Here is a 55,744-nt window from a genome sequence, read left to right on the forward strand (position 1 = left end):
GGCGTCGGCCGCGGCCGTGGCCGGCCCGGCCGCGCCGCCGACCGGCGGCCGCTACCCGGCGCGCCGCGCCGGTGCGCGGCGTGGCCCCGCAGGGACTCCGTCCGGTCTATTGACGGTGGTTTGGGCGGCTCCTATCGTGGCGAGGTCTGTTCATGACAATGTCCTCTGTTCCTGTATGTGAACGCTTTGGCACCACGCGCGCGAGATCCTCCCCTCTCCCCTTTCCATAGGAGCCGCGATGTCAGCGTTGGACTGGATCGTGGTCGCTGGTTACTTCCTCGTCGTGGTAGCCATCGGCTGGTGGTCGAAGAACCGCATCCACAGCGTGGCCGACTTCTTCACGGCCAGGGGGCAGATCCCCTGGTGGCTGTCGGGGGTGTCGCACCACATGTCGGGCTACAGCGCGGTGATGTTCGTCGCGTTCGCCGCCGTCGCGTACAACAGCGGTATCACCGTCTACTTCTGGTGGCCGCTCACCATCGGACTCGGCGTCGGCGTCGGCGCCTTCCTCTTCGCGGCCCGCTGGAACCGGCTGCGGGCCAAGCACGACGTCAAGTCCCCGCTGGAGTACCTGACCCGCCGCTACAACCTGCCCACCCAGCAGGTGCTCGCCTACAGCGGCGCCGCCCTCAAGGTCGTCGACATCGCCGCCAAGTGGGTCGCGATCTCGGTCCTGTTGCGCGGCTTCGCCGACATCCCCATCGAGGTCGGCATCATCTTCACCGGCATCGCCACCATGGCCTACATGACCGTCGGCGGCCTGTGGGCCGACGTCCTCACCGACATGGGGCAGTTCGTCATCCAGGCCGTGGCCGGCGTCGCCATGCTGCTCGCCGTGATGATCGAACTCGGCGTCGGCTTCCCGTTCACGATGTGGGGCGACCTGCCAGACGGCCACGGCGACCCGGTCAACGGCACCGTCACCACCTGGCTCATCCTCGCGTTCCTGCTGGTGAAGACCTTCGAGTACAACGGCGGCATGTGGAACCTGGCGCAGCGCTACATGGCCTCGCCCTCCGGTTCCGACGCGCGCCGCGCCGCGCTGCTCTCCAGCGCGCTGTGGCTGGTCTGGCCGTTGGTCCTCTTCCTGCCGATGATCGCCGCGCCGCTGATCGTGCCCGGACTCAGCAACGGCGAGGAGTCCTACATCGCGCTCGCCAGGGAGCTGCTGCCGGCGGGCCTGATCGGCCTGATGCTGGCCGGGTTCTTCTCGCACACCATGGCGATGGTGGCCTCCGACTCCAACGTCATCACCGCCGTCATCACCCGCGACATCGCCCCGGTGCTCGTGCCGCGCGTGCGGCGGCTGACGGAGTCCGCGCAGCTGACGTTCGCCCGCGTCACCACCGTGCTGTTCGTCGCCCTCTCCATGACCATCGCCATCACCACCGGCGGCGAGGGCTTCGTGCTCGACACCGTGGTGGAGCTGGTGGCCGCCACCATGGGCCCGATATCCATCCCGCTGATGCTCGGCCTGCTGCCGTGGTTCCGCCGGGTCGGGCCGACCGCCGCGATCACCTCGTGGGCGGGCGGTCTCCTCGTCTGGTACGTCGTCCGCTACGTCGTGGACGGCGCCGAGCAGGCCGCCATCGTCGGCCTGCCGCTGCTGACGTCGCTGGTCCTCTACGTCGGGGTCGGGATGCTGCGGCCCGAGCCCAAGCCGGAGACGGACGCGCTGCTCGACTCGCTCAACTCCGATCCCGAGCCGTCCACTTCGGCCCAGGCCGAGCCGGAGGGCGGCGCGCTGACCGCCCGGTAGACGAACGCGGTGAGCGGCGCGGCCACCGTCCAGCCCAGGGTCTCGTAGAGGGCGCGGCCCTCGTCGGTGGCGCCCAGGACGCCGGTGGCCGCGCCGCGTTCGACGGCCTCGTCGGCGAGCGTCCGCATCACCAGGGAGCCGAGGCCGCGCCGCTGGTGGGCCGGGTGGGTCTCGACCTGGTCGACCACGGCGGCGGCGCCGACCGGGGCGACCTGCCCGCGTGCCGCCAGCGAACCGTCGGCGGCGAACACCCGCGCCCGCGTCACCCCGGCGGTCGTCTCCACGGCGAGGCGGTAGCCGTCGGGCACCCGTGGCGCGGAGGCGCGCAGCGTGGTGGCCATCAGATGGCCGTGGTCGCCCTCGGTCCAGTCCGGGGTGAGCCAGCCGGCCACGGTCTCGACGTCGACGAACACCTTGAGCTGGGTGGTGGGCACGGTGACCGCGCCGACGACGCCCCGGACGCCCGCCTCGTCGGCCGCCGGCAGCACGTGCCGGCCCATGGCGTGGGGGAGGCCGACGTCGATCCGCACCCCCCACGGCCGCTCGACCGGCGGCGGCGTCCCCCGCGACACCGCCCAGCCCGCCGCCCAGGCCAGCACCAACTCGGGTATGGCCGCGTCCGCGCCGTTCATCACGCCCTCCAGTCGTAATGGTCAACTCTGAGGTTCGAACATTACATGGGGGCCTCCTCGGGCCGCCGGCGCCCCGCGTCCGGCAGCAGTGTGAGCAGCCCGAGCACGGCCATGGCGGCCCCCAGCCACAGAGTGGCGCGCAGTCCCCAGGCGTCGATGGCGAGGGCGCCGAGCGAGGAGCCGAGGATCACGCCGAGCGTGATGAAGGAGGAGTGGACGGTGTTCACCAGCGGCCGGGCGTTGCCGGTGCGCTGCACCCTGGTCACCATCGCCGGGTTCATGGTCACGCCGACCAGGCCGACGCCCAGCAGGAAGGCCACGGCCGCGACCGGCACCTCGGCCAGCAGCGCGAAGCCGGCGAGGAAGACCGCGTTGAGCCCGAGCCCGGCGGCCAGCACCGGCACCGCGTGCCGGTCGGCGAGCCGGCCGACGACCGTGTTGCCGACGACGGTCGCCGCGCCGTAGGCGATCAGCAGCAGCGGCACGGTGCCGGTGGCGAAGCCGGTCAGCTCGGTGAGGATCGGGTTGAGGTAGCTGAACGCGGCGAAGGTGGCGCCGATGATCAGCGTGCTGGTGGAGAGCGCCAGCCACAGGCGCGGCCGGCGGAACACGCCGAGCTCCTGCCGGAAGCCGCCCTCCTCCTCGGCCCGCGCCAGCGCCGGCACACCGACGAGCGTCGTCGCCGCCGCGACCACCGCGATCGCCGAGATCACCCAGAACGCGGCCCGCCAGCCGAACCGCTCGCCGACCAGCGTGGACAGCGGCAGCCCGAGCAGGGTGCCGAGCATCAGCCCGTTCATCACCACCGCTATCGCCCGGCCGCGGGTCTCGGCGCGGGTCAGCCGCACGGCGAGCGAGATCGCCACCCCGAAGAACGCCTGCGACGCGACGCCGGTGACGATCCTGGCCACCAGCATGGTGGCGTAGTCGGTGGCGGTCGCGGCCAGCACGTTGCCGGCGAGGAAGACGGCGAACAGCAGCAGCAGCGCGTTCTTCGGCGTCACCCGCAGCAGCGCCACGGTCAGGAAGGGCCCGCCGACGGCCATGGCCACGGCGAACGCGGTGATCAGATAGCCGACCTGTGGCACGGTGGCGTCCAGGCCGTCCGCCAACCGCGGCATCAGTCCCGCCACGACGAACTCGCTCGTCACCATGGCGAAGATGCCGAGGGCCAACACGTACACGGCACGTGGCACTGCCCCACTCCTCATCGGGTCTCCCGTTATGGATCGATCAGTTCAAAACCTGCCCGCGCGAAACCGCGGGCGTTCTCGACTCGTGTGTCAGCGCAGCAACGCGCCCAGGGCGATCTCGGCGATCGACTCCAGCGTGGCCTGGTCGGCGCCGCCCTGGCTGGAGACCCGGATCCCGGCGATCGTCGCGTTGACGAACCGGGCCAACTCGCCGGGGTCCCGCGCCGACGCGACGCTGCCGTCCCGCTGCCCGGCGGCCAGCGCCTCGCGCAGCGCGGCCAGCCGTCGCGCGGTGTCCCGCGCCAGCAACTCCGCCGCCGCCGCGTCCCGCGCCGCCAGTTCGACGGTGGTGTTCACCCCCAGGCAGCCGAGCACCCGCCCGGCGGCCCGGTGTTCGGCCTCTCCCGCGACGATCGACGCCAACAGCGCGCGGACCCGCTCGCCCCCCGGCCGCCCCGCGTCCTCCAACACCCCGAGCTGCGCCTCCGTCATCCCGTCCAGATAGCGCCCGAGCGCTCGCCGGAACAGGTCGTGCTTGCTGCGGAAGGTGTTGTAGACGCTGCTGCGCCCGAGCCCCGTCGCCTCGCACAGGTCCTGGGTCGAGGTGGCCTCATACCCCTTCTCCCAGAACACCCGCATCGCGGCGTCCAGGGCCCGCTCCTCGTCGAACGTCCTCGGTCGGGCCATGCGGCGACCGTAACAGGTTTTGCATCGCTCGGTCCAATACGCGAGGATCCCGGCCGTGAGCCATCTCGTGCGCGACTACGCGCCCGCCGACGAGGCGTCCTGGCTTCGTTGCCGGGTCCTGTCCTTCCTCGCCACCGCCTACTTCGACGACGTCGACCGCGCCAAGCCGCACATCCCGGAGCCCGGCCTCGCGCTCGTCGCCGTCGACCCGGCCGGCACCGTGGTCGGCATCCTCGACGTCCTCGTCGAGCGCGACTCGGCGACCATCGACACGGTCGCGGTCCATCCCGACCACCAGCGGCGCGGCATCGCCCGGGACCTCCTCGCCGAGGCCCGCTCCCGTCTGCGCGCCCTCGGGGTCGTGACGCTGGACGCCTGGACCAGGGACGATCCCGGCACCCTCCACTGGTACCGGGTCATGGGCTTCGCCGAGAGCGCCCACTACCTGCATGTCTTCGCCCACGCGTACACCGACCCGGCGGAACCGGCGCGCGCCGTCGCCGAGCCGCACCCCGACCTCCGGCCGGTGGGCCTGTTCCTCCACGCCGACCTGCGTCACGAGCGGGCGATGCGGGAGCGGTTCGCCCGCGTGCACGTCTGCCGGCGCTTCGCCATGCCCCTGGTGATCGCATAAGGCTTGACTTATATAAGTTGCGAATGAAAGAGTCCTGCCGTGCACGCGTTCGACGTCCTCGGGGATCCCGTCCGGCGCCGGATCCTGGAGCTGCTCGCCGGGGGCGAGCAGTCGTCAGGCGCCGTCAGCGGGGTCATACGGGAGGAGTTCGGCATCTCCCAGCCCGCCGTGTCCCAGCACCTCAAGGTGCTGCGGGAGAACGGCTTCACCACCGTCCGAGCGGAGGGCACCCGCCGCCTCTACGCGGTCGACCCGGGGCCGCTGCGCGAGGTCGACGCCTGGCTTGACCACTTCCGCGGGTTCTGGAACCAGCGGCTCGACGCGCTGGCCACCGAGCTCGCCCGAGGCAGACGAGAGCGAAGGAAGAACGAGGACTCATGAGCGAGATCGCCGACCGGATCAACGCCGTCCACCGCGAGTTGGGGAAGAAGCGCATCCCCGCCGGCGAGGGCACCGCCGTCCTGCTGCGGCGCGGCTACGCCGCCCCGATCGAGGACGTCTGGGACGCCTGCACCGACCCCGAGCGGCTGGCCCGCTGGTTCCTGCCGGTCACCGGCGACCTGCGGCTCGGCGGGAGCTACCAGCTGGAGGGCAACGCGCGGGGCGAGATCCTGCACTGCGAACCGCCCCGGCTGCTCCGCGTGACCTGGGTCTACGGCGAGAACGCCACCGACAGGGACATCAGCGAGGTCGAGCTGCGGCTCGCCCCCGCCGAGGACGGCGAGACGATCCTCGAACTCGAACACGCCGCCGTCGTCCCCGCCGAGTTCTGGAAGAAGTTCGGCCCCGGCGCCACCGGCGTCGGCTGGGACGGCGGACTGCTCGGCCTCGACCACCACCTGCGGGGCGAGGAACTGGACCCCGCGACCTGGCACGACAGGCCGGAGGCCAGGGAGTTCAACACCCTCAGCGCCCGGGCCTGGGGCGCGGTCCACGCCGCCTCCGGCGCCGACCCGGCCGAGGTCGCGGCGGCGACGGCGGCCACCACCGAGTTCTACGCCCCCGCGGGCGACGCGCCTCAGTAGCCCGGGCGCCCCGGCGGCCGACCGAACGCCATGTCCGATCCACGCCAGCCGATCGGCGGCTGAGCGGTGAGCCTGGGCGCATGACGACATCCACGGTCGCCTTCCGGGTCCACGCGCTGCCCGGCGAGGTGCTGGCCGACGTGCGGGCGCGGGGCGTCGACGCCTTCGGGACCCCGGCCGAACGCCTCACCGCGGCGGGCGGCGAGCCCGTCAGGTGCTGCCTGCGGGACGCCGCTCCTGGCGAGGAACTGCTGCTCTTCGGCTACCAGCCGCCGCTCCCGGGGGCGGCCAGCCCCTACCGCGAGGTGGGCGCGGTGTTGGCGCACGCCGAACCGTGCGCGGGGCCGGCGGCCCTCACCGGCTACCCCGCCGACTGGCGTGGCCGGCCGCAGGTGCTGCGGGCGTACGACGCCCGCGGCTGGATCCACGACGCGACCACCGTGCACGACGGCCGGGACCCGGACCGGGTGATCGCCGAACTCCTCGCGGACCCCGAGGTGGTGCGGCTGCACAGCCGCAACGTCGCCTGGGGCTGCTACATGTTCGCCGTCACCCGTCGGCCGGCCGTGGAGCCGGGCCCGCGCTGACCGCGCGTACGACGGCGGCGATGTCCTCTCGGCTCATGGGTTCGTCGTCCAGGTGGTTGTGGATGCTGAAGCCCTCCACCAGCGCGTCCAGGGCCCGGGCCGTCCTCGGGTCGAAGTGCCTGCTCAGCGCCGCGCGGCTGGCGCGCATCCAGGACCGGATGACGCCGAGCAGGGCCGGGTCGCGTGCGGCGAAGGCGTACAGCTCGTAGCTGAGCACGAGGTCCCGCGGGCTTCCCCAGAGGGGGCCGCAGATGATCTCCACGACGGCGTCGCGGGCCTCCTGGACGGTCTCGGCGGCGTCCAGCAGTCTCCGGTACCGGGCGGACATCGACTGTGCGAGCCGGGTGAACGCCTCGACGAGCAGTTGTTGCCGGCCTTCGAAGTAGTACGTCATCGACCCGAGCGGGACGCCGGCGGCCTCGGCGACGCGTCGCTGCGTGGCGCCCGTGACGCCGTGCTCGGCGATCACGTCGAGCGCCGCCTCCACGATGCGGTCCCGGCGTCCCGGGTCGTTCGGGCCTCGCGAGTTCCCTGCCATGGTCGCCCCTTCCTCACCTCCCCCCAGGCGTGTACATTTGTACATACTTTTCGGAGGGGGTTGCCCCTGTCGCGTTGGGACCGAACTGTTGTGATGGATCCGGCCACACGTCGTCGCCGCACGGCATTGTTCCTCTTCTTCCTGATCCCCGGTCTCTCGATCTCCTCCTGGGTGACGCGCACGCCCGACATCAGGGACCTGTTGGACGCCTCGACCGCGCAGCTGGGCATCGTCCTGTTCGGCCTGTCGGCCGGCTCCATGCTGGGCGTGCTGGGTTCGGGCACGCTGGTGGCCAGGTTCGGCACCAGGCCGGTCATGGGCGCGGGCACGCTGCTCGTCGTCCTCAGCCTGGTCGTCGTCGGCGGCGGCTCCCTGCTCTCCTCCGCCCCCGCCGTCACGGCCGGGCTGTTCCTCTTCGGCGCCGGCATGGGCGGCGGAGAGGTGGCGGTCAACGTCGACGGCGCCGAGGTCGAGCGGATCGCCGGCCGGACGGTGCTGCCCACCCTGCACGGCTTCTTCAGCCTGGGCACCGTCCTGGGGGCCTCGCTCGGCATCCTGTGCACGGCCGTCGACTTCCCGGTGCACTGGCACCTGGCCGCCATGTCCTTCGTCACGGCCGGGATGTTCCTGTACGCGTTGCGAGCCATCCCCTCCGGGGTCGGCAGGACCCACGGCGCGGCACGGGGCGCCGAGGCCGACCCGCGGGCGGCCGGAGCGGCGGTCTGGAAGGACCGGCGCCTGCTGCTGATCGGCGGCATCGTCCTGACCATGGCACTGGCCGAGGGCGCCGCCAACGACTGGCTGCCGCTTCTCATGGTCGACGGCCACGACATGGACCCCGCCCTGGGTTCGGCCGTCTACGCCGGCTTCGCCGCCGCCATGGCGATCGGCCGGTTCGGCGGCGGCTTCTTCATCGACCGCCTCGGCCGGGTCCCGGTCGTCCGGGCCAGCGCGCTGTCCGCGACGCTGGGCCTCGCCGTCGTCGTCTTCGCCGACTCCCCCGTGTTCGCCGGCGCGGCCGTGCTGCTGTGGGGGCTGGGGGCCTCCCTCGGCTTCCCCCTCGCCCTGTCCGCGGCCGGCGACTCGGGACCCGACTCGGCGGCGCGCGTCAGCCTGGTGGCGATGATCGGCTACGTCGCCTTCCTCGTGGGGCCGCCAGGGCTCGGCTTCCTCGGCGACCACTACGGCCTGCGCGCCGCCATGACGGTCGTCCTCGTCTTCGCCGCCGCGGCGATCTTCCTCGCCCCGGCCGCCGGCGCCCGCCGGGCCACGCCCGCGCGCGTCACCGTGGAGGGGTAGCCGCGCTCAGCACTCCGTCTCGGTGAGCTCCGCGAGCTGTTCGGCCGCGGTGGCGTCGCCGGCCGCGGCGAGCCGGCGCAGCTCGGGCAGGTCCTCCAACTCGGTGGCCAGCTCGATCAGCTGGTCGGTGGCGGTGGCGCTGCCGGCGTCGGAGAGGTGGCGCAGTTCGGCCAGGTCGCCGCGCTCGCCGGCGAGTTCGACGAGGATGTCGATCGCGTCGCCGTCGCCTCGTTCGGCCAGGGCCCGGAGGGTGGGCAGATCGGTGTCGAAGTCGGTCATCTGAACTCCTTTCGTGGGTACCCCCGGCTTCAGCCGGGGGAGGAAACGAAACTCCCGCGGAGCAGGGCAAGGAGCGGGGTTTCGCCCCCAGGGCGAGAAACCGTGCTCTGATCCGTGAGTTTGATCTTTAGCTGTGGTCCCTCTGGTTTGTGAGCGTGGCCACGGGCTGTGTGAGGCGGGCGTTCAGGTACCGCTTCTGTCCGACGGATGCGCAGGCAGCCGAGCTGTCGCGCACGTTCGGCTGTGTTCGGAAGGTCTACAACCTCGCTCTCGCGGCCCGTACGGAGGCGTGGGCACGACAGGAGCGAGTGAACTACAACCAGACGTCGGCGATGCTGACGGCGTGGAAGAAAACCGAGGAACTCGCGTACCTCAACGAGGTCTCCTCGGTCCCGCTCCAGCAGACCCTTCGGCACCTTCAGGCGGCGTTCACCAGCTTCATCGGCAAGCGGGCGAAGTACCCGCGCTTCAAGTCGCGGAAGAGGTCGAGGAAGTCCGCCGAGTACACCACCAGCGGGTTCCGCCTCCGCGACGGAGAGCTGACCCTGGCGAAGATGAGGGAACCGCTCGACATCGTGTGGTCCAGGCCCCTGCCGGAGGGCGCGAGCCCTTCGACGGTGACCGTCTCCCAGGACGCTGCCGGACGCTGGTTCGTCTCCCGGCTGTGCGAGGACGCGAGCGTCAAGCCGCTCCCCGCGAACGGCAACGCGGTCGGTATCGACGTCGGCCGTGACCACCTCCTGACGCTGTCGACCGGCGAGAAGATCGCTAACCCGAGGCATGAACGCCGCGACCGCGCCCGTCTCGCCCTGGCTCAGCGCCGTTTGGCGAAGAAGGCCAAGGGCGACGGCACCAACCGCGGGAAGGCCCGGCACAAGGTCGCCAAGATCTACGCCCGGATCGCCGACCGTCGCCGTGACGGTCTGAACAACCTCACCACTCGACTCGTTCGTGAAAACCAAACGATCGCTATCGAGGACCTGACCGTTCGCAACATGGTCAAGAACCGGAGTCCGGCCCGCGCCATCAGCGACGCGGCATGGTCGGACTTCCGGAGCATGCTGGAGTACAAGGCCGCCTGGTACGGGCGGGAAGTGATCGCCGTCGACCGCTTCTTCCCCTCCTCCAGGCTGTGCTCCGCTTGCGGCACCCTCCAGGAGAAGATGCCGCTCAACGTCCGTACCTGGAGGTGTGACTGCGGGACGACCCACGACCGGGACGTGAACGCGGCGAGAAACCTGCTGGCCGCCGGACTGGCGGTGACAGCCTGTGGAGCTGGTGTAAGACCTCAACGGAGTTCTCCGGGCGGGCAGTCGGCGACGAAGCAGGAAACCCCACGGCGCGAGCCGTAGGAATCCCCCTCCTTCAGGAGGGGGAGGAAGTCAAGAGGGCAGCTCTCCTGTTGCTCGAAGCCTGTCGCGGTGTGTGTGCCACTCGTCGAGCAGCGCCGGCAGTCGCTCGCTGAGGAAGTCCGCGAGCGCGACCAACTCCGCGAGCGGGGCCCGCCGTTCGGGCGGTGCCTCGGCGAGCAGCGCGAGCCCCTCGCGGAACAGCGCGGCCTGTTCGCGGTGGACGGCGGAGTCGAAGTTCTGCGGCTGCTGGCTCGCCGGGTCGAGCCCCACCCGGTCCATCCGCTCACCCGCGGTCCGCGTCCGCCGCACCAGTCGGTAGGACTCCAGCAGCTTGACCGCGCCGGTGACGGCGCTGCGGCTGGCCAGCAACGCCTCGCCCAACTCGTCGATGGTCTGGCGCGGCGGGTCGCAGACCAGGAGATGGCCGAGCAGCCGCCCGGCCATCGGCGGAAAGCCGTGCTGGCGGGCGTAGAAGCGACCTACGTGGTCGGCGAAGACGAGGCGCGCGTCGTGGGACACGGGGGCCAGCGTAACGCCTTCGGCTGAGATGACACAGATCTCTGTCATCTTGGTTTGGTTCACGGTGGGCCCTCACCGAGTGATCTGCCTCACATCATGTCAGGATCCTGGTCGCCGCGGTGTCCTGTGACCGAGCCCCTCGGAGTGAAGGAGACACCATGAGCAGGAGCACCGACGTGGTCGTGATCGGCGGCGGATACGCCGGGGTGATGGCGGCCAACCGTCTGACGCGGCGCGACGACGTGACCGTGACCGTGATCAACCCGCGCCCGGTCTTCGTCCCCCGGCTGCGCCTGCACCAGCTGGTGGCCGGGACCCACGACGCGGTCGTCGACTACGAGGCCGTCCTGGCCGACGGCGTCCGGCTGGTCGTCGACAGCGCGGCCCGGATCGACGCGGCCGCGCGCACGGTGGCCCTGACCGGGGGCGGCGAACTCGGCTACGACTACCTGATCTACGCCGTCGGCAGCGGCGCCTCCGCCCCGCGGGTGCCGGGCGCGGCCGAGTTCGCCCACCCGGTCGCGACCCTGGAGGCGGCGCGGCGCCTGCGGTCGGTACTCGACGACACGCCCGTGACAGCTCGGGTGACGGTCGTCGGGGGCGGTCCGACCGGCATCGAGACCGCCGCGGAACTGGCGGAGCGGGGCCGCGCCGTCACGCTGGTCTGCGGGGGTGTCCTCGGCCCCTACCTGCACCCCCGGGCGCGACGCACCGCCCGGACGTACCTCGCCAGGTTGGGGGTCGACGTCCTCGAAGGCCCCGACACCGCGGTCACCGCGGTGACCCGGGAGGCCGTGGAACTCGGGGACGGTCGCACGGTGCCGAGCCGGGTCACCGTCTGGGCCGTGGGCTTCGGCGTGCCCGACCTCGCCCACCGCAGCGGGCTGCGCACCGACGCCGCCGGCCGGCTGCTCACCGACGAGACGCTGACCAGCGTCGACGACGAGCGCGTCGTCGCGGCGGGCGACTCGTCGGCACCGTCCGACCTGCCGTTCCGGATGAGCGCCTACGCCGCGGGATGCCTGGGCGCCCACGCCGCCGACACCGTGCTGAAGCGGATCGCGGGCGACCAGCCGACGCCGGTCGACCTGTCGTTCCCTGCCATGTGCATCAGCTTCGGCCGCGGCGCCGGGATCTTCCAGCTCGGCCGCAAGGACGACACCGCGACGCGGCTGTACTTCAGCGGGCCGGTGGGCCGGAAACTGAAGGAGATCTCCTGCGACTTCAGCGTCAAGCACCTGGTGACCGAGGCGCGGAAGCCCGGCTCCCACTCCTGGCCCAAGGACGGCAAGCACCGGCCGGCCCAGCTGCGGGCCCGCCACGGCGACGCGGCGCCGGTCGCGTAGGGCAGCGGATGCTGTTCCCACACACGTCGTCGGCGACCCGGCGGGCCGGGACGAACGGCCACCGACGCGAGACAGGGAGAAGGACTCATGAGCACGACAGGTGAAACCGGTGGGCGGCGAGGGGCCGGCGGCGAGGACACCCGCGAGGCGACGGAGACGTTCCTCGCCCACCGCAGCCTGCTGTTCACCGTCGCCTACGAGATGCTCGGCTCCGCGGCCGACGCGGACGACGTCCTGCAGGAGACCTGGCTGCGCTGGGTCGAGGTCGACGCGGCGCAGGTCAGAGAACCCCGCGCCTACCTGGTGCGGATCACCACCCGCCAGGCGCTCAACCGGCTTCGGTCGGCGAAACGCCGCAGGGAGGCGTACGTGGGTTCCTGGCTGCCGGAGCCGCTGCTCACCACTCCGGACGTGGCCGCCGACGTCGAACTCGCCGAGAGCGTGTCGATGGCGCTGATGCTCGTGCTCGAGACGCTGACCCCCACCGAACGGGCGGTGTTCGTGCTGCGGGAGGCGTTCGGGTTCGGCTATGACGAGATCGCCGCCGCGGTCGACAAGACCCCCGCGGCCGTGCACCAGATCGCCCACCGCGCGCGCCGCCACGTCGAGGCCCGCCGCCCGCGCCGGTCGGTCACCGCGCGGCAGGCCGAGGCGGCCGTCGAGGCGTTCCGGCGCGCGATCGAGACCCGGGACGTGCAGGGCCTGCTCGACGTGCTCGCCCCCGACGTCGTGGCGATCAGCGACGGGGGCGGCATCAGGCAGGCCACGCCCCGGCCGGTCAGCGGCGCCGACAAGGTGGCCCGCTTCATCGTCGGCGGCCTCACCAAGCACGACGTCAGCCTCGTCGTCGAGGAGACCATGGTCAACGGCGGCCCCGCCCTGGCCCTGCACATGGACGGGGAACTCGACGGCGTCATGGCGGTGCGCGTCGAGGACACCCGCATCACCGGCCTCTACTACGTGCGCAACCCGCAGAAGCTGGTCCACATCGACTCCGAGACCCCGCTCACCCTGCGCTGAGCGCGCCCGGCGCCGCCGTCACCGGTCGCCGGGTGCCGCGTCCCGGCCCCGGATCGTCGCGGCGGCGCGGTGGAGCTCGGCGAGGACGGTGCGGACCGCCCGGCGCGCCGCGCGTTCCGGGCGGTGCAGGGCGTCGATGTGGCGGTGCGCGTGGACGCCGGCGAGCGGGCGGAGAACGAGGGCCGGGTGCGGGCGGGTGGTCCAGCGCGGCATCAGGGCCAGCCCGCCGCCGGCGGCCACCGCCTCGGCGACGACGGCGAACTCGTTGACGCGGTGCACGAGGTCCAGCCGGCGGCCGGCCGCCGCGGCGATGGCCTCGATGGTGGCCATCAGCGGGAAGCCGTCGTGCACGGTGATCCACGGCTGGTCGGCCACGTCGCGCGGGTAGAGCCGCCGGCGGGCGGCCAGCGGGTGGTCGGCAGGCAGCGCCACGTCGAGCGGCTCCCGCAGCAGCGTGCTGGCGGTGACCGTGCGCGGCCAGGGCGGTGCGTGGTCGAGGCGGTGGGCGAGCACCAGGTCGTAGTCGCGGGTGAGGAGCGGGAAACGGTCCTGGGTCACGTCCTCGTCGGCCAGCGCGAGGCGAGGGGCGTCGGGGCCGGCGAGGCCACGCAGCAGGAGCGGGAAGAAGGCGGCGGCCGCGCTGTGGAAGGCGGCCAACGAGACCGTGCCGTCGGGGCGTTCGGCGAAGTCGGCCACGGAGTGCCGGGCCCGCGCCAGGGCGGTCTCGACCTCGACGGCCGCGGCGGCGAGCGCCTGGCCGGCGTCGGTCAACACCACGCGGCGGCCGGCGCGTTCGGTGAGCGGGACGGGGATCGAGCGCTGCAGCAGCCGCAGTTGCTGCGAGATCGCCGACGGGGTCACGAGCAGCGCCTCGGCGACGGCGCTGACGCTGCCCAGTTCGCCGAGCTCGCGGAGGATGCGGAGCTGCCGGGGGTCCACCCGGGACACTGTAGCTCCGCTACAAGGTCGTTTCAGAAGCTGGTACTGGGCTTCAGCGTCGCCGATGCGGCAGCGTGGTGCCGTGCTCGACGCCCGCCGCACCGACGTGGTGCTCCTGCTGGTCGCGATCGTCTGGGGCTCCAGTTATCTGGCGGCCAAGACGGCCACCGTCGCGCTGCCCGTGTTGGTAGTGCTGTTCGCGCGGTACGCGATCTCGGCGCTCGCCTGCGGGCTGCTGGTCGCCACCCGCCGGCCGACCCGGGAGGAGACCCGGGTCGGGGCGCTGCTCGGCGTCACCCAGGCGGCGATCCTGGTGCTGGAGACGTACGGGGTGGCGCACACCAGTGCCGCCAACGCGGGGCTGATCATCAGCCTGACGATCGTGCTCACCCCGCTGCTCGACCGCGGCGGCGGGCGCGGCCCGCTGCCGCCGGTGTTCTACCTGGCGGCGGGGGTGTGCGTGCTCGCGGTCGGTCTGCTGATGGCCGGTGACGGGTTGCGGGAGCCGCGCTCCGGCGACCTGTTGATGCTGGCGGCGGCCGTGGTGCGGGCGGGGCATGTCGCGCTCGTCGGCCGGCTCACCGCCCACCGCCCGGTGCGGCCACTCCAGTTGACGGCCGTGCAGACCGCCGTCGGCACGGTGCTGTTCCTGCCGCCGGCACTGGCCGACGCCGGGACGCTGGTCGGCGGCACCGCGGCGACCTGGGCGCAGCTGGCCTATCTGGCGCTGTTCTGCAGCGTGTTCGCGTTCCTGGCGCAGACCTGGGCGGTGCAGCGGACCTCGGCCAGCCGGGCCAGCCTGCTGCTCGGCACCGAGCCGATCTGGGCCGTCGCGGTCGGGCTCTGCCTCGGCGGCGAACGGCTCACCGTGCTCGCCGGTCTCGGCGCCGCGCTGCTGGTCGCCGGGACGTACTGGGGGCAGGCCGTCGAGCGCGCCCACCGGACCACCGAGAAGGACACGAGGGACGACGATCCATGCCCGACCACGACCACGACCACGACCACGACCACGACCACGGACACGAGCACGACACCTACCGCCGCCTGATCGAGCTGCTCGACACGACGGGGACGCCGTACCGGCTCATCGACCACGATCCCGAGGGGGCGACCGAGGCCGTGAGCGCGCTCCGCGGGCATCCGGTGGCGCACGCGGCGAAGTGCGTGATCCTGCGGGTGAAGGTCGACAGGCGCACCACCCGGCACGTGCTGGCGGTCGTCCCCGGCGACCGGCGGGTGGACATCGACGCCGTGCGGGCGCTGTTCGCCGCCCGCTACGTGGGTTTCAGCGACGCGGCCACGGCCGAGCGGCTGGCCCGCGCGGTCCCCGGCTCGGTCCTGCCCTTCAGCTTCGACCCGGACCTCGAACTCGTCGCCGACCCGGCCGTCGTCGCGAGCCCGGAGCTGTACTTCAACGCGGCGCGGCTGGACCGCTCGCTGGTCATGTCCGGCGCCGACTACGCGGCGCTCGCCGGGCCGCGCGTCGAACCCGTCGCCGGGCCGTCGGTGCTCAATCCGCGCACTTCGCCATGGACTTGAGCTCGTCCAGCGACTCGTGGACGAGGTCGGACAGGTCGCGGGTCTCGGCCGCGGCGGTCCAGCGCTCGAAGGCGACCTTGAAGACGGCGATGCCGGCCTCGGCCGTCAGGCTGGCGGCCGGTTCCGGGAGGCCGCGCCGGCGCAGGGCGTCGGCGACGGCGGCGGAGAGGCCGGCGAGTTTGGTCAACTCGCGTTCCTGGAGCTCGGCGTTGGCGACGACGACGCCCTGCCGGCGGCGCGCGTGGTCCCGGCGCTCCCGGAACGAGTCGGCCGCGGCGTCGAGGGCGGCGGCGACCGCGTCGATCGGGGCCGCGGTGGCGGGGGCGGCGGCGACGGTGCTCGCGAACAGCTCGCGCAGCTCGTCCGAGCCGGCGAAGAGGACCTCGCGCTTGTCGGCGAAGTGCCGGAAGAACGTGCGCTCCGTCAGGCCGGCCCGCCTGGCGATCTCCGCCACGGTGGTCTGCCCGTAGCCGCGCTCGACGTACAGGTCGAGAGCCGCCTGCTGTAGGCGGCCGCGCGCGTTCGGCTCCCATCGACCCATGGCGTGAATCCTACGTGATGGCAGTCTCTGACATCGGATGCTAGCGTTGACGACAGTCACTGACATCCTTCTGCTGTCACGACCGACTGGAGTGCTTGCCATGCGTGTGTTCGTCACCGGCGCGTCCGGATTCATCGGTTCCGCCGTCGTCCCGGAACTCCTCGCCGCCGGCCACGAGGTGGTCGGGCTCGCCCGCTCGGACGCCGCCGCCGAGACGGTCGCCGCCGCCGGCGCCGAGGTGCTGCGCGGCTCCCTCGACGACCTCGACGGTCTGCGGGCCGGCGCCGCCGCCTCGGACGGGGTCGTCCACCTGGCGTTCATCCACGACTTCTCGCGGTACGAGAGCGCGGCCCGCACCGACCTGCGGGCCATCGAGGCGATGGGCGCCGCCCTGGAGGGCTCCGACCGGCCGCTGGTCATCGCCTCCGGGTTCGTCGGCCTGCCGGCCGGGCGCACCAGCACCGAGCGGGACATGCCGGCCAACTCGTCCCCCCGCGTCGTCTCGGCGCGGGCGGCGCTCGCGCTCGCCGAACGCGGCGTCCGCCCGTCGGTGGTGCGGCTGGCACCCTCCGTGCACGGCGAGGGCGACGGCGGCTTCCTCGCGACCCTGATCGGCGTCGCCCGGGCCAAGGGCGTCGCCGGCTACGTCGGCGACGGCGCCAACCGGTGGCCCGGGGTGCACAGGAGCGACGCCGCGCGGCTGTTCCGGCTCGCGGTCGAGAAGGCGCCGGCCGGCTCCGTGCTGCACGGGACCGCCGAGGAGGGCGTCCCGACCCGCGAGATCGCCGAGGTGATCGGCCGCCACCTCGGCCTGCCGGTGGCCTCCGTCGACCCGGCGGACGCGCCGGACCACTTCGGCTGGATCGGCAGGTTCTTCGCCGAGGACATCCCGGCGTCGAGCGCGCTCACCCGCGAACTCCTCGGCTGGCGGCCGACGGGCCCCGGCCTCCTGGAAGACCTGGACCAGGGCCACTACTTCGCCGCGCCGACCGCCTGACCGGTCAGCGTCGGCCGTGGGCGTCCAGCAGCGGTTCGGCCACGGCGCGGGCCTGGCGGCCAGTTCGCGGAAGCGCTCGCGAACCGCGCCAGCACCCGCTCCCGCGACGGGCGCCTGCCGACCCGGGGCGCCTCCGTGAACCACTGCCGGTAGCCGCGTTGTTGGCGTTCATCGCGGACGGTGTCCTCGACGAGCCGCGGGTGTACTCGACCGTGCGGGAGGTCACCGGGCGCGAGCCGCGCGCCTTCGAGGAGTGGGCCCGAGCCCACCGCGGCGCCTTCGCCTGACGCTCGCCGGGCTCAGGCGACCACGAACGCGCCGGCGCGGGCCGCCGCCGCCGCGGCCGCCGCGGCGCGGTCGGCGGCGGCCTCGTCCAGGGGGTCGCCGCTGGCGAGCAGGCGGTAGTAGAGGGGGGCTGAGACCGCGGCGACCACCTCGTGCGGATCCGTGCCGGACGGCAACTCGCCGCGGGCGACGGCCTGTTCGACGCAGGGTGCCCACTCGGCGATGCGGGTGGCGTAGAAGCGGCGGAGCGCGGCGGCCGCGTCCTCGTCGGCGGTGGCGGCGGCGATCACCGCCTTGAACAGCGGGCCCTGGCGCGGGTCGGCGAGGGTGCGGCAGACCAGCCGCGCGTTGGCCCTGAGGTCGTCAAGGAGAGCCCCCGACTCGGTGCGGGGCAGGGACTCGGTGGCCATCTCGACGAGCAGGTCGGCGACCAGGCCGGCCGGCGTGGCCCAGCGGCGGTAGACCGTGGTGCGGCCGACGCCCGCGCGGCGGGCCACGTCGGCGAGGTCGAGCCGGTCGAAGCCGTGTTCGGCGAGCGCGTCGCCGGCGGCGCGCAGTACGGCGGCGCGCACGCGCGCGGTCCGGCCGCCGGGTCTGGTCTGGCCGGGCTGGCCGTAACGGGATCCCTGTTCCATTAAGCGCCCCTCCGGTGGTACGCTACCGCACATCGCACTAAAGGGACTGTAGCCCCGTTAAGGAAGGTGGGGTGACTCATGGAGTACCGACGACTCGGCGCGTCCGGGCTGACGGTTCCGGCCCTGAGCTTCGGCACGGGCACCTTCGGCGGCCAGGGGCCGCTGTTCGGGGCGTGGGGGACCAGCGACGCCGAGGAGGCGCGGCGCCTGGTCGACATCTGCCTGGACGCCGGCGTCACGCTCTTCGACACCGCGGACGTCTACTCCGCCGGCGCCTCGGAGGAGGTGCTGGGACAGGCGATCAGGGGCCGCAGGGACCGGGTGCTGATCTCCACCAAGGCCGCCCTGCCGACGGGCGAGGGGCCCGGCGAGGCCGGCACCTCCAGGTCCCGGCTGATCGCCGCGACCGACGCCGCGCTGCGCCGCCTCGGCACCGACCACATCGACCTCTTCCAACTCCACGCCTTCGACGCCGCCACGCCCGTCGAGGAGGTGCTCGCCACCCTCGACGACCTGGTGCGGGCCGGCAAGCTGCGCTACGTCGGGGTCTCCAACTTCTCCGGCTGGCAGCTGATGAAGTCCCTCTCCGCCGCCGAACGGCACGGGCACCCCCGCTACGTCGCCCACCAGGTCTACTACTCCCTCGTCGGCCGCGACTACGAGTGGGAGCTGATGCCGCTCGGCCTCGACCAGGGCGTCGGCGCGCTGGTGTGGAGCCCGCTGGGCTGGGGCCGGCTCACCGGGAAGGTGCGCCGCGACCAGCCGCTGCCGGCGGGCAGCCGGCTGCACGCCACCGCCGCCTTCGGGCCGCCGGTCCCCGACGAGCTGCTGTACCGCGTGGTGGACGCGCTCGACGAGATCGCCGCCGAGACCGGCAGGACCGTCCCCCAGGTCGCGATCAACTGGCTGCTGCGGCGCCCTACCGTCTCCTCGGTCATCATCGGCGCGCGGAACGAGCGGCAGCTGCGCGACAACCTCGGCGCCGTCGGCTGGGCCCTCACCGAAGACCAGGTGGCCCGCCTCGACGCGGCGAGCGCGACCGAGGCGGCCTACCCGTACTTCCCCTACCGTCGCCAGGAGGGCTTCGCCCGCCTCAACCCGGCGGTCGTCTAGCCGGTCCGAGACCCTGGCCGGGCGGGCCGGGCCGTCGTCTCGGCCTGGCGGTCGTCCAGCCGGTGCGGCACCCGGGCGGCCGGTCGGGCCGGCCTCGGCTGGTCCCTCTCCTCGGCTGCCGCAGGCAAACCGACTTCGCGCTTGGCCGCGCCCGGCGGATGGGTGGCCCTGACCGCCCTGACCGGTTGTCCGGCCTGGCCCGGCCGCTGCCGCTACAGCGTGATCGTGCCCTGGCCGACGACCACCGTGTGGCCGCCGATGGACACGGCGCCCGAGGCGTGCGCGGTGGCCTCGATCACGCTCGGCCGGCCCATCGCCACGCCCTGCTCGACGGTGACCTCCAGATCGCCGCCCTTCGCCAGGGCGGCGACCAGGCCGGTGACGGCGGAGCCGGTGGCCGGGTCCTCGGGGATGGTCGGGGTGTCCGGGAAGGAGCGGGCGTACGGCCGGTCGTCGCCGGCGAAGACGTACAGGTCGGACGACCAGGCGCCCGCAAGACCCGCGCGCCGGGCCGCCACGTCGACCACGACCCGGTCCACCGTGGCCCGGTCGGCCAGCCGCACGTAGCAGAAGCGGTTGCCGAGGCCACCGAACCACGCCTCGACGACCTCCCCGGGGGCGAGCGAGAGCGCGGCCGCCACGGCCGGCACGTCCGGGCGGTCCTCGGGGGACTCGTAGGGCGCGGTCACCGTGAAGCGGGCGAAGGAGCCCGAGACCTCCACCGGCACCGGCCCGATGCCCTCCTCGAAGACCAGCCGGCCGCTCGACGCGCGCCCCGACGCGGCCAGCACGGCGGCCGTCCCGACCGTGGGATGGCCGGCGAACACCATCTCCTCGGCCGGGTTGAAGATCCGCACCCGGCAGGTGTGCGCCGGATCGTCCGGCGGCAGCACGAACGTGGTCTCCGAGAAGCCGAACTCGCGGGTGAGTGCCGCCATGTCGGCGTCCGAAAGCCCACGCGCGTCCGGGAAGACCGCCAACTGGTTGCCGCTCAGGGCCCGTTCGGTGAAGACGTCGGCGATGACGAACTCGTGGGACGCCATCAGCCCGCCACCTCGTCACGCCCGCGCGGGGCAGGACCCACGTAGCGCGCGGAGGGCCGGATCAGCCGGCCGGTGCGCTTCTGCTCCAGGATGTGCGCCGACCAGCCGGCCGTCCGCGCACAGGTGAACATCGCGGTGAACATGTGCGCCGGCACCTCGGCGAAGTCCAGCACGATCGCCGCCCAGAACTCCACGTTGGTGGCCAGCACCCGGTCGGGGCGGCGCGCCGACAGCTCGGCCAGCGCGGCCCGCTCCAGCGCCGCCGCCACCTGGTAGCGCGGGGCGTCGAGCTCCCGCGCCGTCTCCCGCAGCACCCGGGCGCGCGGGTCCTCGGCCCGGTACACGCGGTGGCCGAAACCCATCAGCCGCTCGCCGGCGTCCAGCTTCCGCCGCACATAGCCCTCCGCGTCGCCGCTCCGCTCGATCTCCTCGATCATGCCGAGCACCCGGGCCGGCGCCCCGCCGTGCAGCGGGCCCGACATCGCGCCCACCGCGCCCGACAGCGCGGCGGCCACGTCGGCGCCGGTGGAGGCGACGACACGGGCGGTGAACGTCGACGAGTTCATGCCGTGCTCGGCGGCCGAGATCCAGTACGCGTCCAGCGCGGCCACGTGCCTCGGGTCGGGCTCGCCGCGCCAGCGGCGCAGGAAGCGCTCGGTGATGCTGTCCGCCTTGTCGATCTCGCGCTGCGGCACCATCGGCAGGCCCGCGCCGCGCGCCGACTGGGCGACGAAGCTCAGCGCCATCACCGCGGCCCGCGCCAGGTCGTCCCGCGCCTGGGCGGCGTCGATGTCCAGCAGCGGCCGCAGCCCCCACACCGGCGACAGCATCGCGAGCGCCGCCTGCACGTCCACCCGCACGTCCCCCGAGTGCACCGGGATGGGGAACGGCTCGGCCGGCGGCAGACCCGGCGTGAACGAGCCGTCCACCAGCAGGCCCCACACCTCGCCGAAGGTGACCTGGCCGACCAGTTCCTCGATGTCCACGCCCCGGTAGCGCAGGGCGCCGCCCTCCCGGTCCGGCTCGGCGATCTCCGTCTCGAACGCGACGACTCCCTCGAGCCCGGGAACGAACTCGGACATCAGGCGGCTCCTCGGTAGCGCGGGTAGCGCGCGCCTCGTGGTGGGGGCGGCACGCGATGAATTCGCACGATAAGTCTGGCGGTCACCTTAACTCCCGGTGTCACCGGGCCACAGAGCACGGGACAAAACCCCGAGCCCGGCGAGACTGTCGGCGGCATGTTGCAAGATATCGGCGTGTCCCACGCCGACAACGCCCCCCAAGCCCCAAGCCCGCAGCTCGATCCGGCCGCGATGCGCGCCAGGTACCGTGACGCGGGCCTCGACGAGAGCGACCTGGCAGCCGACCCGTTCGAGCAGTTCGAGCACTGGTTCGCGCAGGCGGTGGACAGCGGGCTGCACGAGCCCAACGCGATGGTCCTCGCCACCGCGGACGCCGCGGGCCGCCCCAGCAGCAGGACGGTGCTGCTCAAGCGCTTCGACCGGCGCGGCTTCGTCTTCTTCACCAACTACGGCTCCCGCAAGGGCCGGGACATCGAGGCGAACCCGCTCGTCTCGCTCCTCTTCCCCTGGCACGGCATCGCCCGCCAGGTGATCGTCTCCGGCACCGCGGAGCGCACCGGGCGGGACGAGACGGCCGCCTACTTCAGGACCCGGCCGCACGGCTCGCAGCTCGGCGCGTGGGCCAGCGAGCAGTCGTCGCGGGTGGCCTCGCGCGCCGAGCTCGACCAGCTGTACGCGGAGCTCGCCGACCGCTACCCGGAGGGCGTGGACGTGCCGGCGCCCTCGCAGTGGGGCGGATACCGGGTGGTGCCCGACGCCGTCGAGTTCTGGCAGGGCCGGGAGAACCGGCTGCACGACCGGCTGCGGTACGTGCGGGCGGGCGCCGGGTGGGCGGTGGAGCGCCTCTGCCCGTAGCGGCCGCCGCGAGGAAGGGCCCCCAAAAAGAAGGGCCCCGAAAAAGGAGAAAAGAACGATCCGCGGGCCTGGTCCCCCGGGCCTCTCGGCCCCGGGGAGCCGGCCGGACTTACCGGCGGCCCGCGGATCGGGTGACTGCTTGGTATTGCCGGGCGGTGCCGGCACCACACGTCGTGGGACGGCGACCGCTAGGCCGCAGTCACCTCACGCGTCCGGTTGTCATACATCTGCCGAACCACCTCCCTTCTCGTGTACCCCACACGCTAGGCGCGAGCCCCGGGGTGTCACAAGCGAATTTCGAAACGATCCCACGCGCACCAGATTCGGCCGAACCCTATGTGACGGGCGTCACCGTGCAGTTGAATGGTCCGGCGCACGCGACCGGCGCTCACTCTCCTGTGCTGGGGGTACCAGGTGACCACTCACTCCGAGGTTTCCGGCCGGGTCTCGGCCCCCGGCAGGGCCACGACCGCCGACGACCGGCTGCTGGCCGCACTGCTTGACGGCATGGAGGCGGCCCTGTTCGCGGTCGACACCGCCGGCCGGATCACCCACTGGAACCGGAAGGCCGAGCGGATGCTCGGCTGGTCGCGCGAGCAGGCCGTGGGCCGGGCCGGGCTCGGCGGCTGGGCGGTGCGGGAGGCCGACGCCGCCGACGTGATGGACCGGCTGCTGGCCGCGCTGCGGTCGCCGGCCGAGGACGGCGCCGGACGGCCCTTCCAGGAGTTCCCCCTGGTCAGGAAGGACGGCGGCCGGATACTCGTGCGGGCCAAGACCACGGCCGTGCGGGAGCCTGACGGCCGGCCGACCGGCGTCTACTGCGCCTTCGGTGAAGCGCACGCCCAGCTCGACCTGGAGCGGAACCTGGCGCTGAGCGAGGCCCTGCTCGGCGAGTGCGGCTCCTGGGCCACCGTGCTGCTCGACGCCGACCTGCGCACCGTGGCCGTCAACGACGCGGCGGCCGAGGCGCTCGCGGTGACGCCGGTCGACATGCTGGGGGAGCCGCTCGGCGAGTTCTTCGGCGCGGGGCTCGACGAGCTGGAGAGCGGCCTCGAACAGGCGCTCGCCGGCCAGCCGCCGGCCGGCCCCGTCGAACTGTGGCTGACGCTGCTCGACGACGGCACCCACGAGGACGGCTTCGGTGAGCCGAGCCCGGGACCCTCGGGGGACGCCCGACGCTGCCTGGTCAGCGGCTTCCTGCGGCTCGGCGCGCCGGCCGGGCCCGAGCCGGCGCCGCTCGGCGTGGCCTGGGTCTTCCAGGACGTCACCCGCGCCAGGCGGCAGGCGCGTGGCGTCGCCAGGCGGCGGTTCAGGGACGAGCAGCTGTCGCGCGCGGCCAGGGCGGCGGCCGAGTGCGAGGACCCGCTGGAGGCGGCGGTGCTCCACCTCCACTACGCGCTCCCCGGCTTCGCCGACCACGCGCTGCTCGACACCGTCTCGCCCAAGGCCGCCACCCTGGTGCGGACCGCCGAGAGCCCCGGCGCCTTCGGCGCGGCCTCGGGCGCCCGCGGGGTGGCCGTCCGCTACCGGCAGGGACATCCGGCGCTCCAGGCGCTGGAGCGCGGCATCGCGGTGCGGGCCACCGGCGGCGTCTCCCGGTCCAGCTGGGCGGTGGAGCACCGCTGGCCGAAGGACGCGGAGCACGCGCTGTGCGTGGTGCTGCGCAGCAGGGGCCGGAGCCTGGGGGTGCTCACCTTCCTGCGGGGCGCGAGCCGGCGGCCGTTCGACCGCGCGGACGCGGCCTACGGCGAGGACGTGGCGCTGCGGGTGGCGGCGGCGATCGACCTGCACGGTCCGGCGCGGACCTAGCGGGCCAGTGGGCTAGCGGCGCCAGAGGATGCGGTCGGCGTGTTCGGCGAAGACCCGCTCGTTCCACTCCCGGCCGCCGTCCACGTTGGCCGAGCGCAGCAGCGGTGGCTGCGTGCCGCGGGCCGCGAGCAGGCCGGCCGCCTCGGCGACCACGGCCTGGAGCAGCGCGCAGGTGACGACGGTGGAGGCGGGCGCGAACGGGGCGTCGACGCCGTCGCTGGTCAGCGTGGTGTCGCCGTAGGGCACGTGGCTGTCGAGGACGACGTCGCAGTGGTCCCTGAGGAAGGTGCCGGAGGGGTGACGGGATTCGGTGAGCTCGGCGTAGGCCGCGGAGGTCGCGCCGATCACGGTGAGGCCGCGGGCCCTGGCGTGGCTCGCCATCTCGACGGGGAGCGTGTTCCGGCCGGAGAGGGAGACGACGATCAGCAGGTCGCCGGCCTCGGCCGGGCTGCTGTCGAGCGCGGCGGTGGCCAGGCCGCCGACGTGTTCGAGGGCGCTGCCGAGGGTGGCGGGGGAGACGTCGACGCCGCTGGTGCCGGGGACGGTCAGCAGGTTGACCAGGGCCAGGCCGCCGGCCCGGTAGACCAGGTCGTGGGCGGGGAGCGCGGAGTGCCCGGCGCCGTAGGCGAAGAGCCGGCCGCCGGCGGTGACGGTGTCGGCGATCGCGGCCGCGGCCTTGGTGATCGCGGCACCCTCGCGGTCGCGCACCTCGCCCAGCAGCCCGATGGCGGCGTCGAGGAAGCGACTGCCGAGGCCGTCGGGGGAGGCGCCGCCGCGGGTGTTCTCCGTCACGCCCCACACCGTAATGGTCTGGACCAGAGCGGTGTCAAGACGCACGCACCTCGCGCGGTCGAACGGGACCGGTTGTCGGTGGCGTGCGTCAGAATTGGCACAGGGCCACCGCACGAGATATCGAGGGGCGCTTTATGTCCGGACTCATCGACACCACCGAGATGTACCTCCGCACCATCCTGGAGCTGGAGGAGGAGGGGGTGGTACCGATGCGTGCCCGCATCGCCGAGCGCCTCGAGCAGAGCGGTCCGACCGTCAGTCAGACGGTGGCGCGGATGGAGCGGGACGGCCTGCTCACCATCGCCGGCGACCGGCACCTGGAGCTGACGGCCGAGGGGCGGCGCCTCGCCCAGCGGGTGATGCGCAAGCACCGGCTCGCCGAGTGCCTGCTGGTCGACGTCATCGGCCTGGAGTGGGAGCACGTGCACGCCGAGGCGTGTCGCTGGGAGCACGTGATGAGCGAGGCCGTCGAGCGGCGGGTCCTCAAGCTGTTGAACCACCCGACCGAGTCGCCCTACGGCAACCCGATCCCGGCGCTCGCCGAGCTCGGCGAGGCCGGCGAGGCCGACCCGTTCCTCTCCGAGGGCATGGTCGCCCTCTCCGAGCTGGACTCGGACGGCGGGAAGACGGTGGTGGTCCGCCGGATCGGCGAGCCGATCCAGACGGACGCGCAGGTCATGCACACGCTGCGGCGAGCCGGCGTGCAGCCGGGTGCCTCGGTCAGTGTCACGGCGGGCTCCGGCGGGTCCGTCCAGGTCGGCAGCGGCGGCGAGTCCGCCGAGCTGGCACACCACGTCGCGATGCACGTGTTCGTCGCCAAGGGGTGACACCCGGGCGGCGCGGGCCCGTCCCGGAGGAGTGAGAGCTCTCCGGGGCGGGCCCTTCGTATCGGTCACTTATCTCACACGGCTTTCGAACTCGTATTCGATATCGTGGTCTTCGGTCGTTCGGTCACCCGAGGCCGGAGGAAGGGACGGAGGTCATGGCGCGGTGCGTGGACGTGATGGGGCACGGCGGCGTACGTCTCGCGGCCTGGGAGTTCACCGAGGGCGGCGACCCGGCCGCTGAGGAGCGGCCCGCCGTGGTGCTGCTGCACGGCCTGATGGGCCGGGCCGAGCACTGGGCGTCGGCCGCGCGCTGGCTCTCCCGCCGCTACCGGGTGGTGGCCCTCGACCAGCGCGGCCACGGCCGGAGCGAGAAGCCGGGCAGCTGGCCGCTGGACCGGGACGTCTTCGTGGCGGACGTCGAGGCGGTGGTCGAACGCCTCGGCCTCGGCCGGGTGGCGCTGGTCGGCCACGCCATGGGCGCGCTGATCGCGTGGCGCCTCGCGGCCCGCCGTCCCGACCTGGTGCGGGCCCTCGTCATCTGCGACATGCGGGCCGCCGCGCTCGGCGCGGTCTCCCAGCGGGAGCTGCGCGGCTGGCTCTCCTCCTGGCCGCTGCCCTTCCCGAGCCGGGCCGCCGCCAGACGCTGGTTCGGCGAGGAGGACCCCTCGCTCGACCACCCGAGCCCCGCCCGCGGCGAGTTCTTCGCGGCCGTGATGGCCAAGCGCGCCGACGGCTGGCGGCCGGTCTTCTCCCGCCGCCAGATGCTGGCCGCCAGGGAGGGCTTCGCCCACGACGCCCACTGGGACGAACTGGCCGGCGTCGGCTGCCCGACGCTGGTGATCCGCGGCGTGGACGGCGTGCTCGGCCGCGCCGAGGCCCAGGAGATGGTCCGCGTCCTCCCCGCCGGCCGCTACGCCGACATCCCCGACGCCGGCCACCTCGCCCACCTCGAACGCCCCCACGAATGGCGCGCCATCGTCGAACCGTTCCTCACCGAGACGGCACCCCTACGCTCCGCGTAGGGCCTCGCCGGCCCGAGCTCGGCCACGCCGCGCTCCGCCTGGCGGCGGGCGCGGTTGGTTGCCGTTGTGCGGTGGCTCGCCGCGTTGAGCGGATGGGCGGTTCGGGGGCGGCCCGGCTGCGTGGCCGCTGCGCTTGGCCGTGCCGGCGGCTCACCGCGCCAAACCGCGCGCCGCCGGTTCCGCCTGGCGGCGGCTCACGGCGCCCTGGCGGGCGTGCCGGACCCGGCGCAGAGCTCGGGAGCGTGGCCCGCTCGTCGTCCGGCGGTGGGCCGGGCATGGCCGGAGAGTACCGGTGCACCCGCGGCGGCGCGGCGGGGATGCCGGCCCGCCTGGCGCCCGCCCGGCGGCGCGCTCCGCGAGGGCGCGGTGGAGCGTCGGCGCGACCCGGCCCGCTGGCGGGCGCCCGTCGTCCGCCGCGTCAGCGGCGGTGCGCCGGGCCCGGGCCCCGGGCCGGCCGTACCGTTTCGGTGGCTTCCCCCCGCCGCTACGCGGCGGGACGCGTACGTCAGCGTGGTTCCTGGCCGCAGGCGTAGGCCAGGGGGGCCAGGAGGTCCTCGACGTCCGGCAGCCACCGGTTGGCCGAGTTCGGGGGGCGTACCCACTGGACCGAGCCGCGTGCCCCGACCCGGGTCGGCGGCGCGACCACGAAGTCACCCTCGCCCCGCACCGTCAACTCAGGAGCCACCGCGGCCCAGCCCAACTGCCGCAGCAGCCCCGGGACCTTGGGCGCGCCCCCCGGCGCCACGAGGAACTGCATCCGACCGAACGGCGTCTGCGTCACGGGACCGAGTGCCGCGCCCATCCGCTCCATCCTGGCGAGCGCCAGGCAGCCCGCCGTCTCCGAGACCTCGAGCGCGTCGAACGAGCGGCCGGTCGGCAGCAGGATCGCCGCGCGTGGCTCCTCCGTCCACAGCCGGCGGGCGGCGGCCACACTTCCCGTCGCCTGCGCGGTCCAATCGGGGCGCGTGGGGTGTGCGCCGGGCGCGCGGCACCCGGGAACGGCGCACGAACAGCCGATCCTGCCGCGGCTCGTCTCCAGCCACGCGCCGGGCAGGACGTCCCAGCGGCGCTCGTCGGTGTAGCGGACGGCGTGCTCGAGCAGCGATTCGGCACGTGGGACGGTCAGGGTCGGGGACATCGAGGACAGGGGGGACACAGTCGGTCTGGTGGCTCGCGGGGAGACTCCGATGGGCTTATCCACGCCCGCACCAACGCCCGTTGCTCCGGATGGGTTACGGCCCGGCGCGCGACTGGCGTGTTCCGGCGGTCCCGCACGCGGGGCGCATCGGTGCATCCGGAGGGGCATACGGGATGGAGCCGGGGCTGTACGGGCAGTGATGTGCCGGGATCTCCCCGGGCAGCCCGTCAGCAAGGGAGCCGGTGATGACTGCCAGACCGTCCGCGAGTTTTCTCCCCCCGGCAACGACCGGAAGGCGCCACCAGGGCGTACCACCCGCCCGCCAGCCGAACGAGAGACTGCTGGCCCTGATCCGCGAGGCCGGCTGCTCGAACGCGGGCCTCGCCCGCCGCGTCAACATGTGCGCCGCCGAACGCGGCCTCGACTTCCGCTACGACAAGACGTCCGTGGCGCGCTGGATCCGCGGTCAACAGCCGCGCGGCCGCGCCCCCGAGATCATCGCCGACGCCATCGGCCGCAAGCTCGGCCGCGCGGTCACCGTGGACGAGATCGGGATGGGCGCGTCCCGCCAGCTCACCTCGGCCGTCGGCCTGCACTTCGCCGCGGGGCTCGCCGAGAGCGTCGACCAGGCCGCCGAGCTGTGGCGCTCCGACGTGGTGCGCCGTGAGACCGTCGGCGCCACCGGGCCCCACGCGGCCGGCGGCGCCCAGGTCGCGCCGTCCGCGCTGGTGGAGCCGAGCCGGGACTGGCTCATCACCCCGGCCGACACCGAGGTGGCCCGCGCCTCGGGGCCACGCGTCGGCACCGCCGACGTGGAGGCCGTGCTGGCCACCACGGCCGCCCTGATCGACCTGGACCGGCGGTGGGGCGCGGGGCACGTCAGGCCGGTCGTCGTGCACTACCTCAACAGCGTCGTCGCGGGGCTGCTCGGCGGCTCCTACCGGGAGGCGGTGGGCCGCGAGCTGTTCGGGGCCGCCGCCAGGCTCACCGAGCTGGCCGGCTACATGGCCATCGACACCGGCCTCCCCGGGCTCGCCCAGCGCTACTACATCCAGGCGCTGCGGCTCGCCCAGGCGGCCGGCGACCGGGGCTTCGGCGGCTACGTGCTGGCGGCGGGAATGAGCCATCTCGCCGCCGAGCTCGGCAACCCGCGCGAGGTGATCCAGCTGGCCAGGGCCGCCCAGGAGGGCACCCGCGGCCGGATCACCCCCAGGGCCGAGGCGCTGTTCCTGGCCGCCGAGGCCCGCGGCCACGCACAGCTCGGCGACCGCGAGAGCTGTCGCCGGGCGGCCGCCGGCGCGCTGGCCGCGTTCGAGCGGGCGGACGACGCGTCGGGCGAGGAACTGGCCTGGGTCGCCCACTTCGACGCCGCCTACCTCGCCGACGAACTCGCCCACTGCCACCGGGACCTGGGCCAGGGTCGGGCCACCCAGCAGCGCGCCACCGAGGCGCTGGCCGGCCACCCGCCCGGCCGGGCGCGACGCCGCGCGGTCGGCCTGCTGCTGCTGGCCACCGGCCAGCTGCAGGAGGGTGATATCGAACACGCCTGCCAGACCGCGGACGAGGCCGGCACCCTGCTGCACGGACTGCGTTCCGGGCGTGGCTCCGAGTACTTCGCTGACTTCAGGGCCCGCCTCGAACCGCACCGGGCCGAGCCGCGGGTGCGGGAGTTCGCGGCGCGCTGGCAGTCGCCTTGAGCCAGCGCTGACTTGACGACCGGGCCACGGCGCGACGACTCTCCTCGGGAGCCGGTAGCGTGGCCCGGCGAATCGGCCTGGAACGAGCGAGGAGCCTGGTGACCACCCACAGCGGACGGGACGACGAGGCCCGTGAGGGCGTGATATTGCCCCCGGCGAACAGCGACCCCTGGCCGCCCACCCCCGCCTCGGCCGCCCCCTCGGCGGGCCAGCCGTGGGGCCAGCCGTGGGGCCCGGGGCAGCCGGGCGCGACCGGCGAGCCGCCGCGCCCCGCGATGTCGGCGCCGCCGGTGCCGCCGGTGCCGCCCGCGGCACCCGGCGGTGGTGAGGACACGGCCGCGATCCCGGCCGTCGAGGTCACCGCCCAGATACGGGCCCTCCCGCAGCACGGCACGCCGGAGCGGCCGGCGACGCCGCCGCCCGCCGCCGGCGGCCCGGAACACGCCCCGACCCAGCTCAGCCCGGTCGTGCCGGCCGGCCCGCCGGGACCCGCCCTCCCCAGACACGCGACGCCCGAGCGGCCGTCGACCCCGCCCGCGCCGCCGGCCCCCGCCCGTCTCGACCAGGCGGCGACCCAGCTCAGCCCTCAGGTCAGGCCCTCGGCCGGCGACAACGAGGCCCCGACCCAGCTGATCCCGCCCGTCCCGGCCGGCGGCGGCGCCGACGCCGCGCCGACGCAGGTCATCCCGCCGGTGCCGGCGAACGCCGGCGACGAGGCCGCCACCCAGCTCATCCCGCCGGTGCCGGCGAACGCCGGCGAGGCGCCCACGCAGTTGATTCCGCCGGTGCCGCCCGGCCAGGGCAGCGCGGCGAGCGAGGCCGCCACCACGCTCATGCCGCCCGTGCCCGCCGCCACCACCGACCAGGCCACCGCGCGGCTCGGGCGGCCCGTCGTCGACGACGCCACCACCCAGCTGCGCGCCGTCCGACCAGGACCCCGCCGACCGGCCGGCCACGCCGCGCCCCCGCCCCCACAACCCCCGCAGCCCCAGGGCCAGTTCAGCGCCCTGTTCGACCACGCGGCATCCGCCCGGCCCCCCCAGGGCCCGCCGCCGGCGGGCGGCTACCCTTACCCGCCCGCGCCGGCACCGCAGGCCGGCGGCGACCGGCGGAAGCCGTTCGGCATCGCGCTCGCCGTCATCGCCGGCTGCGCCGTGCTCGGCCTCCTCGGCGGCGCCCTGCTCGGCGGCGGTGACGAATCGCGGGAGCCGACGGTCGAGCAGACCGCCGAGACCGAAGAAGGCGGGAACCAGTCCGCCGAGGGCGACCCCTCGACCGACGCCTCGACCGACGCCGAAGCCGGGGCGGAGCCCGGCGCCGAGGCCGACGCGGAGGCCCGCGCCCAGGCCGAGGCGCTCTCCGCGCTGCTCGCCGACAGCAGCGCCAGCCGCGACTCCGTCATCCAGGCCGTCGCCGACATCGGCGGCTGCACCAACCTGGACGCCGCCGCGAACAACCTGCGCGCCGCCGCCGCCCAGCGCAACAGCCTCGTCGACCGCCTCAACACCCTGTCCCTGGACGCCCTCCCGGAGGGCGCCGCGCTCGCCGCCGCCCTGACCGAGGCGTGGCAGGCCTCCGCCGAGGCCGACGACCACTACGCGTACTGGGCCGACGAGGCCAGGACCGACCCCGCCGTCTGCCGGGGCGGCGGAGCCGGCCGCACCGACCGGACCAACCAGGGCGACGCCGCCAGCGGCCGCGCCACCACCGCGAAGGAGCGCGCCGCGCAGCTGTGGAACCCCATCGCCACCCAGTACGGCCTCCCGGAGCGAACGTCGAACGAGCTGTAGCCGTACGATCGTTTCCCGTGCAAGGTTCGGAAAGGTCTTCCCGTCAGCCCCGCCGCTCATCCACCATGGCAGGCATGCCGCTCAACGACATGCCCTGGTGGCGTTGGCGCGCGAACGTGCGCTCGGCGCTGCACATGCTCTCCGACCCCGCCTTCCAGCAGGGCGTCTGGCTCCCCGGCGTGCCCGGATACGGGGACGTGACGGACGCCGTCTACCGGCTGGTCGAGGACACCTGGCTGGACAACTGGTCGGCCGAGAAGTACGTCGGCACGGTCTTCCGGGACAGCCAGGAGGCCGCGCTGGTGGACGTCGCCGTGCTGCGCTTCCTACGGATCCTCCACCAGGTGGGGGCCGACGCGCCCGCCTCCGGGTACCTACAGCACCACGCCTGGCCCGAGGCGGTGCGGGCGGCCCGCGACGCCCACCTCAGGCTGGCGGCCAACGACGGTGAGGACCCGGACACGCCACCGCGCTCGCTCGACGAGCTGAGCGCGGTCCTGCACACCGTCTGAGCGGGTGAGCGGCCCCCGGCCGCGGTGTGCCAGGCTTGGCGGCATGACGTCCTCGCCCACGACCCCCGCGGCGGCCCCAGGGCCGCAGTACGTGCTCACCCTGTCCTGCCCCGACAAGCCGGGCATCGTGCACGCCGTGTCCAGTTTCCTCTTCATGACCGGCTGCAACATCGAGGACAGCCAGCAGTTCGGGGACCGGGACACCGGGCTCTTCTTCATGCGCGTGCACTTCGCGGCCGACGAGCCGGTCACGCTGGAGAAGCTGCGCGCCAGCTTCGCCGCGGTCGGGGACACCTTCCGGATGGACTGGCAGCTGCACCGGGCCGACGAGCGGATGCGGGTGCTGCTGATGGTCAGCAGGTTCGGGCACTGCCTGAACGACCTGCTGTTCCGCGCCAGGATCGGCGCGCTGCCGATCGAGATCGCGGGCGTCGTCTCCAACCACACCGACTTCGCCGAGCTGTCCGCCTCCTACGACGTCCCGTTCCACCACATTCCGGTCACCGCCGACACCAAGGCGGAGGCCGAGGCGCGGCTGCTGCGGATCGTCGAGGACGAGGAGGTCGAGCTGGTGGTGCTCGCCCGCTACATGCAGGTGATCTCCGACGACCTGTGCAAGCGGCTGCCGGGCCGGATCATCAACATCCACCACTCCTTCCTGCCGAGCTTCAAGGGCGCCAAGCCGTACCACCAGGCGCACGCCAGGGGCGTGAAACTGATCGGCGCCACCGCCCACTACGTGACGGCCGAGCTGGACGAGGGCCCGATCATCGAGCAGGAGGTGGAGCGCGTCGGCCACGGCCTCACCCCGTCCCAACTGGTCGCCGTCGGGCGGGACGTGGAGTGCCAGGCCCTGGCGCGCGCCGTCAAGTGGCACAGCGAGCGCCGCGTGCTGCTGAACGGCCGCCGCACCGTGGTGTTCGACTAGGCCCTGTCCGGTTCCTGAGGCTCACAGCCGGGACAGCGCGGCCGCCGCGCACAGCACGTCGCGGATCACCAGCGGGTCGCCCTCGCCGCCAGAGGCGGCCTCGTCGGGGGTGATGCGGCCGGCCACGAGCTGGCAGAAGACCACGTCGTCGAGTGCCACGTGGGCCACCGCCTCGCGGGCCGCGGTGCGGGAGACGGTGGCCACGGGCGAGTCGAGCGGTATGTAGAAGTGGCCGCCGCCCAGGCCCTCGACCTCCAGGTGGAGGGTGCGGCCCGGCGTGCCGGCCGTGGTGAGGCGGGCCTGGGAGACGGCGAGGCCCGCGCGGCGCCGGCGGGCGATGCTCTGCGGGAGGCGGCGCGCGGCCAGGTCGACCAGCTGCCGCAACTGTGGGCCGAGCGGCGGGTCGTAGGGGTACTCGACGGCGCGGGCGATGTCGTCGGCGTGCACCCAGCAGGCGAAGGCGCGGTCCAGGTAGGCGTCCGAGAGCGGCAGTTCCGGGCCGGTGCCCGGCAGCCGGTCGGGGTCGCCGAACCCGGCGCGGGGCACGGTGTGTTCGCCGGTCCTGCCGCCGGTGCCGGCCGCGGCGCGGACCAGTGCCTGGGTCTGCTCCCGCCAGGACCGCCAGGCGTCGGCCTCGCGACGCGCGCCCGCCCAGCGGGCGTCGGTGCGGGCGACGGGGTCGTCACCGGCGTCCGACAGGACGTCGGGCAGGCCGACGGCGCGGGCCAACAGGCCGTCCACGGCGAGCAGGTGGTCGAGCACCCCGGAGACGGTGGTGGTCCTGCCGAGCCAGCCGTCGTGGTCGTCGAACCAGCGCAGCTCCACGGGGGTGCGCCACTCGTCCTCGGTGATGTCGTTCAGCAGCGCGTCGAGGCGGGCGGCCTCGGAGTCGAGCGGCGCGGCCCAGGCGGGGACCGGCTGGGTCGCGGGCCGGCGGGCGAGGCAGCCGTCGAGCACCCGGGCGCGCAGCTTGGGGTCGAGGTCGAGGCTGCCCTGCGGCTGGAGCAGCAGGGCGGCGTCCCGCAGCCGCAGCGCCTCCTCGGCGCAGCGGCCGCAGTCGTTGAGGTGGGCCTCGACGCGCTCGGTGTCCTCCGGCGCGCAGGCGGACAGCGCCCAGGCGCCGAGCAGCGACATCAGCTCCTGGTGGTCGCCGGTCCCGGGATCTTCCGGCCGGTCCGCCATGGTCTCGTTCGCCTCCCTTCGCCGCGGGGTGACGGGCGCGGGGGTTCCCCGCCCGTCGGGTGGGGAACTCCGGTCGCGCGGCGAGGGTACGCGAGCCGGTCGGCCGTCGCGCGTCAGGGACTTCTCCCAGGGGGTGGGGGTCACGAGCCCTCCGCGGGCGAGGGCGAGGGCGAGGGCGAGGGCGACGGCGCTTCGGCGGTGTAGCGGTGGGCGGAGGAGAGCAGTTGCAGGCCGAGCCGCAGTCGGCGGCGCGCCTCGGCCTCGGTGATGCCGAGCCGGGCGGCCGTCTGGGCGCAGTCCTGCCGCTGGAACCTGGTGAGTTCGAGCGCGTCCCGCAGCGGCGCCGGCATGGCCGTGACGATGTAGTCGGCGCGGGCCGTGGTGGAGGCGGCGCGCACCTTGGCGGCCACCTCGTCGGGGTCACGGCCGACGCCGGGGCGGCGGCGCAGCCGGTCGACGGCGACGCGGTGGGCCTCCTCGGCGATCCAGGACCGCATCGGGCCGCGGCTCGGGTCGAAGGCGTGCGGGGACTCCCAGAGTCCGGCGAACACGTCGTGGGTCACGCCCGCCGTGAACTCCTCGTCGTCGAGGACGCGTTGGGCGATGCCGTAGGCGAGGGAGGCGAACCGGTCGTAGACCTCGGCGAGAGCGGTGGCCTCGCCGCGCCGCAACCGCTGGCACATGTCGCGGTCCCACTGTGGCGGCGTCTCGTGCGCCATCCGGCAACCTCTTCCCGCTTCCCGTCCGTCGGCGAACAACTCACGAGCCCGTCCGCGCGTCAAATGTAGTGCGCGGTGGTGTCCGGGCGCGCCCCCAGAGCGCTCACATCGTGGGGCGGGGGCGCGGTTCCCGTCAGACCATCCCTCGTTCGGGTGGCCGACATGGCTGGTTCGCGGCACATGCGTGCCGGCATATGACGCGTGGTCCCGCCGAAAGTGGGCAAGGGCGCTGAGGAGCGGGCGCGGAGTGGCCGGGCACGGTGAGCGGGCGAGTACAGAAGGGCAGCGGGCGGTGACGTTGAGAATGCGGGGAGAACAGCGGGGTGAGTGGACCGTGCTGCGGGTGGTCGGCGAGCTCGACCTGGCGACCTCGCCTGGCGTCCGCCAGCGCGTGCACGAGGCCGTCGCCGACGGGCGGCGTCGTCTGGTGCTCGACCTGTCCGAGGTGCTGTTCTGCGACTCGAGCGGGGTGGGGGTGCTGGTGGCGGCGCGCCGGTTGATGCGGTCGTGCGCCGGCGAGCTCAGGCTGATACTGCCGGCACGGGGCGCGGAGGACGGCTCGCACGTGAACCGGGTGCTGGCGGCGCTCGGCGTGCGCCGGCTCTTCGACTGCTACCCGGACCTGGACGCCGCGGTGGGGGACGCCGACGCCCCGCTGACGGCGTAGGCCCGCCTTCCTTCTGTTCGAACTCGTAACGATTCAGGGATCGTACAGTTCGCCACGGCCTTACTCCTTTGCGCCGGATTATTCCTCAAGCGCTTGTTGTCCGACTCGCCCGTCAATCATGCTGAGCGCAGCCGGGGTTGTGTCCCGGTGAAGGCGAATGGTCCGCCGGTTCGGATGGTGTGAACGGTGCAGGAGCTGGACGAACAACTGGAGGTCGCCCCCGAGCCCTCCGAGGTGGGGCGCGCCCGAAGGTGGGTGCGTGCGCAGCTGGGCCGGGGGCAGTCCTGTCCGGCCTGTCCCGACGAGTCGCAGACCGACACGCTGGTGCTGCTGGTGTCCGAGCTGGTCACCAACGCCGTGGTGCACACGGGCCGGCCGGCGCTGCTGCGGCTCGCCGTGCGGGAGCCCGACTCGGTCCGGCTCGAGGTGGTGGACGACAGCGCGCGCGCCCCGCGGCCGCGGCGCGCGGCGGGGGAGGACACGGGCGGCCGCGGCCTGGAGCTCGTGGAGTTGCTGGCCGACCGCTGGGGGTGGCAGGAGGAGGGGGCGGGCAAGCGGGTCTGGTGTGAGCTGACGTGCCCGCCGGCCCGGCGCGCGCCGGGTGGTGGGGAGCGGCGCCGCGAGCCGCGAGGGGAACGGAAGGTTCCGGCCAGGTATTGACGAGCCGTGCTGGCTTGATCACCCTGAGGAAGGGTTCCGGCGGATCCCTCGGAGGCGGGATCTGGCGGATTGGGGTGATGCGTTGCGAGGGGACGTCGAGGTCGTCGGCCCGGTCGCGGGTGGACCTCGGCGAGTACGGATCACCGGTTGGGCCCCCTCCTCCGCGCGGGGGAGGGGCGCTCAGCGCCGCCGGGCGATGGCGGCGGCGATCTTCTCGGCGTCCCTGGCGATCTCGCGGAGCATCCCGCTGATGGGGTTGGTGAATCCGGTGAAGTAGAGCCCGGGCGCCGCCGGGTGGTTCTGTCTACCGTGCACCAGCGGTCTGCCTCTGCCGTCGAGGAGCCCGAGGTGGCCGACGAGCGGCTCCAGGCCGCGCCGGTACCCGGTGGCGGCGATCACCACCTCGGGGGTGATGGTCGCGCCGTCCGCCAGCGTCACCTTGGCGCCGTCGAACGAGGACACGGCGGCGACCGGCCGCACCAGGCCCTTCCGCACCGCCTTGACCAGGCCGACGTCCTGCACCGGGATGGCGCCCTCGCGCACCCGCGAGTAGAGGCCGGTGGTGGGGCGCGGCAGCCCGTGCCGGCTGAGGTCGGGGACGGTGCGCTCGACCGGCCTGGCCAGCACGTCGACGAGCCGGACCGGGAGTCGCCGCACCAGGATCGCGCTGGCCTGGCTCGGCCAGCCGAGGGTGGAGCGGCGCATGATGTGCGGCGCGGTCCGCACCGCGAGCCTGACCTGGCCCGCGCCGCCGAGGGCGAGGTCGGCGGCTATCTCGGCGCCGGTGTTGCCGACGCCGACGACCAGGACGTCCTTGCCGGCGAACGGCGCCGGGTCGCGGTAGTCGGCGGCGTGCAGCAGCTGGCCGGGGAAGCCCTCCATGCCGGGCCAGTCGGGCAGCCGGGGGGTGTGGTTGTAGCCGGTGGCGACGACCACGGCCGGGGCGCGCAGCAGGCGGCCGCCGTTGGCCTCCAGGACCCATCCGGCGCCGTCCGCGGCGCGGGATATGTGGGAGACCTCGACGCCGTGCGCCAGGTCGATCCGGTGGTGGTGCGCGTACTGCTCCAGGTAGCGGACGAACGCCTCCCTGGGGACCCAGCGGCCGGCGGAGCGCGGGATGCGCAGGCCGGGGAGCGAGGACCAGCGGCGGGTGGTGTGCAGCCGGAGCCGGTCGTAGTGGCCGCGCCAGGACGAACCGACGGCGTCCGCCTTGTCGACGACGACGGTGCGCACCCCGCGGCGGCCGAGCGCGGCGGCGACGGCGAGGCCGCCTGGACCTGCGCCTATGACGTACACGGGGGTGGTGTTCTGGCCCGGTTCACGGGGCGGCTGCGGCATGGCGTCGAGCATACGCAGCCGGTCCGACAGCTGACAGAGGGTGCGCGGCGCCGGACGCGGCGGCGCGCGTGGGGGCGTGCCGGCCCGGTGACAGGGGCCGGGCGGCGGCGCCCCGGGGCGTCGTCGCTACTTGGTGGTCGGCTTGCGGCCCGTGACGCCGAGGTAGACGAGCAGCGCCAGCGCGGGACGCAGGTCGGCCTGCTTGGCGCCGAGCGACTGGAGGCTCTTGGGCTGCGAGGAGACAGCGGCCAGCATGGTGACGAGCGAGCCGGCGACGGCCACGGGGGGCGCGCCTCCGTCCGCCGCGCGCCCGCGCGTGCGCAGCTCGTCGATGGAGTCGGTGAGCGGCTTCACGACCGCTCCCTGCACCCGGGTCCTGATCCGGACGAATCGCCGGTCGCCCTCCGCCGCGCCCAGATCGATGACGCGCAGGATGGCGTCGTGTTTGCGCCAGAAGGCGAGGAAGCCGTCCACCAGGTCCTCCGCCGTCTGCCAGCCGGCCTTGCCGGCCCAGGAGCGGCCCTCGACGAGCTCGGCGAGGGCGGCGCTCTCGCGCAGCGTCTCCTCGGCGATCTCCAGGACCGCGGCCTCGACATCCGGGAAGTACTGGTAGAAAGTGGCCGGTGACGTGCCCGCTTTGCGTGCTACGTCGATCACCTTGACGTCTCGGTAGGGGGAGCTCCCCAGCATCTTGCCCAGGCAGTCGAGGAGCTTCTGCCGCGTTGCCTGACCTCTGCGGCCGGCGACCCGGCCGTCGACGGTCGTTACCTGTCCTGTCATGCAAGTCAGCTTATCTACGCGCGATCACGGCGCGATTTGATCGCCGCCGAATGGGGGGCGGCTCCGGATGTTTCATGACAGAAAGCTCATTCCCGACCCCGGGTTCGCCACGGCCTCCCGCTGAGGGAAGAATCGTCCCGGAGGTCCGCAGGTGTCGGTGGGCAATGAGATGCTGCGTAGGGCGGCGAAGCGGAGCCCGGACGGGGAGGTGTCAGGCACGTGGTGGAGCAGCTGACGCAGCACGATCCGCGGCGGATCGGGCCGTTCGAGGTGCTCGGCCGGCTGGGCGCCGGAGGCATGGGCCTGGTGTACCTGGCCCGGTCGGCGTCCGGGCGGCGGGTGGCCATCAAGACGGTGCGCAGCGAGCTCGCCGAGGACCAGTTGTTCCGGGTCCGCTTCACGCGTGAGGTGGAGGCGGCGCGCGCCGTCTCCGGCTTCTACACGGCCGCCGTGGTCGACGCCGACCCGCGGGCCGCCGTGCCCTGGCTGGCCACCGCCTACGTGCCGGCCCCCTCCCTGGAGGAGATCGTCAGTCAGTGCGGGCCGCTGCCGGTGCCCGCGGTGCGCTGGCTCGCGGCCGGCATCGCCGAGGCGCTGCAGTCCATCCACGGCGCCGGCCTGGTGCACCGGGACATGAAGCCGTCCAACGTGCTGGTCGTCGAGGACGGCCCCCGGGTGATCGACTTCGGCATCGCCTCCGGCGTCTCCAACACCCGCCTGACCATGACCAACGTGGCGGTCGGCACCCCCGCCTACATGTCGCCCGAGCAGGCGCGGGACTCGCGCAGCGTCAGCGGCGCCAGCGACGTGTTCTCGCTGGCCTCGACCCTGGTCTTCGCCGCCACCGGACACCCGCCCTACCACGGGGCGAACCCGGTGGAGACGGTGTTCATGCTGCTGCGGGAGCGACCCGACCTGTCGGGGCTGCCCGACGAGCTGCGGCCGATGATCGAGTCGCTGATGGCGCACAAGCCGGATGAGCGGCCGACCCCGGCCGACCTCCAGGCCGAGCTCGCCCCCCACCTCTTCGCCGCCAGCGACGACGGCGGCAGCGCCTCGGCCTGGCTGCCGCCGGCCGCGGTGGCGCTGATCGAAGCGCGCAGAGGCCGGGCGCCGGCGGCGGTGCCGGCGGCGCCGTCCCCGTCCCCCTCCCCGCCACCGCCGTCGGTCTCGCCCTCGGCGCCGGTCCCGGTGCCCGGCCTCACCCCGCCGCCGATGCCGACCGCGCCGCCGCCCATGCCGTCCTCGCCGCCGACCCCGCCGCCCGCCGGGCCCCCCGTCGCGGCCGCCCCGCCACCGCCGGCCCCCGCGCCGACCGACGACCCGGTGCGGCTGCCGGGCGCCCGGGTCCCGATCGGCCCGGGACCGCAGCGCGGTGAGCCCGCGGGACCCGACGACCACCTGGTGCCGCACTCGCCCGACTGGGCCCGCCCGCCCACGGCCGCCCCGGCGGCCCCCATGGCCAGCCCCCGCACCGCCCACCCGGGCCAGCAGGTCACCGGCGCCCCGGCCGTGGCCCCGCCAGCCCAGGCGCAGGCCCCGGCCCGCTGGCGGCCGTGGCGGTTCCGGATGAACAACGACCTGTGGGGCTCGCCCGTCGTCCGCGACGGCCTCCTCTACGTCACCTCCTTCGAGGTACACGCGCTCGACGTGGCCAGCGGCCGGCGCCAGTTCAAGACCCGCGAGGTCGCCTGGTCGATGGCCGTCAGCGGCGGCCGGGTGCTCGCCTCGGACGGCCCGAGCCTCTACGCGCTGGACGCCACGGACGGCACCGACCGCTGGCGGATCGCGATCGACGGCTGGATCTACGCCCTGCGCGCCGACCGCGGCACCGTGGTCACCGCCACCAGGGGCGGCGGCGTCCAGGCCTGGGAGGCGGCCAACGGCGAGCAGCTGTGGGAGCTCTCCGGCGCCCAGACCGACTTCGAGACCCAGGACACCGCGCCCGTCGTGCACGGCGGCGTGGTCTACCTGTGGGGCGAGGGCCTGCTCTACGCCCTGGAGGCGCGCACGGGCGCCGAGCTGTGGCGGCACCCCGTGGGCGACACCTCGGTGACGGGCGGCGTCCCGGTCCGCGTCGCCCCCACGGACGACGGCGTGGTGTACGTCAGCGCCGGCTCCCGCGTGCTGGCCCTCGACGCGGGCACCGGCGCCGAGCGGTGGCGCTTCGACGCCCCGGCGGCGATCCTCTGCCCACCGACGTACGAGTCGCCGCGCAGCCGGGCGGCCGGCATCTACTTCGCGGACTACCTCGGCACGGTCTACGCGCTCGACGTCACCACCGGCGACGACCGCTGGCGCATCGCCACGGAGGCCCGCGCCGGCACCGACCCGGTGCTGGTCGCCGACGGCCTGGTCCACCTGGGCAGCGGCTCGGCGATGTACACGCTGGACGCGGTGAGCGGCACCCCACGCTGGCGCTTCGCGGCCGGCGCCGCGATCGTCGGCTCCCCGGTGGTGAGCGGCGGCCGCCTGCACTTCGGCTCCGAGGACCACTGCCTGTACACGCTGGACGCGGTCAGCGGCCGCCTCAGCTGGAAGCTGGAGACCGGCGGCGCGATCACCGGGACACCGGCGGCGTCGGACGGCATGGTCTTCGCGTGCAGCAAGGACCACTGCGTCTACGCCCTCGACGCGGCCCGCGGCACGCGGCAGGCGCAGGCGTAGCAAGCGGCGCCGCTGCGCGGGGCCGCGCCCACCCACCCGCGGTTTCGCTGCGCGCTGTGCGGAAGCGGTGGCCCGCCGGCCGGCGCCGCGCCCACCCACCCGCCCTTGGCGGGTGGCCTCGCGCAGCAGGGCCGCATGGCCCGGCGGCGAAGCCGCCGCGGGCCCACGGCCCTGCCGGGCCGTGCACCGCGCGCAGCGCGGGAAAGGGCGGGCGGGTGGGGGAACCCCCGGCGCGAAGCGCCACCGCGGGCCCGGCCCTGCGGCCGCCACCGCGCGGAGCGCGGAAAGGGCGGGCGGTCGGGTGAAAGCCTGCGTGGAGCGCCGCACCCGGGCGGCGCAGCCGCTCATCCGCGTGCAGCGCGAAACAGGGCGGGTGGGTGGGGGGAACCCCGGCGGCGTGGCCGCCGCGCAGCGCCACCCCGCGCGGAGCGCGGAACGAAGGGCGGGTGGGGGGGAACCCCGCGTGGGGCGCCGGCCGCGTAGGCGCGGCGCTCAGCGAATCAGCGGCGTGTCAGCCGCGTATCAGCGCGGCCTCGCAGGCTATGCCGCAGCGGTTCTCACCTCCGGCTCACGCCGGGCGGGTACCCGGGCCGTTTCCCCCTCGAGAAGGAGGCAGTGCGATGGAGATCAAGGTCAAGAAGGTCGAGGCCGTCAAGGCGACGCAGAACCCGGCCACCTGAGCCACCGTCAACTGACGGCCTTCGTGGGGAGGGTGGGCGCCTGGCCGTGGCGCTCACCCTCCCCGCGGCCTTTCGTGAGAGAACGGCACGGACAGGGGAGACGATGCGAGTCGTCCTGAAGGAATGCGTGTGGGAGACGGTGGGCGACGACATCGTCGTGGTCGCCGACGCCCGTGAGGCGATCACGCTCAGCGACCCGGAGGGGCAGATCGCCGCGCTGCTCGGGGAGTTGAGCCGGGGGCCGCGGACCGCGGCCGAGTTGAGCGTCGCGTTGGCCAGGCACGGGCACGTCCTGAGCGAGTCCGAGGTGGCCCAGGGCCTGACCGGACTCGACGCCCTCGGCCTGGTGGAGGACGCCGACGGCCGGTGGACGGGGGACGCGGCCGTGGACGCGCGGCACTTCTCCAACCTGTCGTTCTTCGGCGCCTACGCGGGTCTTGACCGGCCGCGGGCCGAGTTCGTGCGGCGGCTGCGCGCCGCGCACGTGCTGGTGCTCGGGGTCGGGGGTGGCGGTTCCGCGTTGGTGCAGTGCCTGGCGGGCCTGGGCGTCGGCCGGCTGACCCTGGTGGACCGCGATCACGTCGAGCCGAGGAACTTCGCCCGCCAGTTCCTCTACCGGCACCGGGACATCGGCCGGTCCAAGCCCGAGCGGGCCGCCGAGTGGGTGCGCGAGTACGACCCGACGATCGAGGTGCGGGCCGTGGAGCGCTGGATCACGAGTGCCGCGGACCTCGCCGACCTGGCCGAGGGCGTGGACCTGATCGCCGGCGGCGTCGACGGGCATCCGGACGCCGGTCTGTGGGTGAACGAGGCGGCGGCGCGGGCGGGTGTGCCGTTCGTGGGCGGTGGCGGAACGCCGTCGCAGATCATGTACCAGTCGGTGATCCCGGGCCGCACCCCCTGCCTGGCCTGTGACGCCGCCGACCGCCCGGACCCGGACAGCTCGGCCGGCACCGCCCTGCGGCTCGCCGAGAAGATCGAGCTGAGCAACCCCCTCACCGGGCCGATGGCCACGCTGATCGGCTCGCTGGTGGCGTTCGAGGCCAAGCGGCACCTGACCGGCTTCGAGCCTCCGCGTGCCGCCGGCGGGCGGGTGGTGCTCGACCTCCGCGAGGGCCTGGTCCCCGAGTGGCAGCCGTTCGTCGCCGACCCCGACTGCGCCGTGTGCGCGCTGGCGAGGGGCCGGCGCCCATGACGACGACGGTGCGGCTTCGGCCGCTGAGCGTGGTGCCCGAGGGCGACGACGAGGTACTCGTCGGGGACCCGGCCACCGGCACGTTCGTGACCATCCCCGCGGTCGGCGGCGTGGTGATCGCCGCCCTGCAGCGCGGCGCGACCCTGGACGAGGTGGCCGCCGAGGCCGAGGCGTTCGCCGGCCAGCCGGTGAACATCCCGTCGTTCGTCGAGACCTTGGGGGAGCTCGGCTTCCTCGCGGGCGAGGACGAGGCGGACGCGGCGCCGGAGCCGGCGAAGAACGCGCCGATCCAGGCGCGGCGTTGGATGACGGCCATCCGGCCGGAGACCGTCCGCCCGTTCTTCGGGCCTGTGGCGTGGGCCTGTTACGCCGCCTGTCTGCTCTTCGCGATCGGCGTGTTCGTGGCCCGGCCCGGGCTGCTGCCACATCCGGGCGAGGACGCCTTCGTCTTCGACGACATCGGCGTCAGCGCGCTGGCCTGGGTGCCGTTCGTGTGGTTCGCGGCGGCCAGCCACGAGTGCGGCCACTGGTTGGCCGCGCGGGCGCTCGGCATCCAGACCCGGTTCGGCATCGACCGCCGCACGATCATGCTGGTGTTCGAGACCGACCTGACCCAGCTGTGGACGGTGCCGCGCCGGCAGCGCTACGGCCCGCTGCTCGGCGGCCTCGCCGTCGACTCGGTGCTGCTCGCCGTGCTGCTCGCCGGCCGGCTCGCCATCGACACCGGCGCCTGGGCGCCCCCCGGCACGGTCGACTCGCTGCTCGCCGCCTGGGTGTTCGCGAAGGTCGTCCAGATGCTCTGGCAGTCCATGGTCTTCCTGCGCACCGACCTCTACGCGGTGCTGGTCAACGCGCTCGGCTGCCACAACCTGTGGCGGGTCAAGTCGCTGCTGCTGCGCCGCGCGTTCGGGCGGCTCTCACCCGAGCAGGCCGCCGAGTTGGCGGAGGCGTCCGAGGCCGATCTGCGGGTGGGGCGCTGGTTCCGCTGGCTGTGGCTGGTCGGCCTCCTCGGGGTGACCGCCTGGTTCTCGCTGCTGGTGCCGATGTTCGTCGAGTACCTGGTCTGGGCGGCCGACGGGCTGGCCGAGGGCCCGCTGTCGGGCCGGTTCTGGTACAGCCTGCTGTGCGCGGGGCTGTTGCTCGGCGCGGAGGCGTTCGCGATCGGCCTGGCGGCCTGGGAGTTGGTGCGCCGGCTCACCGGCCGCCGGCCGACGCCCGCCGGGTAGCCGCCGGGCCGCCCGACCGCTGCTCGGCGTCGAGCCCGGCGAGGGCGGCGCGGACCTCGTCCGCGTCGCCCGGCGCCAGGTCCTCCAGCAGGGTCAGGGCTCGCCGCAGTGTCTCCCGGCCCTCGGTCAGCCGGCCGGTCGACAGCTGTGCCGCGCCGAGCCGCCCCAGGGTGCGGCCGGCGAGCGCCGGTTCCCAGTCGCCGCGCCGGTCGAGCGAGCGCTGGTAGTGGTCGACGGCCTGCTCGTAGTGGCCGAGCCGGTGGTGGATGTAGCCCAGGCTGTCCAGGGTGGCCGACTCCCCGGGCCCGTCGTCGAGTTCGCGGTGGATCGCCAGCGCCGCCTGACAGCTGGCCAGTGCCTCCCGGTACTTGCCCAACTGGGCCTGGAACCAGCCCACGTTGTTCATCGCCCGGCCCTCGCCGCCCCGGTGTTCCGCGCGCCGGTAGAGGAGCAGGGCCTGCTCGTTGTGGTGGACCCCGGCCGCGTAGTCGCCTTCCCGGTCGCGCAGCAGGCTGCGGTAGATGTGGGTCACCGCCTGCCCGACGGGGTCCTCGGCCGCGCCGAACAGCCGGTAGGCCGCCTCCAGGCGCTCCTCGCACCCGCTCGCCTCGCCGAGCCTGATCAACGCGTGCACCAGGCCGATCTCGGCGTGCGCGAGCGCCCGCGGGTCGCCGAGCCGGCGGGCCGCGTCCAGCGCGATCCGGTGGGTGGCGGCCTGCGCCTGCGAGTAGCCGTGTTGGGAGAGGAACCCCCGGCTGGCGCAGGCGAGTTGCCAGGCGTGGGTGTCGAAGCCGCCGCGCGCCGCCTGCCGGACGGCGATCAGCAACGCCTGGTGCTCGGCGAGGAACCAGCGCACCGCGTGGGCGACGGTGGTGATCGGCGGCACGGTCACCCCGGGTCTCGGGGGCGGGAGTTCGACGGGCACCCGGTGGTAGGGGTCGAGCTGCTGGTCGCCGAGGCTGGCGCTGTGCAGGTAGTAGTCGAGGAGCCGGTGGAGCGCCGCCCGCCGCTCGTCGGCGCTGTCCAACTCCTGCGTCAGCTCCTCCGCGTAGGCCCACAGCAGGTCGTGCCAGCCGTAGCGGCCCGGTGTCCGCTCCCACGCCAGGTGCGCCCTGGCCAGCTCCGACAGCAGCTGGTGCGCGGCGCGCGGCGTGATGCCGGCCAGGCTGGCGGCCCCCGCCACGGAGATCTCCGGGACCTGGGTGAGCCCGAGCAGCCGGAAGAGCCGGGCGGCGTCCTCGCTCAGCGCCTGGTAGGACCAGGAGAACACGGTGCGGACGCTGGCGCCCGAGTCGCCGCCGTCGAAGACGTCGAGCGAGCCGATCGAGCCGAGTGGGTCGAGCGCTCCCGAGGGGCCGAGCGGGCCCGGGGTGTCCCACTCCCCGGTGCCCGAGCCGTCGTCGAGGCCCGAGGTGAGCGCGTGCAGCGGGAACCCGGGGCGCGCGCCCGCCCTGGCCGCCACGATCGCCAACGCCAGGGGCAGCCCGGCGCAGCGGGCCACGATGTCGTCGACGGCGTCCCGCTCGGCCGAGACCTTGTCCTGGCCGAGGCGCCGCACCAGCAGCTCCCGGGCGTCGGTGTCGGCGAGCAGCCCGAGCGGCAGGGTGCGCGCCCCCTCGGCCGCCGCGAGGCCGGTGAGCTCGGCGCGGCTGGTCACCAGCACCACGCAGCCGGGGGAGTTGGGGAGCAGCGGCCGCACCTGGTCGGAGTCGAGCGCGTTGTCCAGCAGGATCAGCATGCGGCGGTCGGCGAGGAGGCTGCGGTAGAGCCCGACCTGGGCGTCGACGGAGGCCGGGATCCGCTGCGTCGGCACGTCCAGCGCGTCGAGGAAGAGCCGTACCGCCTCGGCCGGCGGCCTGGCCAGCCGGGTGGGACCGAAGCCGAGCAGGTTCACGTAGAGCTGGCCGTCGGGGAAGTGGTCCCTCGACCGGTGCGCCCAGCGCACCGCGAGCGCGGTCTTGCCGACGCCGCCGGTGCCGGCGATCACGCCCACCGGCGTGCCGACGGCCCGGCCGGCCGCCGCGTCCCGTGGCGGCAACAGGGCGTCGAGCGCGGCAAGCTCGGCCTCCCGGCCGATGAACGTCTCGGTGTCGGGCGGAAGTTGGCGCGGCACCCGGGGCACCGCCCGGGTGGCCACCGGGGCCTGCTCGGTGCGCGGGGCGGTGGCCGGCCAGGTGGTTTCCCGGTCGGCGAGGATCGCCTGGTGCAGGCGTTGCAGCTCGTCACCCGGCTCGATGCCCAGGTCGTCGGCGAACCTGCGGCGCACCCGCCGGAACACCTCCAACGCCTCGGCCCGCTGCCCGGCCCGGTGCAGGGCCACCATCAGCAGGCACACCAGTCGCTCCCGCAGCGGGTGTTCCGCCAGCAGCGGGGAGAGCTCGGCGGCCACCGCCGCGTCGCGGCCGAGCGCCAGGTCGGCCACCGCCAGCATCTCCACGGCGGCCAGCCGCTCCTCCTCGAGGCCGGGCGCGATCGCCTCCGGCAGCCACGCGCCGGCGACGTCCACCAGCGGCGGCCCGCCCCGCCACAGCGCAAGCGCGGCGCGCAACGACTCGGCCGCGTCGGCGGCCTGGACGTCGGTGCCGCGTGCCTGCCGCACCTGGCGGCGGAAGCGGTGCAGGTCGATCGCCTCGGCCTCGACCCGCAGCGTGTAGCCGCGCACCGAGGTGGCCAACTCGACCTGCGGGAACTGCCCGAGCACCCGCCGCAGCCGGGACACGGTGCCCTGCAGCGAGTTCCGCGCGGTGGCCGGCGGCGTCGCCCCCCACAGCGCCGTCACCAGCCGGTCGACGGCCACCACCCGGCCCGGATCGAGCAGCAGGGCGGCCAGCACCGTCCGCTGCTGCGCGGTGGCCGGGCCGAGCCGCTGGCCGCGATACCAGACCCCGACGGGCCCCAGGAGCCGAAACTCAAGGCCGTCCCCGATGCCGTCCCCGTTGCCGTTCACGATTTCCCCTTCGCGCCGCGGCCGGTGCCGATGGCGAGCAATCTAGCTCTCGAAAGCGCCCCGGAGCAGGGGTGATTCACGAGGTCACAGCGGCAAAGAGCCGTTGCCCTTTCAACCGTCCACGACGCCCTCCGGGTCACGCTCCTCGGTGAGCTCCGCGATCCTGGCCCTGACCGGCGCCGCCTCGCCGGGCGCCATCGCGTCGAGCAGTTCCAGCGCGCGCCGCAGGGTGGCGAGTCCGGCCGCGCGCCGGCCGGCGGCCAACTGGGCCTCGCCGAGCCGGCTCAGGGTGAGCGCCGCCGGTACCCGGCGCGCGTCCCGCCGCCACCGCAGCGCCCGCTCGTAGTAGTCGATGGCCTCCTCGTGCCGGCCCATCAGGTGGTGGATGTAGCCCAGGCTGTCCTGCGCCGCGGCCTCCCCGGCCAGGTTGCCCTGCTCCCGCTGGATGTCGAGCGCCTCCTCACAACACCGCAACGCCATCTCGTAGGAGCCCAACTGGGCATGGCACCAGCCGATGTTGTTCATGCTGCGGGCCTCGCCCGAGCGGTGGCCGGCCTGCCGGTACAGCAGCAGCGCCTGCTCGTTGTGGTGCAGCCCGGTCGCGTAGTCGCCGTCCCGGTCCTGCAGCATGCTCAGGTAGATGTGGCTGACCGCCTGCCCGACCAGGTTGCCGGTCTCCGCGAACAGCAGCAGCGCGGAACCCAGGTGGGCGTCCGCCTCCTCGTCGGAACCGAGCCGCATCAACGCCTGCCCGAGCCCCAGGTGCGCGTGCGCCCGCGCGTTGGAGTCGCCGACGCGGCCCGCCGCCGTCAGCGCGATGCGGTGGCTGGTCGCCTGGTCCTCCAACTGCCCCTGCTGGGTGAGGTAACCCCGCAGCACGCTCGCCAACTGCCAGGCGTGCGCGTCGAAACCGAGCAACTGCGCCTGCCGGATCGCGGCCAGCAGCAGCGGGCACTCGCGTCCGAACCAGGCCCGCGCCTGCGCCTCGTCGGTGATCCGCGCCGGGGTGACGCCGGGCCGGGGCGGCGTGGGCACCAACGGGATCCGGTGGTGCTCGTCCAGGTACTCGGCGCCGGTGGCCGCGCTCGTCAGGTAGTGGTCGAACAGCCGGTGCCTGGCCTCCTGCCGCTCCACCCCGGAGTCCTGCGCCTCGGTCAACTCCCGCGCGTACACCCACAGCAGGTCGTGCCACCCGTAGCGGCCCGGCGCCCGCTCGATCGTGAGGTGGGCCCGACCCAGCTCCGCCAGCAGCCGGTTGGCCTGCCGCACCGGCACCCCGGCGAGGCTGGCGGCACCGGCCACCGAGATCTCCGGGCCGCGCAGCAGCCCCAACAGGCGGAAGAGCCGGGCCGCTTCCCGGCTGAGCGCCCGGTAGGACCACGAGAAGACGGTGCGCACGTTGGCGGCCGGATCACCGCCGTCGAACACGTCGAGCCCCGCCACGGCCCCGTCGAGCCCACCGATCAGCGCCTCCAGGCCGAAGCCGGGCCTCGCCTGGGTACGGGCCGCGACGATGGACAGCGCCAACGGCAGTCCCGCGCACCGCGAGACGACGTCGCCCACCACGTCCTCGTCCGCCGCCACCTGCCGCGCGGCGAGCCGCCGCAGCAGCAACTCCCGGGACTGCGCGGCGGACAGCACGTCGAGCGGCAGCGTCCGCGCGCCCTCGGCGGCGATCAGCGCCGTCGGCTCCACCCGGCTGGTGACCAGCACCAGGCAGCCGGGCGACCCGGGCAGCAGCGGCCGCACCTGCTCGGAGTCGGCCGCGTTGTCCAGCAGGATCAGCATCCGCCGGCCGGTCATCAGGCTGCGGTAGAGGCCCACCTGCGCCTCGACGGACACCGGTATCCGCTGCGGCGGCACGCCCAGCGCGTCGAGGAACAGCCGCACCGTCTCGGCGGGCGGCCTGGCCAGCTGGGTCGGGCCGAAGCCCAGCAGGTCCACGTAGAGCTGCCCGTCCGGGAACCGCCTGCGCGCCCGGTGCGCCCAGTGCACGGCCAGCGCCGTCTTGCCCACCCCACCGGCGCCGGTGATCACGCAGACCGCCGCCCGCCCCGAGGGACGGGGCCCGGACGTCGGGAACATGCTGTCCAGGGCGGCGAGTTCCTGCTCCCGCCCGGTGAACGCCTCGGTGTCGGGCGGCAGCTGGTGCGGGACCGGCACAGGCTCGGACCCCGCGCCCTGCCCGACGAGGCCCACCCTGGGGTCGCCGCCGACCAGTTCCAGCGGCAGCTCGCGGCCGTCCGCGATCGCCTCGTACATCCGCCGCAGCCGACCGCCCGGCTCTATGCCGAGATCCTCGGCGAACCGCTCCCTGGCCCGCCGGTAGACGGCCAACGCGTCGGCCCGCGCGCCGCTGCGCTGCAACGCCGCCATCAACAGGGCCAACAGGCTTTCGCGGAGGGGATGTTGGGCGACGAGGGTGCGCAGCTCCGAGGCCACCTCCTGATGCCGCCCCAACGACAGTTCGAACTCGGCCCGCTGCTCGACCGCCGAAAGCCGCTCCTCGTCGATCCCCGGCGCCACCTCCTCCGGCAGCCACCGGCCCGCGACGTCCGCCAGCGCCGGCCCGTGCCACAGCGCCAACGCCGACCGCAACAGCGACGCCGCGCGCTCCGGATCCCGGTCCCCGGCCGACGCCCGCCGCACCAACTCCCGGAACCGGTACAGGTCCACCTGCCGCCGGTGGACGGTCAGGCAGTAGCCGTCCCGCGTGTCGCTCACCTCGGGACCGCCGAGCGGCGCCACCATCCGCCGCAACCGCGCCACATGCGCGCGCACCGCCTCGGCCGCCTTCTGCGGCCGCACGTCCCCCCACAGCGCGTGCACCAGCCGCCGCTCCGGCACGGCCCGGCCGGCGTCCAGCAACAGGACCGCCAACACACTCCGTTGCGGCGCCGTGACGGGCCCGATCCGCCGCCCGGCGTGCCAGACACCGACAGGTCCCAAGAGCCGGAACTGCACCCCGTCCACGATCGCTCCAGCGGTAAGCGCGGGCCAGTTGTTGTCGAGACCCGCCAGCCTAGCGGCCTGCGGCCCGCACAGCCGCGTACCGCCTCCGGCGGTCTCGCGTACTTCCATGGCCCGCGCTGCGCGCGAGGCGCGAACAGGGCACGGCCGGTGCAGCCGGCACGGCCGCGTGGTGCCGCGCCCACCCACCGCCCTCGGCGGTGGCCTCGCGCGGCAGTGTGAAAAGGACGGGCGATGGGCCCGCGCAAAGCGCCGCGTACGCGCGGCAGCGCGAAGCCGCGGGGCGCGGCCGTTATCGCGCGGTAGCGCGGGTATGCGCGGGTAAGGGTGGGCGGGTGGGGCAACTCCCCCGCGCGGAGCGCCGCGTCCGCGCACCGGCGGCGCAGCCGCCACCGCGCGGCAGCGCGAAGAGGGCGGGTGGGTGGGGGAGGCCCGCGCGCGCGGCGCGCGGCTCCCACCGCGCCAGCGTCTCGGCCCACCCCCCGGCCGCCGCCCAGGCGACCGGTAGCCTGCGGCAGCATGACGCGTACCGCACTCGTCGGAGTCACCACCCTCGTCGCGCTGGAGACGCTCCGCCTCACCGGGACGGCGTTCGGCGAGGCGACGACGGTCGGCACGCTGCTGGTGGTGGCCTTCGCCGCCCTCGGCGCCGGGCCCGTCGCCTGGTGGCTCGGCCGGCGCCGCGCCCTGCCGGCGGCTCTCGGCGCGCTCGCCGCGCTCCGGCTGCTGCTCCAGGTCCCCGCCCTCCGCGGCCTGTTCCTGGTCGCGCTCACCACCGCCGTGGCCCTGGTCACGCTGCTGCTCGCCGCCCGCCGGGCGGGCCCGCGCCGCACCGGCCGCGCCGTCGCCCTCGCCGTGGCGTTCGACGTCGCGCTGCGGCTGCCGCTCGACCTCCTCGACCCCGTCAGGTACGGCGGGTTCCCCGGCTGGTCGGTCGCCCTCGTACTGGCCGCCGCGCTCGGCGTCCTCGCCCGGCGCCTCCACCTGACCACCCCGTCCGACGGGCCGCTCCGGCCGCCGGCCGAGGCCGCCCGGGCGCTCGCCACCGTCGCCCCCTGGGGCGAGATACGCGGCGCCGTCCCCGCCACCGCGCTGCTCGGCCCCGCCCTCGGGCTCTACGCCACCGTGCTCGCCTCACCAGGGCACCTCGGCGCGCAGGCCGACCTGTCCGTCGTCGTGGCCGGCCTGTGGGTCGCCGCCGGCGCCCTGCTCGGCGTCGTCGCGCTCTCGCTGCCGCTGCCCGGGCCCCGGTGGGCGGTCCCCGCCGTCCTCGCCGTCGCCGTGCCGGCCGCCGTCCTGCTGCCGTGGGCCGCGCTGCCCGCCACCGTGCTCGCCCTCGCCGCCCTGCCGGTCACCCTGCGCCGCGCCGTGTCGCTGCCACTCCCCGGGCCCGTCACCGCGCACGCGGCGGCCGCCGCGCTGGCCGCCCTGCTGGTCACGCTGCCGGTCCAACCGCCGTTCCCCACCTGGCTGTTCCCCACCCTCGCCGGTCTCGGCACGGCCTGGGCCGCCAGCCGCCTGCCGGTTCCCGCGCCGTTGCCGCGCCCGTTCCTGCCGGTGGTCCTCGCGACCCTGCTGCTCGCCGCCCCGCCGCTGGCCGGCGCGCTGCGCGCGGGACCCGAGCCGCTGTCCACGGACACCGCAGGCGGCATGTACCGGATGCTCAGCTGGAACGTGCACCAGGCGAGGGCCATGGACGGCGAACTCGACCCGGGGGCGGTCCTCGACACCATCCGCGCGTCCGGCGCGCAGGTCGTGCTGCTCCAGGAGGTTCCCAGGGGCCGCCCGGGATCCGGCGGGTTCGACCTGGTCGACTGGCTGGAGCGGCGTCTCGACGTGACCGCCGTCTGGTCCCCGGAGCGCGACCGGCTGTCCGGCAACGTCATCCTCACCAGCCTCCCGGTCCTCGACGCGCGGACCGGCGACCTGGCCAGCGACCGCTCGTACGCCGCCGCCGACCTCCGGCTCACGGACGGCGAGACCGCCCGGGTCGTCACCGCCCACGGCTCCCCGTTCCCCGAGGTCTTCGAGAACCTGCTGCGCGCCACCGGCGACGGCACGCACACCGTGCTCGCCGGGGACCTCAACGCCGAGCCCGGCTCGGCCGAGATCGAGGCGGTGCTGGCAGCCGGCCTGCACAGCGCGCAGGACGAGGCGCGCGACCCCGAACTCCGGGACCGCGACACCGCCGTCGGCCCGTCCCGCCGTGTCGACTGGATCTTCGGCGCCCGCGACGTCTCCTTCGGCGACCTCACCCTCACCGACACCGACGCCTCCGACCACCTGCCGATGGCCGTCACCGTCTACCTGGACTGACCGACGGGCGTCGGCGCCGGCGGGTACGCTCGCTCGGTCCGTGACCTCCCTCCGTGGGCCCCGTCGAGCGAGGCGGAGGACCAGTGCGCCATGCGGCTGCGGCTCGCGGACGCGCCGGCCCCCCTCGCCTGAACGACGGAGGTCAGCCGAGGCCGCCGGTGGCCCGCAGGTTCTGCCCGGTGAGCCAACGCGCGTCCGGGCCGGCCAGGAAGGCGACGACGTCGGCGACGTCGGCCGGCTCGCCGAGCCGCCGCAGCGGCGTCAGCCTGGTGATCAGCTCCAGGTTCTCCGGCGGGTTGGTGTCGCGCAGCAGGTCGGTCTCGGTGGCGCCTGGCGAGACGGTGTTGACGGTGATCCCCCGCGGCCCCAACTCGGCCGCCGCGACCGCCGTCAGCTGTTCCAGGCCGCCCTTGCTGGCCGCGTACAGGGAGATGCCGGGGGCGGGGCGCACCGTGTTGAGGGTGGAGATGTTGATGATCCGGCCGCCGTCCCGCATGGTGCGGGCCGCGTGCCTGATGGTGAGGAACGGCGCCTTGAGGTTGACCGTCAGCAACGCGTCGTAGGACTCGTCGTCGATGTCGACGATCGGTGTCGGCATGAAGGGCAGCACCGCGTTGTTGACGAGGATGTCGAGGTCGCCGCCCAGCAGTTCGGTGGCGCGCTCCAGCAACTCCCGTACCTCGGCGGGCTCGGCGAAGTCGGCCCGCACGGCGTGCGCCTCGCCGCCCCCGGCGACCACGCCCGCCGCGACCTCCTCCGCCGCCTTCTCGTCCCGCGCGTAGTTGAACACGACGCGCGCGCCGTCGCGCGCGAGTCGCTCCACGATGGCGCGCCCGATGCCGCGTGAACCGCCGGTCACCAGCGTCGCCCTGCCGTCCAGCGGCCTGTTCGACTTGCTCGATGTCTCGGTCGTCATGCGCCGACACTGCCCCGTCGCCGATTCCGGCACCCCTGTCGTCGGCTGTCGGCAGAGCCGGATCGGCGGGCCAGGGGACGTCCTACTCATTGACGTGCTCACGATAGGTGCGGTCGAATACGTCCCGGAGGATTGGGAGCGCTCCCATGGTCGGGACGCCATGGACCACGCGACTCCCGCCAAGCCCTGGAGGCGAGTCTCGTGAAGACGCTCCGAACGGCGGCCAGGACCGCGACCCGGGCCAGGCTGGCCGCGCTGGTCGCCGGCCTGCTGGCCGCGCTCTCCCTGCCGCTGGTCGCGCCGGCCGCCGCGGCCGACGCGACCGCGACCGACCGGGTCGGCACCGACCAGGCCGCCACCGCCCAGGCCGCGACCTACGAGGCCGAGGACGGCACGCTGCGCGGCGTCAACGTCGCGTCCACCGCCGCCGGTTACTCGGGCACCGGCTATGTCGAGGGCTTCGACGTGGCCGAGGACGAGGTGGAGATCACCATCCCGGACAGCCCCGGTGGCCTCCACGAGCTCACCGTCGTCTACCGCGCGCCCTACGGCCAGAAGAACGCCGTGCTGCTCCTCAACGGCGGCGGCCACGGCGAGATCACCCTCGCCGCCACCGACACCTTCACGCCGCTCCCGGCCGGCCGGGTGCTGCTCGAACCCGGCGACAACACCGTGACCGTCCGCAGCGGTTGGGGCTGGTACGAGATCGACGCCATCACCGTCTCGCCCGTGCCGCCCCGGCCGCCGCACCAGGTGGACGACGTGCCCGTCGACCCCCAGGCCACCCCCGAGGCGCGTTCGCTGCTCAGCTACCTGGCCTCCCAGTACGGCGAGACCATCCTCAGCGGCCAGCAGAGCCTCGACGACATCGCCTGGCTGGAGCAGAACGTCGGCCGCGCCCCGGCCATCGCCGGCCTCGACCTGATGGACTACTCGCCGAGCCGCGTCGAGCGCGGCACCACCTCGCAGGAGGTGGAGAACGCCGTCTCCTGGGACGCGCGCGGCGGCATCACCACCTTCTCCTGGCACTGGAACGCGCCCACCGGGCTGATCGACGAGCCTGGGCGTGAGTGGTGGCGCGGCTTCTACACGGACGCCACCACCTTCGACGTGGCGGCGGCGCTCGCCGACCCGTCGTCCGAGGAGTACGCGCTGCTGCTGCGCGACATCGACGCGATCGCCGTCCAGTTGGCGCGCCTCCAGGACGCCGGCGTCCCCGTGCTGTGGCGGCCGCTCCACGAGGCCGAGGGCGGCTGGTTCTGGTGGGGCGCGAAGGGCCCCGAACCGGCCAAGGAGCTCTACCGGTTGATGTACGACCGGCTGACCGACACGCACGGCCTGCACAACCTGATCTGGATCTGGAACTCCGTCGACCCCGCCTGGTACCCGGGCGACGACGTGGTGGACATCGTCAGCGCCGACTCCTACCCGCCGGCCGGCGACCACGGCCCGGTCAGCGCGACCTACGAGCGTCTCGTCGACCTGGTCGACGACACCAGGATCGTGGCGATGACGGAGAACAGCGGCATCCCGGACCCCGACCTGCTGGAGGCGTACCAGGCCGACTGGAGCTGGTTCCTCACCTGGTCGGGCGACTTCATCCGCGACGGCGTCGTCAACTCGCGGGAGCACCTGGCGCGCGTCTTCGGCCACGAGCGGGTCATCACCCTCGACGAGCTGGGCGACTTCCGGCAGCAGGGCGGTTGCCTGGCCGACCACCGGGTGGTGCAGCGGTGGGGCACCGGGTACCAGGCCGAGGTGACGGTCACCAACAACGGCTCGACGCCGCTGACCGGTTGGCAGGTGTCCTGGTCCGCGCCGGCCGGTCAGTCGCCGGGCGGCGCGTGGAACGCCCGCCTGACGACCGTCGGTTCGACGGTCCGCGCCACCCCCGCCTCCTGGAACGCGACGCTCGCACCGGGCGCGTCGACGACCTTCGGCTACCTGGGCGGCTCCCCGTGGCCGAACGCCACGTTCCTCGCGCCGAGTTGCCAGGCCGGCTAGAACTCCGGGGCCCGTCCGGCGGGCCGGTCCGCGCCCGCCGGGGCCTGGCCGTTCGGGGAGGTGCTGGTGGCGCCCGAGGCCGCCACGAGCACCTCCCCGGCCGCCGTCCGCACGTACAGCACCGACCGCCCGGCCCGCCGCCGCTCCACCAGCCCCGCGTCCCGCAGCACCCGCAGATGCCGCCCCACCGACCCGAGGCCCTGCCCGGTCACGGCGACCAGCTGTGTCGTGCTCATGGGGGTCCCGAGCAGCATCAGCAGCCCGGCCCGCGCGGTCCCGACGAGCGCCCCGAGCCCGGCCGGCACGGGGCGCCGGTCGTGGTCCCCGGCGAGCACGCCGAGACACGGGTAGACGACGGCGTACCGCTCCCGCCCCTCCCACGAGACCCAACTGGTCCTCGGCGTCACCGGCATGAAGAGCAGCTCGGCCCCGGCGGCGATCTCGCGCGGCGGATACGCGTTCCGGTTGACCTGGAACCGGCTCTCTCCGAGCCACTTGGTCCCCGGCCTCAGTGAGTCCAGCACGGCCGCCCAGCCGCCCTGGCTCACGCGCGCGGTCCGCGCGACCACGTCGGACTCGAGGACGCGCCGCCGGCGCTCCCAGTACGGCCACACGGTCGCCGCCCAGACGTACGTGAGCAGCGCGGTCGCCCGCTGGGGCAGGTCGTCCCGCTCCAGGGCGGCGGGCAACGGGCCCTTCAGGCACACCCGGAGGTCGTCCCGCGCCTGGTCGGCCCCGGCGGCCCGCACCCGGGCCACGGTCTCCTCGAAACGCTCCCCCTCGCGCGAGGTGGGGCAGAAGAAGTCGGCGATCCAGGACGTGCCGATCGCCACCCGGACGAGCAGCGCGGCCACCGGGTCGGCCGCGAGGCGCGCGCGGTAGCCGGGCAGGTGGTCGCGCAGCCAGGCCGTCTCGCCCGGATGGGCACCGGTCCCGGCGTGCAGCAGCCGCAGGCTCGCGAAGGTCTCGGCGAACGGCGAGACCACGAACCGACTGTGGACGAGGGTGTCACTCTCGATCCGCCACCAGCCCATGGCGCATGACCTTTCGCGTGTCGGCGAAA

Annotated in this window: 49 protein-coding genes and 1 pseudogene; 29 read left to right on the forward strand and 21 right to left on the reverse strand. The window is 74.4% G+C overall.

Features of this window, described 5'->3' with window-relative positions:
* Nucleotides 1-238 precede the first annotated feature (238 nt).
* A complete protein-coding gene (locus ACFWI8_RS04130; protein WP_387085334.1) occupies nucleotides 239-1,759 on the forward strand; it encodes a sodium:solute symporter family protein in 1,521 nt (506 codons plus the stop codon).
* A gap of 32 nt (nucleotides 1,760-1,791) precedes the next feature.
* Here the strand turns inward: ACFWI8_RS04130 and ACFWI8_RS04135 are convergent.
* The 3 genes and pseudogenes from ACFWI8_RS04135 to ACFWI8_RS04145 all read right to left on the reverse strand — a co-directional run.
* Nucleotides 1,792-2,391: pseudogene (locus ACFWI8_RS04135) on the reverse strand (GNAT family N-acetyltransferase); the annotation flags it as partial.
* A gap of 41 nt (nucleotides 2,392-2,432) precedes the next feature.
* On the reverse strand, nucleotides 2,433-3,587 hold the full coding sequence (locus ACFWI8_RS04140) for an MFS transporter (protein WP_387085338.1): 1,155 nt from the start codon (nucleotides 3,585-3,587) through the stop codon (nucleotides 2,433-2,435).
* A gap of 87 nt (nucleotides 3,588-3,674) precedes the next feature.
* Entirely contained in the window at nucleotides 3,675-4,271 is a 597-nt protein-coding gene (locus ACFWI8_RS04145; protein WP_387085341.1) for a TetR/AcrR family transcriptional regulator, read from the reverse strand.
* Nucleotides 4,272-4,326: 55 nt separating this feature from the next.
* On the opposite strand from ACFWI8_RS04145, the gene ACFWI8_RS04150 reads away from it, so the two are divergent.
* The 4 genes from ACFWI8_RS04150 to ACFWI8_RS04165 all read left to right on the forward strand — a co-directional run bounded on the left by ACFWI8_RS04150 (nucleotide 4,327) and on the right by ACFWI8_RS04165 (nucleotide 6,517).
* Nucleotides 4,327-4,905, forward strand: a complete 579-nt coding sequence (locus tag ACFWI8_RS04150) for a GNAT family N-acetyltransferase (protein WP_387085344.1) — start codon at nucleotides 4,327-4,329, stop codon at nucleotides 4,903-4,905.
* 39 nt (nucleotides 4,906-4,944) lie between these two features.
* The gene (locus ACFWI8_RS04155; RefSeq protein WP_387085347.1) at nucleotides 4,945-5,286 is read left to right on the forward strand and encodes an ArsR/SmtB family transcription factor; all 342 of its coding nucleotides are present in this window, start codon (nucleotides 4,945-4,947) and stop codon (nucleotides 5,284-5,286) included.
* Nucleotides 5,283-5,930, forward strand: coding sequence for an SRPBCC family protein (locus ACFWI8_RS04160; RefSeq protein ID WP_387085350.1), 648 nt, complete (start codon nucleotides 5,283-5,285; stop codon nucleotides 5,928-5,930). The genes ACFWI8_RS04155 and ACFWI8_RS04160 overlap by 4 nt, the downstream gene beginning before the upstream one ends.
* An 80-nt stretch (nucleotides 5,931-6,010) precedes the next feature.
* Nucleotides 6,011-6,517 (forward strand): DUF1203 domain-containing protein, encoded by a 507-nt coding sequence (locus tag ACFWI8_RS04165; RefSeq protein ID WP_387085353.1) that lies wholly within the window; start codon nucleotides 6,011-6,013, stop codon nucleotides 6,515-6,517.
* On the opposite strand, the gene ACFWI8_RS04170 is transcribed toward ACFWI8_RS04165, so the two are convergent.
* Entirely contained in the window at nucleotides 6,480-7,055 is a 576-nt protein-coding gene (locus ACFWI8_RS04170) for a TetR/AcrR family transcriptional regulator (RefSeq protein WP_387085356.1), read from the reverse strand. The genes ACFWI8_RS04165 and ACFWI8_RS04170 overlap by 38 nt on opposite strands.
* A gap of 93 nt (nucleotides 7,056-7,148) precedes the next feature.
* On the opposite strand from ACFWI8_RS04170, the gene ACFWI8_RS04175 reads away from it, so the two are divergent.
* Nucleotides 7,149-8,354: an MFS transporter gene (locus tag ACFWI8_RS04175; RefSeq protein ID WP_387085359.1), complete on the forward strand. Its 1,206-nt coding sequence runs from the start codon at nucleotides 7,149-7,151 to the stop codon at nucleotides 8,352-8,354.
* Between the two features lie 6 nt (nucleotides 8,355-8,360).
* Here the strand turns inward: ACFWI8_RS04175 and ACFWI8_RS04180 are convergent, their stop codons facing one another.
* Nucleotides 8,361-8,633: a hypothetical protein gene (locus ACFWI8_RS04180; RefSeq protein ID WP_311600179.1), complete on the reverse strand. Its 273-nt coding sequence runs from the start codon at nucleotides 8,631-8,633 to the stop codon at nucleotides 8,361-8,363.
* 149 nt (nucleotides 8,634-8,782) lie between these two features.
* Between ACFWI8_RS04180 and ACFWI8_RS04185 the strand changes: the two genes are divergently transcribed.
* Nucleotides 8,783-9,985 (forward strand): RNA-guided endonuclease InsQ/TnpB family protein, encoded by a 1,203-nt coding sequence (locus ACFWI8_RS04185; RefSeq protein ID WP_387085362.1) that lies wholly within the window; start codon nucleotides 8,783-8,785, stop codon nucleotides 9,983-9,985.
* A gap of 30 nt (nucleotides 9,986-10,015) precedes the next feature.
* Here ACFWI8_RS04185 and ACFWI8_RS04190 read toward each other — a convergent pair whose 3' ends face one another.
* The gene (locus ACFWI8_RS04190; RefSeq protein WP_387085365.1) at nucleotides 10,016-10,504 is read right to left on the reverse strand and encodes a GbsR/MarR family transcriptional regulator; all 489 of its coding nucleotides are present in this window, start codon (nucleotides 10,502-10,504) and stop codon (nucleotides 10,016-10,018) included.
* Nucleotides 10,505-10,662: 158 nt separating this feature from the next.
* On the opposite strand from ACFWI8_RS04190, the gene ACFWI8_RS04195 reads away from it, so the two are divergent.
* Both ACFWI8_RS04195 and ACFWI8_RS04200 read left to right on the forward strand, forming a co-directional pair.
* Nucleotides 10,663-11,850 (forward strand): NAD(P)/FAD-dependent oxidoreductase, encoded by a 1,188-nt coding sequence (locus tag ACFWI8_RS04195; protein WP_387085368.1) that lies wholly within the window; start codon nucleotides 10,663-10,665, stop codon nucleotides 11,848-11,850.
* Between the two features lie 87 nt (nucleotides 11,851-11,937).
* Nucleotides 11,938-12,870, forward strand: a complete 933-nt coding sequence (locus tag ACFWI8_RS04200; RefSeq protein WP_387085371.1) for an RNA polymerase sigma-70 factor — start codon at nucleotides 11,938-11,940, stop codon at nucleotides 12,868-12,870.
* Between the two features lie 18 nt (nucleotides 12,871-12,888).
* Here the strand turns inward: ACFWI8_RS04200 and ACFWI8_RS04205 are convergent, their stop codons facing one another.
* Entirely contained in the window at nucleotides 12,889-13,809 is a 921-nt protein-coding gene (locus ACFWI8_RS04205; protein ID WP_387085374.1) for a LysR substrate-binding domain-containing protein, read from the reverse strand.
* A 64-nt stretch (nucleotides 13,810-13,873) separates the two neighbouring features.
* Between ACFWI8_RS04205 and ACFWI8_RS04210 the strand changes: the two genes are divergently transcribed.
* Together ACFWI8_RS04210 and ACFWI8_RS04215 are read left to right on the forward strand one after the other, a co-directional pair.
* Complete coding sequence (locus ACFWI8_RS04210) at nucleotides 13,874-14,857, forward strand: DMT family transporter (RefSeq protein WP_387085377.1); 984 nt, start codon at nucleotides 13,874-13,876, stop codon at nucleotides 14,855-14,857.
* Nucleotides 14,785-15,348: a YbaK/EbsC family protein gene (locus ACFWI8_RS04215; RefSeq protein ID WP_387085380.1), complete on the forward strand. Its 564-nt coding sequence runs from the start codon at nucleotides 14,785-14,787 to the stop codon at nucleotides 15,346-15,348. Before ACFWI8_RS04210 ends, ACFWI8_RS04215 begins: the two co-directional genes overlap by 73 nt.
* Here the strand turns inward: ACFWI8_RS04215 and ACFWI8_RS04220 are convergent.
* Complete coding sequence (locus tag ACFWI8_RS04220; protein ID WP_387085383.1) at nucleotides 15,320-15,889, reverse strand: helix-turn-helix domain-containing protein; 570 nt, start codon at nucleotides 15,887-15,889, stop codon at nucleotides 15,320-15,322. The genes ACFWI8_RS04215 and ACFWI8_RS04220 overlap by 29 nt on opposite strands.
* A 100-nt stretch (nucleotides 15,890-15,989) precedes the next feature.
* Here ACFWI8_RS04220 and ACFWI8_RS04225 point away from each other — a divergent pair, with 100 nt between their 5' ends.
* A complete protein-coding gene (locus ACFWI8_RS04225) occupies nucleotides 15,990-16,886 on the forward strand; it encodes an SDR family oxidoreductase (RefSeq protein WP_387085385.1) in 897 nt (298 codons plus the stop codon).
* Nucleotides 16,887-17,044: 158 nt separating this feature from the next.
* Nucleotides 17,045-17,173, forward strand: a complete 129-nt coding sequence (locus tag ACFWI8_RS04230) for a hypothetical protein (RefSeq protein WP_387085388.1) — start codon at nucleotides 17,045-17,047, stop codon at nucleotides 17,171-17,173.
* Nucleotides 17,174-17,185: 12 nt separating this feature from the next.
* Here ACFWI8_RS04230 and ACFWI8_RS04235 read toward each other — a convergent pair whose 3' ends face one another.
* Nucleotides 17,186-17,806 carry a TetR/AcrR family transcriptional regulator gene (locus tag ACFWI8_RS04235; protein WP_387085391.1) on the reverse strand — a complete coding sequence of 207 codons (621 nt, stop codon included), beginning with the start codon at nucleotides 17,804-17,806 and terminating at the stop codon, nucleotides 17,186-17,188.
* Nucleotides 17,807-17,884: 78 nt separating this feature from the next.
* Here ACFWI8_RS04235 and ACFWI8_RS04240 point away from each other — a divergent pair, with 78 nt between their 5' ends.
* Nucleotides 17,885-18,919 (forward strand): aldo/keto reductase, encoded by a 1,035-nt coding sequence (locus ACFWI8_RS04240; RefSeq protein WP_387085394.1) that lies wholly within the window; start codon nucleotides 17,885-17,887, stop codon nucleotides 18,917-18,919.
* Between the two features lie 212 nt (nucleotides 18,920-19,131).
* Here ACFWI8_RS04240 and ACFWI8_RS04245 read toward each other — a convergent pair whose 3' ends face one another.
* Nucleotides 19,132-19,962, reverse strand: coding sequence for a PhzF family phenazine biosynthesis protein (locus ACFWI8_RS04245; protein ID WP_387085397.1), 831 nt, complete (start codon nucleotides 19,960-19,962; stop codon nucleotides 19,132-19,134).
* Nucleotides 19,962-21,044, reverse strand: coding sequence for a citrate synthase 2 (locus ACFWI8_RS04250; RefSeq protein WP_387085400.1), 1,083 nt, complete (start codon nucleotides 21,042-21,044; stop codon nucleotides 19,962-19,964). The genes ACFWI8_RS04245 and ACFWI8_RS04250 overlap by 1 nt, the downstream gene beginning before the upstream one ends.
* 156 nt (nucleotides 21,045-21,200) lie before the next feature.
* On the opposite strand from ACFWI8_RS04250, the gene pdxH reads away from it, so the two are divergent.
* Nucleotides 21,201-21,899 (forward strand): pyridoxamine 5'-phosphate oxidase, encoded by a 699-nt coding sequence (pdxH, locus tag ACFWI8_RS04255; RefSeq protein ID WP_387085403.1) that lies wholly within the window; start codon nucleotides 21,201-21,203, stop codon nucleotides 21,897-21,899.
* Nucleotides 21,900-22,313: 414 nt separating this feature from the next.
* The gene (locus ACFWI8_RS04260; protein WP_387085406.1) at nucleotides 22,314-23,708 is read left to right on the forward strand and encodes a PAS domain-containing protein; all 1,395 of its coding nucleotides are present in this window, start codon (nucleotides 22,314-22,316) and stop codon (nucleotides 23,706-23,708) included.
* A 12-nt stretch (nucleotides 23,709-23,720) separates the two neighbouring features.
* Here the strand turns inward: ACFWI8_RS04260 and ACFWI8_RS04265 are convergent, their stop codons facing one another.
* Nucleotides 23,721-24,500 (reverse strand): SIS domain-containing protein, encoded by a 780-nt coding sequence (locus tag ACFWI8_RS04265; protein WP_387085409.1) that lies wholly within the window; start codon nucleotides 24,498-24,500, stop codon nucleotides 23,721-23,723.
* 134 nt (nucleotides 24,501-24,634) lie between these two features.
* Here ACFWI8_RS04265 and ACFWI8_RS04270 point away from each other — a divergent pair, with 134 nt between their 5' ends.
* Together ACFWI8_RS04270 and ACFWI8_RS04275 are read left to right on the forward strand one after the other, a co-directional pair.
* Nucleotides 24,635-25,327: a metal-dependent transcriptional regulator gene (locus tag ACFWI8_RS04270; protein ID WP_311600206.1), complete on the forward strand. Its 693-nt coding sequence runs from the start codon at nucleotides 24,635-24,637 to the stop codon at nucleotides 25,325-25,327.
* Nucleotides 25,328-25,482: 155 nt separating this feature from the next.
* The gene (locus ACFWI8_RS04275) at nucleotides 25,483-26,349 is read left to right on the forward strand and encodes an alpha/beta fold hydrolase (RefSeq protein ID WP_387085413.1); all 867 of its coding nucleotides are present in this window, start codon (nucleotides 25,483-25,485) and stop codon (nucleotides 26,347-26,349) included.
* 505 nt (nucleotides 26,350-26,854) lie between these two features.
* On the opposite strand, the gene ACFWI8_RS04280 is transcribed toward ACFWI8_RS04275, so the two are convergent.
* Entirely contained in the window at nucleotides 26,855-27,487 is a 633-nt protein-coding gene (locus tag ACFWI8_RS04280) for a bifunctional DNA primase/polymerase (RefSeq protein ID WP_387085416.1), read from the reverse strand.
* 245 nt (nucleotides 27,488-27,732) lie between these two features.
* On the opposite strand from ACFWI8_RS04280, the gene ACFWI8_RS04285 reads away from it, so the two are divergent.
* The 4 genes from ACFWI8_RS04285 (at nucleotide 27,733) to purU (ending at nucleotide 32,414) form a co-directional block, all read left to right on the forward strand.
* Nucleotides 27,733-29,184 (forward strand): transcriptional regulator, encoded by a 1,452-nt coding sequence (locus ACFWI8_RS04285; RefSeq protein WP_387085419.1) that lies wholly within the window; start codon nucleotides 27,733-27,735, stop codon nucleotides 29,182-29,184.
* 98 nt (nucleotides 29,185-29,282) lie between these two features.
* Nucleotides 29,283-30,974, forward strand: a complete 1,692-nt coding sequence (locus ACFWI8_RS04290) for a hypothetical protein (protein ID WP_387085421.1) — start codon at nucleotides 29,283-29,285, stop codon at nucleotides 30,972-30,974.
* 65 nt (nucleotides 30,975-31,039) lie between these two features.
* Nucleotides 31,040-31,486, forward strand: a complete 447-nt coding sequence (locus ACFWI8_RS04295; protein ID WP_387085424.1) for a hypothetical protein — start codon at nucleotides 31,040-31,042, stop codon at nucleotides 31,484-31,486.
* A gap of 43 nt (nucleotides 31,487-31,529) precedes the next feature.
* Entirely contained in the window at nucleotides 31,530-32,414 is an 885-nt protein-coding gene (purU, locus tag ACFWI8_RS04300) for a formyltetrahydrofolate deformylase (protein ID WP_311600219.1), read from the forward strand.
* A 21-nt stretch (nucleotides 32,415-32,435) separates the two neighbouring features.
* Here purU and ACFWI8_RS04305 read toward each other — a convergent pair whose 3' ends face one another.
* Both ACFWI8_RS04305 and ACFWI8_RS04310 read right to left on the reverse strand, forming a co-directional pair.
* The gene (locus ACFWI8_RS04305) at nucleotides 32,436-33,596 is read right to left on the reverse strand and encodes a zf-HC2 domain-containing protein (protein ID WP_387085428.1); all 1,161 of its coding nucleotides are present in this window, start codon (nucleotides 33,594-33,596) and stop codon (nucleotides 32,436-32,438) included.
* Between the two features lie 140 nt (nucleotides 33,597-33,736).
* Nucleotides 33,737-34,315: an RNA polymerase sigma factor gene (locus ACFWI8_RS04310; protein WP_387085431.1), complete on the reverse strand. Its 579-nt coding sequence runs from the start codon at nucleotides 34,313-34,315 to the stop codon at nucleotides 33,737-33,739.
* Nucleotides 34,316-34,619: 304 nt separating this feature from the next.
* Here ACFWI8_RS04310 and ACFWI8_RS04315 point away from each other — a divergent pair, with 304 nt between their 5' ends.
* Nucleotides 34,620-34,982 carry an STAS domain-containing protein gene (locus tag ACFWI8_RS04315; protein WP_387085434.1) on the forward strand — a complete coding sequence of 121 codons (363 nt, stop codon included), beginning with the start codon at nucleotides 34,620-34,622 and terminating at the stop codon, nucleotides 34,980-34,982.
* Between the two features lie 186 nt (nucleotides 34,983-35,168).
* Nucleotides 35,169-35,642, forward strand: coding sequence for an ATP-binding protein (locus ACFWI8_RS04320; protein WP_387085437.1), 474 nt, complete (start codon nucleotides 35,169-35,171; stop codon nucleotides 35,640-35,642).
* Between the two features lie 180 nt (nucleotides 35,643-35,822).
* Here ACFWI8_RS04320 and ACFWI8_RS04325 read toward each other — a convergent pair whose 3' ends face one another.
* Both ACFWI8_RS04325 and ACFWI8_RS04330 read right to left on the reverse strand, forming a co-directional pair.
* Nucleotides 35,823-36,980 carry a flavin-containing monooxygenase gene (locus ACFWI8_RS04325; RefSeq protein ID WP_387085440.1) on the reverse strand — a complete coding sequence of 386 codons (1,158 nt, stop codon included), beginning with the start codon at nucleotides 36,978-36,980 and terminating at the stop codon, nucleotides 35,823-35,825.
* A 126-nt stretch (nucleotides 36,981-37,106) separates the two neighbouring features.
* On the reverse strand, nucleotides 37,107-37,760 hold the full coding sequence (locus ACFWI8_RS04330) for a TetR family transcriptional regulator (protein ID WP_387085443.1): 654 nt from the start codon (nucleotides 37,758-37,760) through the stop codon (nucleotides 37,107-37,109).
* Between the two features lie 219 nt (nucleotides 37,761-37,979).
* Here ACFWI8_RS04330 and ACFWI8_RS04335 point away from each other — a divergent pair, with 219 nt between their 5' ends.
* From ACFWI8_RS04335 to ACFWI8_RS04345, 3 genes are all read left to right on the forward strand, one after another.
* Nucleotides 37,980-40,427, forward strand: a complete 2,448-nt coding sequence (locus tag ACFWI8_RS04335) for a PQQ-binding-like beta-propeller repeat protein (RefSeq protein ID WP_387085446.1) — start codon at nucleotides 37,980-37,982, stop codon at nucleotides 40,425-40,427.
* 783 nt (nucleotides 40,428-41,210) lie between these two features.
* Nucleotides 41,211-42,302 (forward strand): HesA/MoeB/ThiF family protein, encoded by a 1,092-nt coding sequence (locus ACFWI8_RS04340; protein WP_387085449.1) that lies wholly within the window; start codon nucleotides 41,211-41,213, stop codon nucleotides 42,300-42,302.
* A complete protein-coding gene (locus ACFWI8_RS04345; protein ID WP_387085452.1) occupies nucleotides 42,299-43,528 on the forward strand; it encodes a hypothetical protein in 1,230 nt (409 codons plus the stop codon). The genes ACFWI8_RS04340 and ACFWI8_RS04345 overlap by 4 nt, the downstream gene beginning before the upstream one ends.
* On the opposite strand, the gene ACFWI8_RS04350 is transcribed toward ACFWI8_RS04345, so the two are convergent.
* Nucleotides 43,497-46,475, reverse strand: coding sequence for a BTAD domain-containing putative transcriptional regulator (locus ACFWI8_RS04350; RefSeq protein ID WP_387085455.1), 2,979 nt, complete (start codon nucleotides 46,473-46,475; stop codon nucleotides 43,497-43,499). The genes ACFWI8_RS04345 and ACFWI8_RS04350 overlap by 32 nt on opposite strands.
* A gap of 111 nt (nucleotides 46,476-46,586) precedes the next feature.
* Nucleotides 46,587-49,358 (reverse strand): BTAD domain-containing putative transcriptional regulator, encoded by a 2,772-nt coding sequence (locus ACFWI8_RS04355; protein WP_387085458.1) that lies wholly within the window; start codon nucleotides 49,356-49,358, stop codon nucleotides 46,587-46,589.
* A 606-nt stretch (nucleotides 49,359-49,964) separates the two neighbouring features.
* Between ACFWI8_RS04355 and ACFWI8_RS04360 the strand changes: the two genes are divergently transcribed.
* The gene (locus ACFWI8_RS04360) at nucleotides 49,965-51,761 is read left to right on the forward strand and encodes an endonuclease/exonuclease/phosphatase family protein (protein WP_387085461.1); all 1,797 of its coding nucleotides are present in this window, start codon (nucleotides 49,965-49,967) and stop codon (nucleotides 51,759-51,761) included.
* A gap of 142 nt (nucleotides 51,762-51,903) precedes the next feature.
* Here the strand turns inward: ACFWI8_RS04360 and ACFWI8_RS04365 are convergent, their stop codons facing one another.
* Nucleotides 51,904-52,677: a glucose 1-dehydrogenase gene (locus tag ACFWI8_RS04365; protein WP_387085464.1), complete on the reverse strand. Its 774-nt coding sequence runs from the start codon at nucleotides 52,675-52,677 to the stop codon at nucleotides 51,904-51,906.
* 201 nt (nucleotides 52,678-52,878) lie between these two features.
* Here ACFWI8_RS04365 and ACFWI8_RS04370 point away from each other — a divergent pair, with 201 nt between their 5' ends.
* Complete coding sequence (locus ACFWI8_RS04370; RefSeq protein ID WP_387085467.1) at nucleotides 52,879-54,681, forward strand: glycosyl hydrolase; 1,803 nt, start codon at nucleotides 52,879-52,881, stop codon at nucleotides 54,679-54,681.
* Here the strand turns inward: ACFWI8_RS04370 and ACFWI8_RS04375 are convergent.
* Entirely contained in the window at nucleotides 54,678-55,715 is a 1,038-nt protein-coding gene (locus tag ACFWI8_RS04375; RefSeq protein WP_387085470.1) for a winged helix-turn-helix domain-containing protein, read from the reverse strand. The two genes, ACFWI8_RS04370 and ACFWI8_RS04375, sit on opposite strands and share 4 nt — an antisense overlap.
* Nucleotides 55,716-55,744 lie beyond the last annotated feature (29 nt).

The sequence above is a fragment of the Streptomyces sp. NPDC127098 genome, assembly GCF_042722465.1.
Classification (GTDB): Bacteria; Actinomycetota; Actinomycetes; order Streptomycetales; family Streptomycetaceae; genus Streptomyces; species Streptomyces millisiae.

Coding starts and splice junctions, on each gene's coding strand:
- ACFWI8_RS04130 (WP_387085334.1), top strand. CDS start 239: ATGTCAGCGTTGGACTGGATCGTGGTCGCTGGTTACTTCCTCGTCGTG.
- ACFWI8_RS04145 (WP_387085341.1), bottom strand. CDS start 4,271: ATGGCCCGACCGAGGACGTTCGACGAGGAGCGGGCCCTGGACGCCGCG.
- ACFWI8_RS04160 (WP_387085350.1), top strand. CDS start 5,283: ATGAGCGAGATCGCCGACCGGATCAACGCCGTCCACCGCGAGTTGGGG.
- ACFWI8_RS04165 (WP_387085353.1), top strand. CDS start 6,011: ATGACGACATCCACGGTCGCCTTCCGGGTCCACGCGCTGCCCGGCGAG.
- ACFWI8_RS04170 (WP_387085356.1), bottom strand. CDS start 7,055: ATGGCAGGGAACTCGCGAGGCCCGAACGACCCGGGACGCCGGGACCGC.
- ACFWI8_RS04175 (WP_387085359.1), top strand. CDS start 7,149: ATGGATCCGGCCACACGTCGTCGCCGCACGGCATTGTTCCTCTTCTTC.
- ACFWI8_RS04180 (WP_311600179.1), bottom strand. CDS start 8,633: ATGACCGACTTCGACACCGATCTGCCCACCCTCCGGGCCCTGGCCGAA.
- ACFWI8_RS04195 (WP_387085368.1), top strand. CDS start 10,663: ATGAGCAGGAGCACCGACGTGGTCGTGATCGGCGGCGGATACGCCGGG.
- ACFWI8_RS04200 (WP_387085371.1), top strand. CDS start 11,938: ATGAGCACGACAGGTGAAACCGGTGGGCGGCGAGGGGCCGGCGGCGAG.
- ACFWI8_RS04210 (WP_387085377.1), top strand. CDS start 13,874: ATGCGGCAGCGTGGTGCCGTGCTCGACGCCCGCCGCACCGACGTGGTG.
- ACFWI8_RS04215 (WP_387085380.1), top strand. CDS start 14,785: ATGCCCGACCACGACCACGACCACGACCACGACCACGACCACGGACAC.
- ACFWI8_RS04220 (WP_387085383.1), bottom strand. CDS start 15,889: ATGGGTCGATGGGAGCCGAACGCGCGCGGCCGCCTACAGCAGGCGGCT.
- ACFWI8_RS04225 (WP_387085385.1), top strand. CDS start 15,990: ATGCGTGTGTTCGTCACCGGCGCGTCCGGATTCATCGGTTCCGCCGTC.
- ACFWI8_RS04235 (WP_387085391.1), bottom strand. CDS start 17,806: ATGGAACAGGGATCCCGTTACGGCCAGCCCGGCCAGACCAGACCCGGC.
- ACFWI8_RS04240 (WP_387085394.1), top strand. CDS start 17,885: ATGGAGTACCGACGACTCGGCGCGTCCGGGCTGACGGTTCCGGCCCTG.
- ACFWI8_RS04245 (WP_387085397.1), bottom strand. CDS start 19,962: ATGGCGTCCCACGAGTTCGTCATCGCCGACGTCTTCACCGAACGGGCC.
- ACFWI8_RS04250 (WP_387085400.1), bottom strand. CDS start 21,044: ATGTCCGAGTTCGTTCCCGGGCTCGAGGGAGTCGTCGCGTTCGAGACG.
- pdxH (WP_387085403.1), top strand. CDS start 21,201: ATGTTGCAAGATATCGGCGTGTCCCACGCCGACAACGCCCCCCAAGCC.
- ACFWI8_RS04270 (WP_311600206.1), top strand. CDS start 24,635: ATGTCCGGACTCATCGACACCACCGAGATGTACCTCCGCACCATCCTG.
- ACFWI8_RS04275 (WP_387085413.1), top strand. CDS start 25,483: ATGGCGCGGTGCGTGGACGTGATGGGGCACGGCGGCGTACGTCTCGCG.
- ACFWI8_RS04280 (WP_387085416.1), bottom strand. CDS start 27,487: ATGTCCCCGACCCTGACCGTCCCACGTGCCGAATCGCTGCTCGAGCAC.
- ACFWI8_RS04285 (WP_387085419.1), top strand. CDS start 27,733: ATGACTGCCAGACCGTCCGCGAGTTTTCTCCCCCCGGCAACGACCGGA.
- ACFWI8_RS04295 (WP_387085424.1), top strand. CDS start 31,040: ATGGCAGGCATGCCGCTCAACGACATGCCCTGGTGGCGTTGGCGCGCG.
- purU (WP_311600219.1), top strand. CDS start 31,530: ATGACGTCCTCGCCCACGACCCCCGCGGCGGCCCCAGGGCCGCAGTAC.
- ACFWI8_RS04305 (WP_387085428.1), bottom strand. CDS start 33,596: ATGGCGGACCGGCCGGAAGATCCCGGGACCGGCGACCACCAGGAGCTG.
- ACFWI8_RS04310 (WP_387085431.1), bottom strand. CDS start 34,315: ATGGCGCACGAGACGCCGCCACAGTGGGACCGCGACATGTGCCAGCGG.
- ACFWI8_RS04315 (WP_387085434.1), top strand. CDS start 34,620: ATGCGGGGAGAACAGCGGGGTGAGTGGACCGTGCTGCGGGTGGTCGGC.
- ACFWI8_RS04325 (WP_387085440.1), bottom strand. CDS start 36,980: ATGCCGCAGCCGCCCCGTGAACCGGGCCAGAACACCACCCCCGTGTAC.
- ACFWI8_RS04330 (WP_387085443.1), bottom strand. CDS start 37,760: ATGACAGGACAGGTAACGACCGTCGACGGCCGGGTCGCCGGCCGCAGA.
- ACFWI8_RS04340 (WP_387085449.1), top strand. CDS start 41,211: ATGCGAGTCGTCCTGAAGGAATGCGTGTGGGAGACGGTGGGCGACGAC.
- ACFWI8_RS04345 (WP_387085452.1), top strand. CDS start 42,299: ATGACGACGACGGTGCGGCTTCGGCCGCTGAGCGTGGTGCCCGAGGGC.
- ACFWI8_RS04360 (WP_387085461.1), top strand. CDS start 49,965: ATGACGCGTACCGCACTCGTCGGAGTCACCACCCTCGTCGCGCTGGAG.
- ACFWI8_RS04365 (WP_387085464.1), bottom strand. CDS start 52,677: ATGACGACCGAGACATCGAGCAAGTCGAACAGGCCGCTGGACGGCAGG.
- ACFWI8_RS04375 (WP_387085470.1), bottom strand. CDS start 55,715: ATGGGCTGGTGGCGGATCGAGAGTGACACCCTCGTCCACAGTCGGTTC.